The following is a 56,670-nucleotide window of genomic DNA, read 5'->3' as shown; positions in this document are numbered from 1 at the left end:
TCGCTGGAGCACTTCGGCGCCTCCGCCGACTACAAGGTGCTCTTCGAGGAGTTCGGCATCACCGCCGAGCACGTGGTGGCCGAGGCGCACAACGCCCTGCGCTCCCTCGAAGCCGTCAACCGCTAGCGCGCTCCGGGCCGCGCACCCGCCCGCACGCGGGTGCGCGGCCCCCTCCGACGACCCCACGAAGCAAGAAGAGCAAGGGACTGAAGCACCATGACTGACGCACTGAAGCGCCTCAGCGACGAAGGCGTTGCGATCTGGCTCGACGACCTCAGCCGCACCCGGCTGAACTCCGGCAACCTGGCCGAACTGGTGCAGAACAAGCACGTGGTGGGTGTCACCACCAACCCGACCATCTTCCAGAAGGCCATCGCCGGCAGCGGCGACGACTCCTACGACGCCCAGCTGCGCGACCTCGCCGTCCGCAAGGTCACCACCGACGAGGCGATCCGCATGATCACCACCTCCGACGTGCGCGACGCGGCCGACGTGCTGCGCCCGGTCTACGACGCCTCCAACGGCCGCGACGGCCGGGTCTCCATCGAGGTCGACCCGCGCCTGGCACACGAGACCGCCCCCACCGTGGCCGAGGCCAAGCAGCTGTGGTGGCTGGTCGACCGCCCGAACGTCTTCATCAAGATCCCCGCCACCAAGGCCGGTCTGCCCGCGATCGCCGAGGTCATCGGCCGGGGCATCAGCGTCAACGTCACGCTGATCTTCTCGCTGGAGCGCTACAAGGCCGTCATCGACGCCTACCTGACCGGCCTGGAGGCCGCCAACGCCAAGGGCCTGGACCTCTCCCAGATCGAGTCGGTCGCCTCCTTCTTCGTCTCCCGCGTCGACACCGAGATCGACAAGCGCCTGGACAAGATCGGCGGCGACGCCCGGGAGCTGCGCTCCAAGGCCGCCCTGGCCAACGCCCGCCTCGCCTACCAGGCGTACGAGGAGGTCTTCGGCAGCGTCGACGCCAAGACCGCCGGCAGCGCCCGCTGGACGGCCCTGGAGGCCGCCGGCGCCAAGCCGCAGCGCCCGCTGTGGGCCTCCACCGGCGTCAAGGACCCGGCCCTGCCGGACACCCTGTACGTCACCGAGCTGGTCGCCCCCGGCACCGTCAACACCATGCCCGAGGCGACCCTGGACGCCACCGGCGACCACGGCGTGGTCACCGGCAACACCATCGTCCCCAACTACGCCGACGCCAAGGCCGTACTGGACGCGATCGCCGCCGCCGGCGTGGACTACGACGACGTGGTCCAGGTCCTGGAGGACGAGGGCGTCGAGAAGTTCGAGCAGTCCTGGAAGGAACTGCTCGACACCGTCACCGCCTCGCTCGCCGCGTTCTCGGACCAGTCCGGCGCCGGCGAGAAGTGACCCCGGCTCACAGCCAGCGCACGAAAGCGGAGCCCATCAAGTGAGCACTGATTTCCCCGAGTTGACTTCGGATTCGGACGCGGACGATCTCCCGCCCGCCCCGGTCAACCCGCTTCGTGACCCCTCCGACCGACGGCTCCCGCGCATCGCGGGGCCGTCCGGTCTGGTCATCTTCGGGGTCACCGGCGACCTGTCCCGCAAGAAGCTGATGCCGGCCATCTACGACCTGGCCAACCGCGGACTGCTTCCCCCGGGCTTCTCCCTCGTCGGCTTCGCCCGCCGCGAGTGGGACGACGAGGACTTCGCCAAGGAGGTCCACGACGCCGTCCGGGACCACGCCCGCACCCCGTTCCGGGAGGAGGTGTGGCAGCAGCTCGCCAAGGGCATGCGCTTCGTCCACGGCACCTTCGACGACGACGAGGCCTTCGACAAGCTGCGCGAGACCATCATCGAGCTGGACAAGGCGCAGGGCACCGGAGGCAACTTCGCCTTCTACCTGTCCGTCCCGCCGAAGTTCTTCCCGACGGTCGTCCAGCAGCTCAAGAAGCACGGCCTGGCCGACCCGCCCCAGGGCTCCTGGCGCCGCGCGGTCATCGAGAAGCCCTTCGGCCACGACCTGGAGAGCGCGCAGGAGCTCAACAAGGTCGTCCACGAGGTCTTCCCCCGGGACGAGGTCTTCCGGATCGACCACTACCTGGGCAAGGAGACGGTCCAGAACATCCTGGCGCTGCGCTTCGCCAACCAGATGTTCGAGCCGATCTGGAACCGGTCGTACGTCGACCACGTGCAGATCACCATGGCCGAGGACATCGGCATCGGCGGCCGGGCCGGCTACTACGACGGCATCGGCTCCGCCCGTGACGTCATCCAGAACCACCTGCTCCAGCTGATGGCGCTCACCGCCATCGAGGAGCCGGCCTCCTTCCACCCGAAGGCGCTGGTCGCCGAGAAGCTCAAGGTGCTCAGCGCCGTCAGGCTCCCGGCCGACCTCGGCCGGCACACCGTGCGCGGCCAGTACGCGTCCGGCTGGCAGGGCGGCGAGGAGGTCGCCGGCTACCTGGACGAGGACGGCATCGACCCGGACTCCAAGACCGACACCTACGCGGCCATCAAGCTGGAGATCAACAACCGCCGCTGGGCGGGCGTCCCGTTCTACCTGCGGACCGGCAAGCGCCTGGGCCGCCGGGTCACCGAGATCGCGGTCGTCTTCCAGCGCGCCCCGTACCTGCCCTTCGACTCCTACGCGACCGAGGAGCTGGGGCAGAACGCCCTGGTCATCCGGGTCCAGCCGGACGAGGGCGTGACGGTGCGGTTCGGCTCCAAGGTGCCGGGCACCTCCTTCGAGGTCCGGGACGTCACGATGGACTTCGCCTACGGCGAGTCCTTCACGGAGTCCAGCCCGGAGGCCTACGAGCGGCTCATCCTCGACGTGCTGCTCGGCGACGCCAACCTGTTCCCGCGCCACCAGGAGGTCGAGCTCTCCTGGCAGATCCTCGACCCGATCGAGAAGTACTGGGACGCCCACGGCAAGCCGGCCCAGTACGCGGCGGGGACCTGGGGCCCGGTCGAGGCGGACGAGATGCTCGCACGAGACGGCAGGAGCTGGCGCCGCCCATGAAGATCGACCTCACCAACACGACCTCCGGCAAGATCAACGGCGCCCTCATGGAGGCGCGCCGGGCCAGTGGCTCCACCGCCGCCGGCATGGTGCTCACCCTGGTGATCGTGACCGACGAGGGCAGCGCCTACGACGCCCTCAAGGCCGCCAACGACGCCTCCCGCGAGCACCCGATGCGCACCCTCGCGGTGATCAAGCGCGCCGGGCGCTCGCCGCGGGCCCGTGCCGAGACCCGGCTGGACGCCGAGATCCTGGTCGGCTCCGACGCCGGCTCCGGCGAGACGGTCGTCCTGCGCATGCACGGCGAACTGGCCGCGCACGCCCAGTCGGTCGTCCTGCCGCTGCTGCTGCCGGACGCCCCGGTCGTGGTCTGGTGGCCGGACAACGCCCCGCTGCACCCGGCGCAGGACCCGCTGGGCTCGCTCGCCCAGCGCCGGATCACCGACGCCGTCACCGCGGAGTCCCCGGTCGGCCAGCTCGCCCAGCGGGCCCAGGGCTACACCCCGGGCGACACCGACCTGGCCTGGACCCGGATCACCGGCTGGCGCTCGATGCTCGCCGCCGCGCTGGACCAGCGCCCGGCCGCGATCGTCTCCGCGGTCGTCGAGGGCGAGTCGTACAACCCCAGCGTGGAGCTGCTCGGCCTCTGGCTGACCAACCGGCTGCACGTGCCGGTCGAGCGGGTCGTCACCGGCGGCCCCGGCATCACCGCGGTGCGCCTGCGCACCAAGGACGGGGACATCACCCTGGACCGCCCGGACGGCCTGATGGGCACCCTCTGCATGCCCGGCTCGCCGGACCGCCAGGTGGCGCTCAAGCGGCGCGAGACCTCGGAGCTGATCGCCGAGGAGCTGCGCCGCCTGGACCCGGACGACATCTACGCGACGGCCGTGCGCACGCCCGTCGAGCGGCTGCACGAGCCGTCCAACGCCGAGACGGCGGCGGCCGAGCGGGTCGCCCGCGAAGCTGCCGTCGGCGCTGCCGCGGAGGCCGAGCCGGAGCAGGCGGCCGCCGAGGCGGAGAAGAAGCCCGCGAAGAAGGCCGCCGGCAAGCGCACCGCCAAGGAAGGCGCATGACCGGCGCGACCCCGCAGCTGGTCGTCCACCGGGACAAGGAGCTGATGGCCCAGGCGGCCGCGGCCCGGCTGATCACCCGGATCGTGGACGCCCAGGCCGCCCGCGGCGCCGCCTCGGTGGTGCTCACCGGTGGTCGCAACGGCAACGCCCTGCTGGCCGCGATCGCCGCCTCCCCGGCGCGCGACGCGGTCGACTGGGGCCGGCTGGACCTGTGGTGGGGCGACGAGCGCTTCGTGTCCGCCGCGGACCCGGACCGCAACGCCGTCCAGGCCCGCGCCGAGCTGCTGGACGCCGTCGCGCTCGACCCGGCGCGGGTGCACGAGATGCCCGCCTCGGACGGGGTGGACGGCTCGGACGTGGAGGCCGCCGCGGCCCGCTACGCCGAGGAGCTGGCGAAGGCGGCCGGCCCGGGTGACCGGCTCGGCGTCCCGGCCTTCGACGTGCTGCTGCTCGGCGTCGGCCCGGACACCCACGTCGCCTCGCTCTTCCCCGAGCACCCGGGCGTGCGGGAGTCCGAGCGGACCGTGGTCGGCGTGCGCGGGGCCCCCAAGCCCCCGCCGACCCGGATCTCGCTCACCCTCCCGGCCATCCGGGCCGCCCGCGAGGTCTGGCTGCTGGCCGCCGGCGAGGACAAGGCGGGCGCGGTCGCGCTGGCCCTGTCCGGCCCCGGCGAGCTCCAGGCGCCCGCCTCCGGCGCGTACGGGCGCAGCCGCACCCTGTGGCTGCTGGACCGGGCCGCCGCGGAGCGGATCCCGCCACAGCTCTACCCGCCGGCCTCCGCGTAGGGCCGGGGCCCTCAGGGGCCGGGTCCTCAGGGGCCGACAACGGAGAAGGGGGGGCCCCCGCCGACCCGGGGGGGCCACCGCTCAGGACCACTCGAAGTAGACCGCCGGCCGCACCGACCGCCGACCACCGACCACGGACCACGGACCACGGACCACGGACCACGGACGCTCGCCCCGGACTCGTCGAGTGCCTCACCCCCGGTGACGACCGACGGCTCCACCCATCCCCTGAACCAGCACAGCGGATTGCTCTGGCGCGATTCTCCGTACTGTGTATAGTGTACTGCGTACGGGGTAATCGTGTGGGTGCCCCGGCTGCCGACGAGAGGGTTTCCGCCTTGCAGATCACCAAGACCGCCGTCTCCCTGACCGTCGAGGACGTCACCGCCTCCGCCGCGTTCCTCGGGAAGCACTTCGGCTACGCCGAGGAGATGTCGGCCGACGGCTTCGTCTCCCTCGCGCACCCCGGCGGCGGGGTGGGCGTCGTCTTCCTGCGGCGCGGGCTGGAGGTCCTGCCGGAGGAGCAGCGCCACCGGATCGCGGCGGGCGTGATCCTGGCGTTCGTCGTCGAGGACATCGCCGCCGAGGAGCGGCGGCTGCGCGAGGAGGGCGTCGCGATCACCCTGCCGCTGCGCGAGGAGCCGTGGGGCGAGAAGCTGTTCCAGGTCGCCGACCCGAACGGGATCGTGATCGAACTGGTCGAGTGGGCCCGGCAGTAGCCGCAACGACCGGCGCCCCCTGTCCCGGCCGGGACAGGGGGCGCCGACGCGCGCCGGGGGCGGTCAGCCCACCGTCCAGGTGTCGTTGCCCGCGAGCAGCGCGGCCAGGTCGCCCGGGCCGCGCTGGGCGGTGGCGGTGGCCAGCTGGCTCGCCATCAGCTCGTCGTAGACGGGCCGCTCGACGCTGCGCAGCACGCCGATCGGGGTGTGGTGCAGGGTGTCCGCGTCGGCGATCCGGGAGAGTGCGAAGGCCGCGGCCGGGCCGGCCGCGTGCGCGTCGTGGACCAGGACGTCCGCCGCGTTCTCCGCCGTGACCGGCGCGGTGAACAGTTCGCCGTCCGGGCCCCGGAAGACGCCGTTGGCGCCGTCCGCGCCGAAGCGGATCGGCTGCCCGTGCTCCAGCCGGATCAGCGCCTCGTCCCGGGTGCCGGCGTCCTTCAGCACCTCGAAGGCGCCGTCGTTGAAGATGTTGCAGTTCTGGTAGATCTCCACCAGCGCCGTGCCCTCGTGCTCGGCCGCCGCCCGCAGCACCGACTGGAGGTGCTGGCGGTCGGAGTCGATGGTGCGCGCGACGAAGGTGGCCTCGGCGCCGATCGCCAGCGACAGCGGGTTGAACGGGGCGTCCAGCGAGCCCATCGGCGTGGACTTGGTGATCTTGCCCAGTTCGCTGGTCGGCGAGTACTGGCCCTTGGTGAGGCCGTAGATCCGGTTGTTGAACAGCAGGATCTTCAGATTGACGTTCCGCCGCAGGGCGTGGATCAGGTGGTTGCCGCCGATCGACAGCGCGTCACCGTCACCCGTCACCACCCACACGCTCAGGTCCTGCCGCGCGGTGGCCAGCCCGGTCGCGATGGCCGGCGCCCGCCCGTGGATCGAGTGCACCCCGTAGGTGTTCATGTAGTACGGGAAGCGCGAGGAGCAGCCGATGCCCGAGACGAACACCGTGTTCTCGCGCCGGATGCCCAGCTCCGGCATGAAGGACTGCACCGCCGCCAGGATCGCGTAGTCCCCGCAGCCGGGGCACCAGCGGACCTCCTGGTCGGTCTTGAAGTCCCGTGCGCCCTGCGGGCCTTCGGCCTTGGGCACCAGCCGCAGGGACGGGAAGGCGTGCTCGCTCATGCGCCCACCTCGCTACGCTCGGCAGGGGCATTCGCCCGCGCGCGCCTCTCGATGACTCGCTCGCTCCGCTCGCTCACCGGTGGTCCTCCTCGTCCAGGGTGCCGATCGCGGCCGACAGCACGTCCGCCAGCTGGGCCGCCTTGAAGGGCAGTCCGCGCACCTGGTTGTAGGACTCGGCGTCCACCAGGTACTTCGCCCGCAGCAGCAGGGCGAGCTGCCCGAGGTTCATCTCGGGCACGATGACCTTCTCGTAACTCCTCAGCACCGCGCCCAGGTTCGCCGGGAAGGGGTTGAGGTTGCGCAGGTGCGCCTGGGCGACCTCGCCACCGTCCGCGCGCACCCGGCGCACCGCCGCCGTGATCGGCCCGTACGTCGAACCCCAGCCGAGGACCAGCACCCGGGCGTCACCGGTCGGGTCGTCCACCTCGACCGGCCTGACGGTGATGCCGTCGATCTTGGCCTGCCGGGTGCGGACCATGAAGTCGTGGTTCGCCGGGTCGTAGGAGATGTTCCCGGTGCCGTCCTGCTTCTCGATGCCGCCGATCCGGTGCTCCAAGCCCGGCGTGCCGGGCACCGCCCACGGCCGCGCGAGGGTGTGCGGGTCGCGCAGGTACGGCCAGAAGGCGCCGTCCTCCCGGTTCGGCCCGGTCGCGAACCCCGGTTCGATCACGGGCAGTTCGTCGACCTCGGGGATCCGCCAGGGCTCCGAGCCGTTGGCCAGGTAGCCGTCGGAGAGCAGGAACACCGGGGTGCGGTAGGTGACCGCGATCCTGGCCGCCTCCAACGCCGCGTCGAAACACTCCGCGGGCGTGGCCGGGGCGACGATCGGCACCGGCGCCTCGCCGTTGCGGCCGAACATCGCCTGCAGCAGGTCGGCCTGCTCGGTCTTGGTCGGCAGGCCGGTGGAGGGGCCGCCGCGCTGGATGTCCACGACCAGCAACGGCAGTTCGAGCGAGACCGCCAGGCCGATCGTCTCGCTCTTCAGCGCCACCCCGGGGCCGGAGGTGGTGGTCACGCCGAGCGCCCCGCCGAAGGCCGCGCCGAGCGCCGCGCCGATGCCGGCGATCTCGTCCTCCGCCTGGAAGGTGCGCACGCCGAAGTTCTTGTGCCGGCTCAGCTCGTGCAGGATGTCCGAGGCTGGGGTGATCGGGTACGAGCCCAGGTACAGCGGCAGGCCCGAACGCTGCCCGGCGGCGATCAGCCCGTAGGACAGGGCGAGGTTGCCGGAGATGTTGCGGTAGCGCCCGGGCGGGAGCTTCGCCGGGGGCACCTCGTAGGAGACCGCGAAGGTCTCCGTGGTCTCGCCGAAGTTCCAGCCCGCCCGGAAGGCGTGGATGTTCGCCTCGGCGATCTGCGGCTTCTTCGCGAACTTGCTGCGCAGGAACGACTCCGTGCCGTGCGTGGGCCGGTGGTACATCCAGGACAGCAGGCCCAGGGCGAACATGTTCTTCGCCCGCTCGGCGTCCTTGCGCGCCAGGCCGCTGTCCTTGAGCGCCTCCAGGGTCAGCGTGGTCAGCGGCACCTTGTGCAGGTGGAAGCCGTCCAGCGATCCGTCGGTGAGCGGGTCGGCGGCGTAGCCGACCTTCGCCAGCGCGCGCTTGGTGAACTCGTCGGTGTTGACGATGATCTCCGCGGCGCGCGGCAGGTCCGGCAGGTTCGCCTTCAGCGCGGCCGGGTTCATCGCGACCAGCACGTTCGGGGCGTCGCCCGGGGTCAGGATGTCGTGGTCCGCGAAGTGCAGTTGGAAGGACGAGACGCCGGGCAGGGTGCCGGCGGGGGCGCGGATCTCGGCGGGGAAGTTCGGCAGCGTCGACAGGTCGTTGCCGAAAGACGCCGTCTCCGAGGTGAACCGGTCACCGGTCAGCTGCATGCCGTCACCGGAGTCCCCGGCGAACCGGATGATCACACGGTCGAGTCTGCGGATCGGCTTGGCGCGCCCGGGTGGCGGACCTCCCGGAGCGGGCGGGCCGGCGGGGGCGTCCGAACCGGGGCGTACGTCGCCGCTCCCGGCACGGGCCTCGTCGCCGTCCGAGCCGTCCACTGCCTCTGACTGATCGACCTGACTGGTCACTGCCGCGGACCTCCTAGGGCACACCACCGCGGGCGCGGCCCCGTGCCCCGTCCGCTTGGTGCACCTCCCGCATCCTATGCGGGTGGAGTCGGCCAGGGACGGAACTCCCGCGTGCGGCGGGAAATCACCGGCCCGCGTGCGTACCGCACATGGGAAAGAACGTCCGGGCGCCGGAGATCATTCCGGATCCGGCGGCCGATCCCGGTCCCGCGGCGGGACCGGGGTACGGCTCGGGGTGCGATTCGGCGTGCGGCTCGGGGTGCGATTCGGGGTGCGATTCGGGGTGCGGCTCGGACGGGACCCGGGCCGGAGTCGGGGCGGGACTCGCGGCGGTCGGCTAGGAGTTGAGGTACGTCAGTACGGCCAGCACCCGGCGGTGGTCCTCCGGGCTCTGGGCCAGTCCCAGCTTGAGGAATATGTTGCTGACGTGCTTCTCGACCGCACCGTCGGAGACCACCAGCTGCTTGGCCACCGCGGCGTTGGTGCGGCCCTCGGCCATCAGGCCGAGCACCTCGCGCTCGCGGGGCGTGAGGTTGGCCAGGACATCGCCCTTGCGGCTGCGGCTGAGCAGTTGCTGCACCACCTCCGGGTCCAGCGCGGTGCCGCCCTCGGCGACCCGGACCACCGCGTCGGCGAACTCCCGCACCTCGGCGACCCGGTCCTTCAGCAGGTAGCCGACGCCGCGGGTGGATCCGGCCAACAGCTCGGAGGCGTAACGTTCCTCCACGAACTGCGACAGCACCAGCACACCGAGTTGCGGGTAGTGCTCACGCAGCTCGACACAGGCGCGCAGCCCCTCGTCGGTGTGGTTCGGGGGCATCCGGACGTCGGAGACCACGACGTCCGGCAGCGCGTCGGCCGCGGCCAGGTCGTGGATGGTCTTCACCAGGGCGTCGCCGTCCCCGACGCCCGCCACGACCTCCAGACCGCGGTCGGTGAGCAGCCGGGTCAGTCCCTCCCGCAGCAGTACGGAGTCCTCGGCGATGACAACGCGACGCATGGCGACCTTCCGGAGGGAGCGAGCTGACGAAGCCAGTCTCCCCCATCACGGGAGCCGGTCGGCCACCGTTGCGGGATCCGTGACGGACCCGGGCCCGGTGACCGGGTCCGGTCAGCGGGTCCGGTGTCAGCGGGTCCGGTCAGCGGGTCCGGTCAGCGGGCCGGGGAGGCGTCGGGCGTTCGGGCCGGGCCTCCACGGCCGGGTCCGGCGTTCGCGCCCCCGGCCGGCAGCCTCAGGGCGCGGGGCGCCGCCGTCACATCGTGCGGATGGCCACCGCGTCGCAGAGCCCCTCCAGGGCCGCCTTCGCCGGGCAGTCCGGCAGCGGCGCCAGCAGCGCCCGGGCCTCCTCGGCCCGGCGCAGCGTCTCCGCGCGGGCGCGCTCCAGCGCGGGGTGCGCGCGCATCAGGCGCAGCGCCTCGGCGTGCAGCTCGTCGTCCGAGAGGTCCCGGGTGAGCAGGTCGCGCAGTCGGGCGTCGTCCGGGTCCGCCGGGTCGGCCGGCATCTGCTCCAGCAGCAGGGTCGGCAGGGTCGGCACGCCCTCGCGCAGGTCGGTGCCCGGGGTCTTGCCGGACTCGTGGCCGTCGCTGGCGATGTCCAGCACGTCATCGGCCAGCTGGAAGGCGATGCCGATCCGCTCGCCGAACTCGCCCAGCGTCTCCACCAGCCAGGACTCGGCGCCGGCCATCTGCGCTCCTATCCGGCAGGAGACGGCGATCAGCGATCCGGTCTTGCCCTCCAGCACGTCCAGGTAGTGCAGCAGCGGGTCCGACTCCGGGCCGGGGCCACGGGTCTCCAGGATCTGGCCGGTGACCAGCCGCTCGAACGCCTCGGCCTGCATCCGCACGGCCTCCGGGCCGAGGTCGGCCAGCACCTGGGAGGCGCGGGAGAACAGGAAGTCGCCGGTCAGGATGGCGACCGAGTTGTCCCAGCGGGAGTTGGCGCTCGGGGCGCCGCGGCGCACCGGGGCCTCGTCCATGACGTCGTCGTGGTACAGCGTGGCCAGGTGGGTCAGCTCGACGACCACGGCGGCCGGCACGACGCCGGGCGCCCCCGGGTCGCCGAACTGGGCGGCCAGCAGCAGGAGCAGCGGACGGAAGCGCTTGCCGCCGGCCTCCAGGAGGTGGCTGGCGGTGACCGTGATGAAGGGGACGTCGCTCTTGACGGCCTCGCCGAGCGCCGCCTCCACGGCCTCCATTCCGGCCTGGACGTCCCGGGTCAGGTCGCGGTCCTGCACGCTGAGCCCGAAGGGTTCCACGACGGTCACGAAGACCACTCCTCTGTCCCTGGTCGATCTAGCGGCCTGGTCCCTGAGTGCCGCCGCTGGCCATACAGGCAGGGTATCCGGTCGTGAGTGGATCACTGCACGGGCGTGCGGATCCTGTCATGATCGGGCCGGATGCCCTGGTCAGGGCGGCTGTCCGGGCCGTACGGCGGTGGGGGCGAATCCGGCTTGGAATAAGGGCGGGAGATGTCGTCGCGACTCCCCGCCCCGGTGCCCGACACGGCCCCGTCCGGGCCGCGCGGACGGGGCGCGGCCCGGACGGGGCCCTGGTCGGGAACGGCGGCGTACGAGGTCAGCGGACGAACAGCGAGGCCTTGGACGCGAGGTCGAGGAAGTACTGCGGAAGCAGGCCCAGACCCAGCGTGACCAGCACCCCCACCCCGATCGCCGTCGCCGTGAAGGGGCTCGGGATCGCCACCGTGGGGCCGCCCGGCTGCGGGTCCGAGAAGAACATCAGCACGATGACCCGGATGTAGAAGAACGCGGCCACCGCCGAGCTCAGCACACCGACGATCACCAGCGGGATCGCCCCGCCGCTCGCCGCGGCCTGGAAGACCGCGAACTTCCCGGTGAAGCCGGAGGTCAGCGGGATCCCGGCGAAGGCCAGCAGGAACAGCGCGAACACGGCCGCCACCAGCGGCGAGCGCCGCCCGAGCCCGGCCCAGCTGGACAGGTGGGTCGCCTCGCCCTTGGAGTCGCGCACCAGGGTCACCACGGCGAACGCGCCGAGCGTCACGAAGGAGTACGCCAGCAGGTAGAACAACACCGAGGAGATGCCCTGCTTGTTGACGGCGATCACGCCGGTCAGGATGAACCCGGCGTGCGCGATCGAGGAGTACGCCAGCAGCCGCTTCACGTCCTGCTGGGTCACCGCCAGCACCGCGCCGACCACCATGGTGAGGATCGCCACCCCCCACATCACCGGCCGCCAGTCCAGCCGCAGGCCGGGGAAGGCCACGTAGAACAGCCGCAGGAAGGCCCCGAAGGCCGCGACCTTGGTGGCCGCCGCCATGAAGCCGGTCACCGGGGTCGGTGCGCCCTGGTAGACGTCCGGGGTCCAGGAGTGGAAGGGCACCGCGGCGACCTTGAACAGCAGGCCGACCGCCAGCATCGCCAGGCCCGTCAGCACCAGCACGTCGCTCTGGGTGCTGCTCAGCTGCGCGGGGGTGGTCATCGCCTTGCCGGAGATGACGTCCCCGATGTCGCCGAGCTTCACGCTGCCCGCATAGCCGTACAGCAGCGCGGTGCCGAACAGGAAGAACGCCGAGGCGAAGGCGCCGAGCAGGAAGTACTTGACCGCCGCCTCCTGGGACAGCAGCCGGCGGCGGCGGGCCAGGGCGCACAGCAGGTACAGCGGCAGGGAGAAGACCTCCAGTGCCACGAACATGGTCAGCAGGTCGTTGGCGGCGGGGAACAGCAGCATGCCGCCGACCGCGAACATGGTGAGCGGGAAGACCTCGGTGGTGGCGAAGCCGGCCCGGACGGCGGCCCGCTCCTGCTCGCCGCCGGGGGTGGCGGCGGCCTGGGCGGCGAAGGCGTCGGCGGGCAGGCCGCCCGCCTTGGGCTCCAGCTTCCGCTCGGCGTAGGTGAGCACCGCGACCACCGAGGCCAGCAGGATCACGCCCTGGAGGAACAGCGCCGGGCCGTCCAGGGCGACCGACTCCATCGCCAGCAGGTCGATCCGGGTGAAGCCGTGGCTCTGCACGGCCAGCACCACCACGGCGACGAACGCGCCGACCAGCCCGGCCAGGGCGAGCGTCACCTGCGTCCAGTGCCGGTACCGGCGGGGCACGAAGGCCTCCACCAGGATGCCGGCCACGGCGGCGCCGAACACCACGAGCATCGGGGAGAGTTGGCCGTACTCGATGTGCGGCGCGGGGATGCCGGCGGTGTTCCCGCCGGCGGCGGCGAGCACTGCGGTGGCGCTCACTTCTGCTCACCTCCTGAGGTGGCGGCGACCGGGTGGGCCGGCGCCGGGTCGGTCTCGTGGACCTGCGAGAGCGTCGCGTTCACCGAGGGGTTGACCAGGTCGGTGAGCGGCTTGGGGTAGACGCCGAGCAGGACGGTCAGCGCCACCAGCGGGGCGACCACGGCGAGTTCGCGGACCTTGAGGTCGGGCATCGAGCGCACCCCGTCCTTCACCGGGCCGGTCATGGTGCGCTGGTACAGCAGCAGGGCGTACAGCGCGGCCAGCACGATGCCGAAGGTCGCGATGACACCGATCACCGGGTAGCGGGCGAAGGTGCCCACCAGTACCAGGAACTCGCTGACGAACGGGGCCAGACCGGGCAGCGACAGAGTGGCCAGGCTGCCGATCAGGAACGTCCCGGCGAGCACCGGTGCGACCTTCTGCACCCCGCCGTAGTCGGCGATCAGCCGCGAGCCGCGGCGGGAGATCAGGAAGCCGGCCACCAGCATCCACGCCGCCGTGGAGAGGCCGTGGTTGACCATGTAGAGGGTCGCGCCGCTCTGGCCCTGGCTGGTCAGGGCGAAGATGCCCATGATGATGAAGCCGAAGTGGGAGATCGAGGCGTAGGCGACCAGCCGCTTGATGTCCTTCTGGCCGACCGCCAGCAACGCGCCGTAGACGATCCCGATCAGCGCGAGGACCAGGATCGCCGGGGCGAAGGTCTTCGAGGCGTGCGGGAACAGCCCGAGGCAGAAGCGCAGCATCGCGAAGGTGCCGACCTTGTCCACCACCGCGGTGATCAGCACCGCCGTGCCGGCCGTGGCCTCGCCCATCGCGTTCGGCAGCCAGGTGTGCAGCGGCCACAGCGGGGCCTTCACCGCGAAGGCGAAGAAGAAGCCCAGGAACAGCGCCTTCTCGGCGGTGCCGCTCAGCTGGAGCTTCCCGTCCGCGATCGCCGAGGTGAGGGTCGGCAGGTCGAAGGTGCCGAAGCCCTGCTCCTGCGCGATCACGTAGAGGCCGATCACGGCGGCCAGCATCACCAGGCCGCCGAGCAGGTTGTAGAGCAGGAACTTCACGGCCGCGTAGGAGCGCTGACGCGCCGACTCGGGGCCGCCCGCCCGGTCGCCGAAGCCGCCGATCAGGAAGTACATCGGGATCAGCATGGCTTCGAAGAACACGTAGAACACGAAGACGTCGGTGGCGTAGAAGGAGACGACCACCATCGCCTCCACCGCCAGGATCAGGGCGAAGAAGGCCTGGGTGCGGCGGCGGCCCTCGAAGGTGTCGGGGGCGGCGGCCGACCCGGGCCCGGCCGGACCCGAGGCGGCCGGGCCGGGGTCAGCCGGGTCGGCGTCGGCGTCGTGCCAGGAGGCGAGCATCACCATCGGCACCAGGACCGCGGTGAGCAGGGCGAGGACCGCGCCGATGCCGTCCACGCCGAGCGAGAAGGTGATGCCGAAGGAGCGGATCCAGCTGTACGACTCGGTCAGCTGGTAGCGGGCACCCTGCGGGTCGAACCTGGTCGCCACCACGGCGGCCAGCACCAGGGTGACGGCCGAGACGGCCAGGGCGGTGGCCTTGGTGGCCTTGCGCCGCGCCTTCGTCGTCCCGGCGGGCAGGGCGGCGGTGAGCACCGCGCCGGCCGCCGGGACGGCGCAGGTGGCGGTCAGCAGTGCGCTCATGCCGTGCCTCCCCCGCGGGTTGTGGATTCCTTGTCCATCACACGGACCTCATCAGGAGAGTGGTGGCGACCAGCACCAGCGTGCCGCCGAACATGGAGAGCGCGTAGGAGCGGACGAAGCCGTTCTGGGTCCGCCGCAGCCGGCTGGACAGGCCGCCGATCAGGGCGGCCAGGCCGTTGACGAAGCCGTCCAGGCCGCGGCTGTCGAAGTAGACCAGCGTCGCGGCGAGCGCCGAGCCCGGCCGCACCAGCACCGCGTGGTTGAAGTCGTCCTGGAGCAGGTCGCGGCGGGCGGCCCGGGTGAGCGGGGAGCCGACCGGGGGCACCACCGGGACCGGCGAGCGCCCGTACATGACGTACGCCAGGCCGACGCCGGCCAGCATGCAGACCGTGGTCAGCAGGGTGACGGTGAGCGGGGCGAGCGGCGAGTTGCCCTCGTCGTGCCCGGTGACCGGCTCCAGCCACTTCAGGAAGGAGTCGTTGTAGGCGAACAGCCCGCCCGCGAGGACCGAGCCGAAGGCCAGCAGGATCATCGGGATCGTCATGGTCTTCGGCGACTCGTGCGGGTGCGGGAGGTTGCCCTCGGCGTCCGGCTGCCAGCGCTTCTCTCCGAAGAAGGTCAGCACCATGACCCGCGTCATGTAGAACGCGGTGACGGCGGCGCCGACCAGCGCGCACAGGCCGAGGATCCAGCCCTCGGTGCCGCCCTTGGCGAAGGCCGCCTCGATGATCTTGTCCTTGGAGAAGAAGCCGGACAGACCGGGGAAGCCGATGATCGCCAGGTAGCCGAGCCCGAAGGTCGCGAAGGTGACCTTCATGTGCTTGCGCAGGCCGCCGTAGTGGCGCATGTTCACCTCGTCGTCCATGCCGTGCATGACCGACCCGGCGCCGAGGAACAGCCCGGCCTTGAAGAAGCCGTGGGTCACCAGGTGCATGATCGCGAAGGCGTAGCCGATCGGGCCGAGCCCGGCCGCCAGCACCATGTAGCCGATCTGCGACATGGTCGAGCCGGCCAGCGCCTTCTTGATGTCGTCCTTGGCGCAACCGACGACCGCACCGAACAGCAGCGTGACCGCGCCGACCACCACCACGGCGGTCTGCGCGTCCGGCGCCAGGTCGAAGATCGTCGAGGACCGGGTGATCAGGTAGACGCCGGCGGTCACCATGGTCGCCGCGTGGATCAGCGCCGACACCGGGGTCGGGCCCTCCATGGCGTCCCCGAGCCAGGACTGCAGCGGCACCTGGGCCGACTTGCCGCAGGCCGCCAGCAGCAGCATCAGGCCGATCGCCGTCAGCTTGCCCTCGCTCGCCTGCTGCGCGCCGCCGAAGACCGGGTCGAAGGCGAAGGAGCCGAACTCGGTGAACATCAGCATGATCGCGATGGACAGGCCCATGTCGCCGACCCGGTTGACGATGAACGCCTTCTTCGCCGCCGTCGCCGCGCTCGGCTTGTGCTGCCAGAAGCCGATCAGCAGGTACGAGGCCAGGCCCACGCCCTCCCAGCCGAAGTACAGCAGCAGGTAGTTGTCGGCGACCACCAGCAGCAGCATGGCGGCCAGGAACAGGTTCAGGTAGGCGAAGAACCGGCGCCGGCGCTCGTCGTGCGCCATGTAGCCGACCGAGTAGAGGTGGATCAGCGTGCCGACACCGGTGATCAGCAGGACGAAGGTCATCGACAGCTGGTCGAGCCGGAAGGAGATGTCGGCCTGGAAGCCGTTCACCGGGATCCAGCTGAACAGGTGCCTGGTGACCGCCCGGTGCTCGGCGTCACGGCCGAGCATGTCCGAGAACAGGGCCAGGCCGAAGCCGAACGAGAGCGCCGCGAACGCGGTGGCCAGCCAGTGGCCGAACCGGTCCAGCGCCCGGCCGCCGAGCAGCAGCAGGACGGCGCCGGCCAGCGGAGCCGCCACCAGCAGCGGAATGAGAGAGTTCACCGAGGGCCCTCCGCCTACAGCTTCATCAGGTTGCTGTCGTCGACCGAAGCGGAGTGCCTGGTCCGGAAGATCGAGACGATGATGGCGAGGCCGACCACGACCTCGGCCGCCGCGACCACCATCGTGAAGAACGCGATGACCTGGCCGTCCAAGGTCCCGTGCAGCCGGGAGAACGTCACCAGCGCGAGGTTCGAGGCGTTCAGCATCAGCTCCACGCACATGAACAGCACGATCGCGTTCCGCCGGATCAGCACCCCGGCCGCGCCGATGGTGAACAACAGGGCTGCCAGATACAGGTAGTTGACCGGATTCACTGTGCGCCCTCCTCGCCGGCCGTGCCGTTCTTGCCCGCCTTGCCCGCCGTGCCCGCCGTGCCCGCCGCGTCGGACTTGCCCGCGGTGTCAGCCTTGCCCGCCGCGTTGGACTTGCCCGCCTTGTTCGCCGCGGTGGCCGTGGCAACCGCGGTGCCCGTGTCGTTCGGGCCGTCCTTGGCGGGCACGCCGTTCGCCGGCACCGGCTCCAGGGACTTGCGCGGACCGGCGACGGCCGGCCGCTCGGAGGACGGACGGCCCAGCCAGTCCGCCGTGCTGTTCTCCAGCTCCGCCATCCGCCGCAGCATCTCCTGGCTGACGTCCCGGATCTGGCCGCGCTCGCGCAGCGTCGCCATCACCGAGTCCTCGGCGACCGTGCCGTCCGGCAGCAGCCCCGGCACATCCACCGCGTTGTGCCGCGCGTACACGCCCGGCGCCGGCATCGGCGGCACCTGGATGTTGTCCGCCACCCGCTGCGCCGCCAGCTCGCGCTGCGTCTTCGGCGCCTTCACGTGCTCGCGGTGCGTCAGCACCATCGCGCCGATCGCCGCGGTGATCAGCAGCGCGCCGGTGACCTCGAAGGCCCACACGTAGCGGGTGAAGATCAACCGGGCCAGGCCGGGCACATTGCCCTCGGCGTTCGCCTCGGACAGCCCGGTGAAGTGGTCCAGCCGGGCGTTGGCGATTCCCGCGATCAGCAGCACGCCGAAGCCCAGCCCGCAGAGCGCCGCGGCGAACCGCTGACCCTTCAGCTGCTCTTTTAGAGAATCCTCGCTGGTCACGCCGACCAGCATCACCACGAACAGGAACAGCATCATGATCGCGCCGGTGTAGACCACGATCTGCACCACGCCCAGGAACACCGCGCCCTGGGCCATGTAACAGACCGCCAGCGCCATCATGGTGGCCGCCAGGCAGAGCGCGCTGTGCACGGCCTTGCGCATCAGCACCATGCCGAGCGCGCCGCCGACCGCGATGACCGCGAGCACCCAGAACTGGACGGCCTCACCCGTGGAGGTCGTCCCGGTCGCGGCCAGCGTCCTGCCGCCTTCGACGAGGAGGCCCGTCACTGCCGCACCTCCTTCTCCCGGTCGGTGCGCTCCTGCTGCACGGTGCCCGGCGCCGCCGCGGTGATCTCGCCCCGGTAGTAGGCGCCCTCGTCGGCGCCCGGGAAGATCGAGTGCGGGCTGTCGACCATGCCCTCGGAGAGGCCGACCAGCAGCTGCTCCTTGGTGAAGATCAGGTCCCGCCGGGAGGAGTCGGCCAGCTCGTACTCGTTGGTCATGGTCAGCGCACGGGTCGGGCAGGCCTCGATGCACAGCCCGCACAGGATGCAGCGGGCGTAGTTGATCTGGTACACCGCGCCGTAGCGCTCGCCCGGCGAGTAGCGCTCCTCCTCGCGGTTGTCCGCGCCCTCCACGTAGATCGCGTCCGCCGGGCACGCCCACGCGCAGAGCTCGCAGCCGACGCACTTCTCCAGGCCGTCCGGGTGCCGGTTCAGCTGGTGGCGGCCGTGGAAGCGCGGAGCGGTGGGCTTCTTCTGCTCCGGGTACTGCTCGGTGAGCCGCTTCTTGAACATGGCCTTGAAGGTCACGCCGAAGCCGGCGGCCGGGCCGAGGACCGACGGGCGGTCGGCCCGCTCGGGCCGGTCCGAACGATCCGTACGGTCTGTACGGTCCGTACGGTCGGACTTGTCGGACGACATCTCGGTTCAGCTCCCTTCGGAATGGTCGGCCCCGTTGAGGGCGTCCTGGAGTTGCTTCGGGGCGCGGCTGCGCCTGCGCGGCACCGGCGGGAGCACCTGTCCGGGCAGCGGCGGGACCGGGTAGCCGCCCGCCATCGGATCGAACTCTCCCCCCGTCCCCGACCCGGGGGTGCCCCCGCCCGGCGGCGCCCCCTCGGCCTCGGGCTGCTTCTTCAGGAAGTCCCGCAGCAGCGCCAGCAGCAGCACCACCCCGACCGGGGCGCCCACGTACAGCACCACCTCGCCGAAGCCGTAGCCCTCGTTGCGCAGCGCCCGCACGCTCGCGATCAGCACCAGCCACACCAGCGAGACCGGGATCAGCACCTTCCAGCCCAGCTTCATGAACTGGTCGTAGCGGAACCGGGGCAGCGTGCCGCGCAGCCAGATGAAGAGGAACAGCAGCAACTGGATCTTCAGCGTGATCCACAGCATCGGCCACCAGCCGTGGTTGGCGCCCTCCCAGAACGTCGACACCGGCCAGGGCGCCCGCCAGCCGCCCAGGAAGAGCGTCGAGGCCACCGCCGAGACCGTCACCATGTTCACGTACTCGGCCAGCATGAACATCGCGAACTTCAGCGAGGAGTACTCGGTGTTGAAGCCGCCGACCAGCTCGCCCTCGGCCTCCGGGAGGTCGAACGGCGCCCGGTTGGTCTCCCCGACCATCGCGATCACGTAGACGATGAACGACACCGGCAGCAGCGCCGCGAACCAGGTCGGCTGCTGGTGCGCCACGATCTCCGAGGTCGACATCGACCCCGAGTAGATGAACACCGCCGCGAACGACAGGCCCATCGCGATCTCGTAGCTGATCATCTGCGCGGACGAGCGCAGCCCGCCCAGCAGCGGGTACGTCGACCCGGAGGACCAGCCGGCCAGCACGATGCCGTAGATGCCCACCGAGGCCGTCGCCAGGATGTACAGCAGCGCCACCGGGAAGTCGGTCAGCTGCAGCGGCGTCCGGGTGCCGAAGATCGACACCTCGTTGCCCGCCGGACCGAACGGGATCACCGCGAAGGCCATGAACGCGGGGATGGCGCAGACGATCGGGGCCAGGATGTAGACCACCTTGTCCGAGCCCTTGACCACCAGGTCTTCCTTCAGCGCCAGCTTCACGCCGTCCGCCAGCGACTGCAGCAGGCCCCACGGCCCGTGCCGGTTCGGCCCGATGCGCAACTGCATCCAGGCCACCACCTTGCGCTCCCAGACGATCGCGATCAGCACCGTCAGGACCAGGAAGGCGAAGCAGAACACCGCCTTCAGCAGGACCAGCCACCACGGGTCCTGGCCGAAGAAGTGGAGCGTCTCGTACGGCTGCGGTGTGTTCATCGGTCCTCCCCTTCGGCCGGGGCCGACTCGGCCGGGGCCTGCGCCGCCGGGGCCTGCGCCACCGGCTCGGGCCCGGCCTCGGCCGCGGCGACCGTGACCAGGTGGCCGACGGTGGTGCCGAGCACGCGGTGCGCGCCGCCCGGTGTGGAGTTCAACGGGATCCAGACCGTGCGGTCCGGGATCGAGTCGGTGACCTCCAACGGCAGGGTCAGCGAGCCCGCCGGGCCGGTCAGCCGCAGCGCGGGCGCCGCCTCGGCCCCGATCTCCTTCGCCGTCTCGGCGGAGATCCGGGCCACCGCCCGGTGCCGGGTGCCCGCCAGGTGCGGATCGCCCTGCTGCAGCACGCCGTTGTCCAGCAGTTGGCGCCAACCCGCCAGCACCGCCTGGCCGGTGGCCGGACGGGGCAGCACACCGGGGTGCGCCGCCGGATCGGCCGCGCGGTCGCCCTCCCAGGGGGCGAAACCGTCCAGCTCCAGCCGCGCCGCGCGGACGTCCGGCAGACCCAGCCGGTGGCCCATCGCGTCCGCCAGCATGGTCAGCACCCGCAGGTCCGACTGGAGGTGGCGGCCCATCTGCTGGTCCGGCTTGAGCGCGGCCTCGAACATCCGCACCCGGCCCTCCCAGTCCAGGAAGGTGCCGGCCTTCTCCGCCACCGCCGCCACCGGCAGCACCACGTCCGCGCGGGCCGTCACGGCCGAGGGCCGCAGCTCCAGCGACACCACGAACGGCACCGCCGCCAGCGCCTCGTCGGCCAGCGCCGGATCCGGCAGGTCGTCCGGGTCCACCCCGCCGACCAGCAGCGCGCCCAACTCGCCCTGCGCGGCCGCCGCCAGGATCCCGTCGGTGTCCCGGCCCGGCCGGGACGGCAGCTCCTCGACACCCCACACGGCGGCCGCCTCGGCCCGCGCCGCCGGAGCGGCCACCGGCCGGCCCCCGGGCAGCAGGCCCGGCAGCGCGCCGGCCTCCACGGCCCCGCGCTCACCCGCCCGGCGCGGCACCCACGCCAGCCGCGCGCCGCTGGTGTGCGCCAACCGCAGCACCGCCGTCAGCGCGCCCGGCACCGCCGCCAGCCGCTCGCCCACCAGGATCACCGCACCCGGCGCGCGCAGCAGTTCGGCCGCCCGGCCCGCGTCGTCGTTCAACGGCTCGTCCGCCGCCAGCGCGGCAAACCACTCCGGCTCCGTCCCGGGCGCGGCCGGCAGCAGCGAACCGCGCAGCTTCGCCAGGCCCCGGGAGCCGAACGAGGCCACCGAGAACACCTTCAGCCCCCGGCCGCGGACCGCCTTGCGCAGCCGCAGGAAGACGATCGGCGACTCCTCCTCCGGCTCGAAACCCGCCAGCAGCACCGTCGGCGCCTGCTCCAGCCGCTCGTACGTCAGGCCCGAGCCGTCCACGTCCACCCCGCGCCCGGCGACCGCCGCGGCCAGGAAGTCCGACTCCTCACCGCTGTGCGGGCGGGCCCGGAAGTCCACGTCGTTGGTGCCCAGCACCACCCGGGCGAACTTGGCGTACGCGTACGCGTCCTCGACCGTCACCCGGCCGCCGGCCAGCACGCCCGTCCGGGCGCCGCGCAGCCCCTCGGCCGCCTTCGCCAGCGCCTCCGGCCAGGAGGCCGGCACCAGTTCGCCGTCCACCCGCACCAGCGGGGTGGTCAGCCGGTCCCGCTGCTGGGCGTAGCGGAACGCGAAGCGGCCCTTGTCGCAGTTCCACTCCTCGTTCACCGCCGGGTCCTCGCCCGCCAGCCGGCGCAGCACCTTGCCGCGCCGGTGGTCGGTGCGCTGCGCGCAGCCCGCCGAGCAGTGCTCGCACACGCTCGGCGAGGAGACCAGGTCGAAGGGGCGCGAGCGGAACCGGTAGGCCGCCGAGGTCAGCGCGCCCACCGGGCAGATCTGGATGGTGTTCCCGGAGAAGTACGACTCGAAGTCGTCCCCCTGGCCGGTGCCGACCTGCTGCAGCGCCCCGCGCTCCACCAGGTCGATGAACGGGTCCCCGGCGATCTGCTGCGAGAAGCGGGTGCAGCGCGCGCAGAGCACGCAGCGCTCGCGGTCCAGCAGCACCTGGCTGCTGATCGGCAGCGGCTTCTCGTAGGTGCGCTTCATGCCCTCGAAGCGGGAGTCGGCGGCGCCGCTGCTCATCGCCTGGTTCTGCAACGGGCACTCGCCGCCCTTGTCGCAGACCGGGCAGTCCAGCGGGTGGTTGATCAGCAGCAGCTCCATCACGCCGCGCTGCGCCTTCTCCGCCACCGGCGAGCTGACCTGGGTGCGCACCACCATGCCCTCGGCCACCGGGATGGTGCAGGAGGCGACCGGCTTGCGCTGGCCCTCGACCTCGACGATGCACTGCCGACAGGCGCCGGCCGGGTCGAGCAGCGGGTGGTCGCAGAAGCGCGGGATCTGGGTGCCGACGGCCTCGGCCGCCCGGATCACCAGCGTTCCCTTGGGAACCCGCACTTCGACGCCGTCGATGGTGAGCGTGACCAGTTCGACCGCGGTGTCGGAGGCGGTTGGCTCTGTGATCGTCACGCGTGCACCTCCCTTTCGGTGGCGGACTGGTGGCCGGGGCGGGGGCCGTCGGCCCAGACGGTGGAGGCGGCCGGGTCGAACGGGCAGCGGCGCTCGGCCAGGTGCTGCTCGTACTCGGCGCGGAAGTGCTGGAGCGAGGAGACGATCGGGCTCGCCGCGCCGTCGCCCAGGGCGCAGAAGGACTTGCCGTTGATGTTGTCGGCGATGTCGAGGAGCTTCTCCAGGTCTCCCTCGACGCCCTCGCCCGCCTCGATCCGCTTGAGCAGCTGGACCAGCCAGTAGGTGCCCTCGCGGCAGGGCGTGCACTTGCCGCAGGACTCGTGGGCGTAGAACTCCGTCCACCTGGTCACCGCCCGCACCACGCAGGTGGTCTCGTCGAAGACCTGCAGCGCCTTGGTGCCGAGCATCGAGCCGGCCGCGCCGACGCCCTCGTAGTCCAGCGGGACGTCGAGGTGCTCGTCGGTGAACATCGGGGTGGAGGAGCCGCCCGGGGTCCAGAACTTCAGCCGGTGCCCGGCCCGGACGCCGCCGCTGAGGTCCAGCAGCTGGCGCAGCGTGACGCCCAGCGGGGCCTCGTACTGGCCGGGGTTGGTGACGTGACCGGAGAGCGAGTAGAGCGTGAAGCCCGGGGACTTCTCGGTGCCCAGCCCCTTGAACCACTCCTTGCCGCGGGCCAGGATCGGCGGCACCGAGGCGATCGACTCGACGTTGTTGACCACCGTCGGGCAGGCGTACAGGCCGGCGATCGCCGGGAACGGCGGCCGCAGCCTGGGCTGGCCGCGGCGGCCCTCCAGCGAGTCCAGCAGCGCCGTCTCCTCGCCGCAGATGTACGCGCCGGCGCCGGCGTGCACGGTGATGTCGAGGTCGACGCCGGAGCCGAGGATGTTCCGGCCGAGCAGGCCCGCCGCGTACGCCTCGGCGACGGCGGCGTGCAGCCGGCGCAGCACCGGGACGACCTCGCCGCGCAGGTACACGAAGGCGTGGTCGCAGCGGATCGCGTACGACGCGATGATCATGCCCTCGATCAGCACGTGCGGGTTGGCGAACAGCAGCGGGATGTCCTTGCAGGTGCCCGGCTCCGACTCGTCCGCGTTGACCACCAGGTAGTGCGGCTTGCCGTCGTTCTGCGGGATGAACTGCCACTTCATGCCGGTCGGGAAGCCGGCGCCGCCGCGGCCGCGCAGGCCGGAGTCCTTGACCAGGGCGATCACGTCGTCCGGGGCCATCGCGAGGGCGGCCTTGAGGCCCTCGTAGCCGTGGTGGCGGCGGTAGGTGTCGAGCGTCCAGGGGCGGTTGTCGTCCCAGGAGTCGGACAGGACGGGGGTGAGCAGCTTCTCGGCCGGCTCCGCGGAGGTCATCACGCCTCGCTCCCTTCCGGGCCGTCGCCCTCGTGGCGCGGCGCGACCACCCTGGTGCCGGCGGTGCCGGGCAGGGCCTCGCCGCGGGCCAGCCGCAGGCCGGCCAGGGAGGGTGCGCCGCCCGCGCCGGACTCGTCGTTGGCACCCGGGCGTTCGTCGGGGAAGCCGGCCAGGATCCGGGCCGTCTCCTTGAAGCCGCACAGCCGGGCGCCCCGGGTGGGCCGGACCTCCCGGCCGGCGCGCAGGTCGTCGACCAGCTTCCGGGCGCTCTCCGGGGTCTGGTTGTCGAAGAACTCCCAGTTGACCATCACCACGGGGGCGTAGTCGCAGGCCGCGTTGCACTCGATGTGCTCGATCGAGAGCTCGCCGTCCTCGGTGGTCCCGTTGTTGCGGACGCCCAGGTGCTCCTGGAGCTCCTCGAAGATCTGGTCGCCGCCGAGCACCGCGCACAGGGTGTTGGTGCAGACCCCGACGTGGTACTTCCCGGCCGGGCGGCGACGGTACATGGTGTAGAAGGTCGCGACGGCGGTGACCTCGGCGGTGGTCAGCTCCAGTTGCTCGGCGCAGAAGCGGATCCCGGTCGGGCTGACGAAGCCCTCCTCGGCCTGCACCAGGTGCAGCAGCGGGAGCAGCGCCGAGCGGGACTGCGGGTAGCGGGCGATCAGCTCGGCGGCGTCGGCGGCCAGCCGGGCGCGCACCTCCTCGGGGTACGGTGCGGCCGGCAGTGCCGGCAGTCCGAGTTCGACGTTGGTCACCGGTCCACGCCTCCCATCACCGGGTCGATCCCGGCCACCGCGACGATCACGTCGGCGACCTGGCCGCCCTCGCACATCGCCGCCATCGTCTGCAGATTGGTGAACGACGGGTCCCGGAAGTGCACCCGGTAGGGGCGCGTCCCGCCGTCGCTGACCACGTGCACGCCCAGCTCGCCCTTGGGCGACTCGACCGCCGTGTACGCCTGGCCGACCGGGACCCGGAAGCCCTCGGTGACCAGCTTGAAGTGGTGGATCAGGGCCTCCATCGAGGTGCCCATGATCTTGCGGATGTGGTCGAGCGAATTGCCCATCCCGTCCGGGCCGACGGACAGTTGGGCCGGCCAGGCGATCTTCTTGTCGGCCACCATGACCGGGCCCGGGCGGAGCCGGTCCAGGCACTGCTCGACGATCCGCAGCGACTGCTTCATCTCCTCCAGCCGGATCAGGAAGCGGCCGTAGGAGTCGGCGCTGTCGGCGATCGCGACCTCGAAGTCGTAGTCCTCGTAACCGCAGTACGGATCGGTCTTGCGCAGGTCGTGCGGCAGGCCGGTGGCGCGCAGGATCGGGCCGGTGGCGCCGAGGGCCAGGCAGCCGGCCAGGTCCAGGAAGCCGACGTCGACCAGGCGGGCCTTGAACACCGGGTTGCCGGTGGCGAGCTTGTCGTACTCGTGCATCCGGGAGCGGAACGTCCTGACCGCCTCCCGGATCTGGTCGACGGCGCCGGGCGGCAGGTCCTGTGCCAGGCCGCCGGGGCGCACGTACGCGTGGTTCATGCGCAGGCCCGTGACCAGCTCGAAGACGTCCAGGATCAGTTCGCGGTCCCGGAAGCCGTAGATCATCAGGGTGGTGGAGCCGATCTCCATGCCGCCGGTGGCCAGGCAGACCAGGTGCGAGGCGATCCGGTTGAGCTCCATCATCATCACGCGGATGACGTTGGCCCGCTCCGGGACGTCGTCGGTGACGCCGAGCAGCTTCTCGACCGCCAGACAGTAGGCGGTCTCGTTGAACATCGGGGTCAGGTAGTCCATGCGGGTCACGAAGGTGGTGCCCTGGACCCAGTTGCGGAACTCCATGTTCTTCTCGATGCCGGTGTGGAGGTAGCCGATGCCGCAGCGGGCCTCCTTCACCGTCTCGCCGTCGATCTCCAGGATCAGCCGCAGCACGCCGTGGGTGGACGGGTGCTGGGGGCCCATGTTGACGATGATGCGCTCGTCGTCGGCCCGGCCGACCGCCTCGACCACCTCGCCCCAGTCGCCGCCGGTGACGGTGAAGACCCGGCCCTCGGTGGTCTCGCGGGCGTCCGCCTCCGCGGCCTCTCCACGGGTGCCTCCACGGGTGTCCCCGTGGGTGTCCCCGTGGGCCTCTTCGTAGTGCTGAGTGTTCATCAGCTGTACGACCTCCGCTGGTCGGGAGCCGGGATCTGGGCACCCTTGTACTCGACGGGGATGCCACCGAGCGGGTAGTCCTTGCGCTGCGGGTGGCCCAGCCAGTCGTCCGGCATCATGATCCGGGTGAGCGCCGGATGGCCGTCGAAGACCAGGCCGAAGAAGTCGTAGGCCTCGCGCTCGTGCCAGTCGTTGGTCGGGTAGACGCTCACCACGGAGGGGATCCGCGGGTCCGCGTCGGGCGCCGTGACCTCCACCCGGATCAGCCGGCCGTGGGTGATCGAGCGCAGGTGGTACACCGCGTGCAGCTCGCGGCCCTTGTCCCCGGGGTAGTGCACGCCGCTCACGCCGAGGCACAGCTCGAAGCGCAGCGCCGGGTCGTCGCGCAGGATGCGGGCGGTCCTCAGCAGGTGGGCGCGGTCGACGTGGAAGGTCAGTTCGCCGTGGCCGACCACGGTCTTCTCGATCACCTCGGCCGGGTCCAGGCCCTGTTCCTCCAGGGCGCCCTCCAGCTCGTCGGCGACCTCGTCGAACCAGCCGCCGTACGGGCGTTCGCTCGGACCGGGCAGCACGATCGGAGCCGCCAGGCCGCCGAAGCCCGAGGTGTCCCCGCTGCCCTCGGCACCGAACATGCCCTGGCGGCGGCCGACCACCTCGACCGGGATCTCGCGGACCGGCTGCTCGCGGCGGGTCTCGGGTACCTGCTCGTTCATCGCAGCTGCCCCCGCATCTCGCTGATCGGGGTGGCCTTGAGCGCGAGCGCCTCGCCGAGCTCCTCGGCCCGGCGGCGGTTCACGCCCAGCGGCTCGTGCTGGATCTTGTCGTGCAGCTTCAGGATGGCGTCCATCAGCATCTCCGGACGGGGCGGACAGCCGGGCAGGTAGATGTCCACCGGGACGATGTGGTCGACGCCCTGCACGATCGCGTAGTTGTTGAACATCCCGCCGGAGGAGGCGCAGACGCCCATCGAGATCACCCACTTGGGGTTGGGCATCTGGTCGTACACCTGGCGCAGTACCGGTGCCATCTTCTGGCTCACCCGGCCCGCGACGATCATCAGATCGGCCTGCCGGGGGGAACCCCGGAAGACCTCCATGCCGAACCGGGCCAGGTCGTAGCGGCCGGCACCGGTGGTCATCATCTCGATCGCACAGCAGGCCAGACCGAAGGTGGCCGGGAAGAGTGACGCCTTGCGCACCCAGCCGGCGGCCGTCTCCACGGTCGTGAGCAGAAAGCCGCTCGGCAGCTTCTCCTCGATTCCCATCAGATCCCTCTCAATGCCCTCAAGTCCTCTGGTACGTCCGGCCCGTTCGGGCTTGTCCGCTCGTTCACAAGGGCGGCGGCCACCCCGCGCTCGGTCCCGCTCCGGGGGCTCAGTCCCACTCCAGGCCGCCGCGGCGCCACACGTAGGCGTAGGCGACGAAGACCGTGGCGATGAAGAGCAGCATCTCGACCAGCCCGAAGATCCCCAGGGCGTCGAAGGTCACCGCCCAGGGGTAGAGGAAGACGATCTCGATGTCGAAGACGATGAAGAGCATCGCCGTCAGGTAGTACTTGATCGGGAACCGACCGCCGCCCACAGGCTGCGGGGTCGGCTCGATGCCGCACTCGTACGCCTCCAACTTGGCCCGGTTGTAACGCTTGGGGCCGGTCAGTGAGGCCATCACGACGGAGCCGACCGCGAACGCCGCCGCGATGGCACCGAGTACGAGGATCGGCGCGTAGGCATTCATAGCCCCCGCTCCCTCCGTCCAGTCGTCCTTGACTGCAGATCGGAACCGGCAGGTCACGGTGAGGTGAACCCGCCTTCCAGTTCCCGGGATCCACCTCATGTGAGGCAGTTCACAAAGCCTGGAACGAGCGCATCTTATGCCCGTCTGCTTGTGATCTGCGACACGCAGTTCACCGCGATCTTTGTGATCTACGCCACCATGTGAATGGTGGCGAATGTGAACATGCCCAGATTTGCCAACGCAAGGGAGTCAAATGATCACAACCAGTCGCATTTACTTGTGAAGCGGCTGGTCAGAGGCGTGTTCCTATATCAACTATGCGTCGTGATCAGCAAATTTCCGGGCGTCATGTTGACGTGTTATTGCGGCTCACCCGGAGGGGTGGCGGGGGCCCGAACGCGCGCTTGACCCTTCGTTCACAAGCGCGCGAGGCGGTGGTCGGGCGGGGTCCGACCCCGCCCCGGCCGCTCCCCTGCCGGGCTCGTGCCGCTCCTCTGTCGGGCGCCGCGCGGGCCTCCGCCCAGGGGCCGACTACCGGCTGCCGGCCGCCTGTTCCCACACCCACGCCGCGATGCCCACCCGGTTACGGGCGCCGAGCTTGCGCTGGACGCTGGCGAGGTGGTTCTTCACCGTTCCCGGTGAGATGAACAGCCCCGCGCCGATCTCGGCGTTGGTCGCACCGTCCGCCACCTGCTCGGCGATCTCCCGCTCCCTCGCGGTCAGTTCCTCCAGCGGCCCGGTTATCAGCGGCCCCGCCGCAACCGCCCCGGACGCCGGCCCCGGCTCCGTGCTCGGCCTCGCGCCCGGAAGTGCCATGTGCCGCAGGAGCCGCACGGTGACCTGCGGGCTGATCAACGCGTCCCCCGCCATGGCCGCCCGGACCGCCTCGATCAGCAGCACCGGCCCCGAGCGCTTCAGCAGGAACCCGGCCGCACCGTGCCGCAGCGCCGTGTGCACGTACTCGTCCAGGTCGAAGGTGGTCACCACGACGACCTTGTGCCGACCGGAGAGTTGCCGTGTGACCTCCAGGCCGTCGAGCTTCGGCATCCGAATATCCGCGAGCACGACGTCCGGCCGCAGTCGCCCGGCCTCCGCCACCGCTGCGGCGCCGTCCGCCGCTTCCGCCACCACCACCATGTCCGGCTGGGCGTCCAGGATCATCCGGAACGCGCTGCGGACATCCGCCTGATCGTCCGCGATCAGGATCCGAATCGGCCCCGTGCCACGGCTCATGCCTGCGTCTCCCTCCTGCCGACCCGCGTCGGCTGCTGCGATCGTTCCGGCTCTCCGGCGACCGGACCCAATGGGAGCACCGCCGTCACCCGCCAGGCCCCGCGCCCGTACGGACCTGCCTCCAGCGAGCCGCCGAGCGCCTCCACCCGGGCCGCCAGCCCCGGCAGCCCGCTGCCACCACCGCGACGCGGACGCCCTCCCGGCGCGGGCGCCCCGCCGTCGTCGGTCACGGTCAACTCCAGCCGCTCACCGCTGCGACGGGCCCGAACCTCCACCGCCCGCGCCGCCGGTGCGTGCCGCCGGACGTTGGTCAGGGACTCGACCACGATCCGGTGGATGGTGCCCTCCACCTCGCGCGGCACCGGCCCCTCCGGCAGCTCCAGCCGGACCTCGACGGCGCCTGCCGCGCTGAACTCCTCCGCCACCCGGACAAGTTCGGCGAGGCCGGGCTGCGGGCTGCGGCCGCCGGACTCCTCGGTGCGCAGCAGCTGCACCGTCCGGTCCAGCGAGGCCAGGGCCCGCTGCCCGGCCTGCTCTATCCGCTCGAAGACCTCGGCCGCCCGGCTCGGGTCGATCGTGGCCAGGTACGCGCCCGCCTGGGCCTGGGCGACCATGCCGCTGACGTCGTGCGCAACGAAGTCGTGCAGGTCGTGGGCCAGTTCGAGCCGCTGGGCCCGCCTGGCCTCGACCACCGCCGTGCGGCGCCCCTCGTCCAGGCCGCGCAGGTAGAGGCCGACCAGCACCGCCGGCAGGGCGAGCGTCGAACCGAACCCGAAGACCGTGAGCGCGTCCCCGGGCCCCTCGACGAAGCCGAAGCGGGACAGCCAGAGGGCGACCGCTCCGCACGCCGTCCAGGCCGCCACCGCGCACCGCGGGCCGTCCTCCGTCCGCAGGGCGACGACCACCGACACCAGCAGGACGGCCAGTTCGGCCAGGCCCGCCAACCCGGCCAAGCGGTCCCCCTCCGCCCACCGGCCGAGGATCCAGACGGCGAACGTGACCACGGCCGACGCCGCCCCGAGCACCAGCGCCACGGCAGCCGCGCCGTACCGCCGCCGCACCGCCCGGGCCGACAGCGCCAGGACCAGGACGACCCCGGACAGGATCTGAGACATCGTCATCGCCTCCCTTCACCTCTTCGACTGCCGTCACATTACGACGCGGGTCAGGTGGTGCGCCTGTGCCGATCGGCATATTTCACAGGCCGGTTGAGCAGGGAGAACAGCCCGATCGGCAGATGTTGCCAACCCCGGCGGGCCTCCAGTCTTGAGTCGTCGAACCGGCCACGGAGGCCGGATCCGAAAGGAGCCCACCGCCATGTCGAAGCTCGTGATCAACGCCCGCGGCACCACCCGCCGGGCCGAGGCCGCCCTCCCCGACGCCCTCCCGAGCGCCGTCCCGAGCGCCCTCCCGGCCGGCGTCCCGGACGTCCCGCCGGCCCCCCGCTGGGCCCGGCTCGCCGCCAAGGCCGCCGTCCTCACCACCGTCCCCTCGGGGTTGTGGCGGATCGCCTTCGGCTTCGGCGTCCCGGTCGGCTTCACCGGCGCGACGGCCGCGACGTTCAGCGCGCACCAGCCGGGCTGGGGCACCGTCTACTGTGTGGCGCTGAGCGCACTGGCCGAGGCGCTGGCCTTCCTCACCCTGGGCCTGGTCCGGCCCTGGGGGCTGGTCGCGCCCCGCTGGATCCCGCTGATCGGCGGCCGGAGGGTGCGCCCGCTCGCCGCGATCGTCCCGGCGCTGCTGGGCTCCGCGACACTCACCTCGCTCGGCCTGGCCGCCGCGTTCGGCGGCTGGGCGCACAACCTGGCCGAGGCCGATTCACCGCAGGGCTTCGCCGCCCTGGTGATGACGCTCGCCTACCTGCCCCTGGTGGCCTGGGGTCCGCTGGTCGGCGCGGTCACCCTCGACTACGCCCGTCGGACGCTTCGGCGGCGCCGGTGACGAGGACAGCGGGTCACACCGGGGTCCGCTCCGGGCTCCGCCCCACCTCGTCAGTCGCACTCGTCCCCTCGCTCTCGCCCTCGTTCCCGGCCGGGCGCGGCGTGGGGGCGGTGCGACGGCCCCACTCGGTCGCGACCAGCACCAGGGCTCCACCGAGCAGAGCGAGCGGCCCCATCCGGTTCCCGGCCAAGGCGATGCCGAAGACGGCGGCCCACAGCGGCTCGGTACCGAGCAGCAGGCTCACCCGGGAGGGCGAGGTGGCCCGGACGGCCCACATCTGGACGAAGAAGGCGAACAGCGTGCAGAACAAGGACAGGTGCAGCAACCAGGCCCACTGGCCGGCCCCGTACGAGCGGGCGACGGTCCACGGCGCCGGCCCCGCGGACAGTGCCACGACGGAGAAGACGCCGGTGGCCACGGCGAGTTGGACCCAGGTCACGGCGAGCATGTCGGTGTCCCGGACGGCTCGGGTGCGGGCCATGGCGAGGACGTACCCGGAGCGGACGAGGGCGGCGCCCAGCACCAGGAGGTCACCGAGCGAGGGGGCGCGCAGTCCGCCGTCGCCGGTGAGCAGGGCAACGCCGAGCACAGCCAGCCCGGCGGCGGCCAGGAAGGCCTTCGGCGGCGCGGTCCGGCTCAGGGCGCTCTCTCCGAGCGGGGTGAGCACCATCGCAAGGCTGATGATCAGCCCGGCATTGGTCGCGGAGGTGTGCACGGCACCGTAGGTCTCCAGCAGGAAGATCCCGCTGAGCACCAGCCCCAGTGCGGCACCCCCGAGCCACTCGGCGCGGCTCAGCCTGCGCAGGGCCCGCCAGGCGACCAGCCCGAGCAGCGGCAGCACCAGCCCGAACCGCAGCACGAGCATGGCCACGACCGTCCCCGGCTCGGCCACCCGCTGGACGGCGAGAAAGCTCGACCCCCAGACGACGGCCACGAGCAGCACCGGAAGATCACGAAGGACCGACGAGGACGAGCCCTTGAGCGGGGAGGCAGACATGACGAGGATCCCTCCGAGCGAACGGAACCGGCGAGCGCGAGTACCGTACGGCGGCGGACGGACCCAGGAGCTGGGCGCAGTGCCTCGGCATCGGACGGGGCACGGCGTGGAGCGGGGTGCGCCATCATCGCGCACCGGGCCGCCGGCGATCAATGCCCGTCCGGCCCCCGGATGGTCAGGTGCCGAGCAGGCCGTTGGCCGCGGCGATCGCCTCGATGTCGGCCGGGGTCCCGGACATGATGACGCGGACGTGTTCGGTGACGAGCGCGACGGGCCAGTCCCACCAGGCGGCGCGGAGCAGGCGCTCGGTGTCGGCGTCGTCGAAGCGGCGGCGGATCGGGCGGGCCGGATTGCCGCCGACGACCGTGTAGGGCTCGACATCGGCGGTGACCATCGCACCGGCCGCGATGATCGCGCCGTCTCCGATCGTGATCCCGGGCAGGACGGTGGCCCCGTAGCCGAACCAGACGTCGTTGCCGATCACGGTGTCGCCCCGGCTGGGCAGGCCGGTCACGATGTCGAGGGTCCGCTCGGTCCAGGTGCCGCCGAACATCGTGAAGGGGTAGGTGGAGACGCCGACGGTCGGGTGGGCGGCGCCGGCCATCAGGAACCGGGTCCCGGTGGCGATCGCACAGTACTTCCCGATCACCAGCCGCTCCGGGCCGTAGGCATAGAGGACGTTGCGCTCCTCGAAGCGCGTGGCGCCGTCGGGGTCGTCGACGTAGGTGTACTCGCCGACCACGATCCGCGGGTCGGTGACGAGCGGCCTCAGGAAGGCGACCCGGTCGTGGCCGGCCAGCGGGTGGAGCACGGCGGGGTCGGGGACGGCGATGGCAGTCACATAGGCTCCTCTCGTAATGCGACACGAGTCGCATTACGATGAGCATGGCACCGCCGCCACTCTGCGGCAAGACTTAATGCGACTGGAGTCGACTTTGAGCGGGACCATGCACCCCGAGCAGCCGCCCCACACCCCCACCCCGCGCCCGGGCGGCCGCAGCGCCCGGGTCCGGGCGGACGTGGTCGCCGCCACGCTCGCCGAAGTCACCCGGAAGGGGTACGACGGCCTGACCGTCGAGGCGGTCGCCGGGCGCTCCGGCGCCCACAAGGCAACCCTCTACCGGCGCTGGGGTGGGGTGGACGGCCTGGTCGCCGACGCCCTGACGGCCTCCGCCGACGAGCCCTGGCCCCTGCCCGACACCGGAGACCTCCGGCAGGACCTCCGCCGGATCACCCAGGAAGTCTTCAGCGTCTTCACCGACCCGGAGCTGGGCCCCACCCCCACCGCGCTGATCTCCGCCGCCCAGCGCTCCGACATCGGCGCGGCCGCTCTGCGCGCCTTCTTCGCGGCCCGCCACCAGCAGGCCGCCGAGGTGGCCGAACGGGCCGTATCCCGGGGCGAGTTGCCCGTCGGAACGGACGGCACCGAGGTGGTCCGGGCCGCCACCGCCCCGCTCTACTACCGGCTGTTCGTCTCCGGCGAACCGTTGGACGCCCGCGCCGCAGAGCGGGCCGCCGACGCCGCCGCCCTGGCAGCCCGCGCCGGACTCTTCACCTCCACACCGGCCACCCCGGCAACACCGAACCCCACCTCCCCTGACGGCAACTGACCGACCACCAGGACGCCGCACCCCGAGAGGCCGCAACCGTCCCACCCCCTACCGCATCCACACCCGGCCGTGGATGATTCCTCCATGACAATCCAGCCGTCCACCACCCCCCGGAAGGCCCGTCACGTGAAGCGCACGCACTGGGCGCTGGTCGCCGCCGCCACGGTCCTTCCGCTCGTCGCAAGCACCGGCACCGCCGTCGCGGCCTCCCCGGCCTCCGCTGCCGCCGCACCCGCCTGCACCTACACACCGGCCGTACCGGCCGACAATTTCAAGGGCATCCCGGTCTTCGACGCCAAGAAGGCGGCCCAGCCCTACCGGGCGACGCTACGGACCAGCCAGGGCCAGATCACCTTCGAAGCCCTGACCGACAAGGCGCCCTGCACCACCTTCTCGTTCCGCTTCCTCGCCGAGCACGACTACTTCGACCGCAGCCACTGCCACCGCCTCACCACCCAGCGGCTCTACGTCCTCCAGTGCGGCGACCCGACCGGGACGGGCAGCGGCGGCCCCGGCTACTCCTTCCCGGACGAGAACCTGACCGGCGCCACCTACCCGGCCGGCACCGTGGCCATGGCCAACGCCGGCCCGAACACCAACGGCAGCCAGTTCTTCTTCGTCTGGAAGGACACCAAGCTCTCCCCCGCCTACACCCCGTTCGGCCGGATCACGGCCGGCCTGGACGTCCTGCAGAAGATCGCCGCCGGCGGCGAGGACGACCAGAACAACCCCGGCGACGGTTTCCCGACCCTTCCGGTGAACATCCGCCACGTGAAGATCAGCACCCGCTGACCGGACGACCACTCGCCCCGCCGACCACTCGCCCGGTCGACTGCCTGCCCACCCGGCAACCGCACAGCCACCCGCCCACCGGCAACCGCCCGCCGCACCGCTCCCGTACGGTGGCAGCACCGACGACCACCGCATGGGAGCAGCGCAGCATGGACAGCCGGATCTGGGAGAGCGTCGACCACCTGGTCGCATGGCTGGACGAGCAGGGCACGCAGTCGCCCCCGGAGGAGCGTCTGCTCCGGATCCTCAAGGTCTCCGAGGAGGTCGGCGAGGTCGGCGCGGCGGTGATCGGCGCCACCGGCCAGAACCCGCGCAAGGGGGTCACCCACTCCTGGGAGGACGTCCAGCACGAGCTCTGCGACGTCGTCTTCGCCGCACTGGTCGCCCTGCGGACGCTCACGCCCGACGCGGCCCGGGTCTTCGCCGACCGCCTGGCCTACGTCGAACAGCGCTCCGCCGCCTCCCGACGCCCGGTCGACGGGCTTCGGGAGGCGGCGGACGCGGCGGAGGCGGCGGGCGCGGCCGAGGCGGCAGCGGGCGCGGCGGACCAGGCCTGAGCCACCGGGGAACGCCCGGCAGGCCCCGGGTCAGGCGTTCGGCGCCACCCGGGCGAGCCCGTTGATGACGCGGTCCATCGCGTCGCCGCCCTGCGGGTCGGTCAGGTTGGCGAGCAGCTTCAGGGTGAAGCGCATCAGCATCGGGTGGGTGAGGCCGCGCTGGGCGGCGATCTGCATCACCTTCGGGTTGCCGATCAGCTTCACGAACGCGCGGCCCAGCGTGTAGTAGCCGCCGTACACGTCCTTGAGGATGCGCGGGTAGGCCTGGAGGGCACGCTCGCGGCCGCCGTCGGTGACCCGGGCGAGGGCCTGCACGATGACCCCGGCGGCGATCTGGCCGGATTCCATCGCGTAGGCGATGCCTTCGCCGTTGAACGGGTTGACCATGCCGCCCGCGTCGCCGACGAGGAGCAGGCCGCGGGTGTAGTGCGGCTGCCGGTTGAAGGCCATCGGCAGGGCGGCGCCGCGGATCGGCTCGGTCATGTTGTCGGGGGTGTAGCCCCATTCCTCGGGCATGCTCGCGCACCAGGCCTTGAGCACCTCGCGCCAGTCCAGCTCGCCGAACGCGGGCGAGGAGTTGAGGATGCCGAGGCCGACGTTGGAGGTGCCGTCGCCCATGCCGAAGACCCAGCCGTAGCCGGGCAGCAGCTTGCGCTGGCTGCCGCGGGTGTCCCACAGCTCCAGCCAGGACTCCAGGTAGTCGTCGTCGTGGCGCGGCGAGGTGAAGTACGTGCGGTAGGCGACGCCCATCGGGCGGTCCTCGCGCCGGTGCAGGCCCATGGCGAGCGAGAGCCGGGTCGAGTTGCCGTCGGCGGCGACCACGAGCGGGGCGCGGAAGGTGACCTGGCGCTTCTCGTCACCGAGCTTGGCGGTGACGCCGATGATCCGGCCGGTGCGGTCGTCCAGGACCGGTCCGCTGACGTTGCAGCGCTCGTAGAGCCGCGCGCCGGCCTTCTCGGCCTGACGGGCCAGCAGTTCGTCGAAGTCGGCGCGCTTGCGGACGAGGCCGTAGTCGGGGAAGGAGGACAGCTCCGGCCAGTCCAGTTCCAGTCGGACGCCGCCGCCGATGATGCGCAGGCCCTTGTTGTGCAGCCAGCCGTTGTCGGTGGAGACGTCGATGCCCATGTCCACCAGCTGCTTGGTGGCGCGCGGGGTCAGGCCGTCGCCGCAGACCTTCTCGCGCGGGAAGGCGGTCTTCTCCAGCAGCAGCACGTCCAGCCCGGCCTGGGCCAGGTAGTAGGCGGTGGCGGATCCGGCCGGGCCCGCGCCGACCACGATGACGTCGGCCGTGCTCTCCACCGGGCTGTCCGGCTTCGTCAGATCGGCTGCGGTCTCGGACACGTGGACACACTCCTGGAGCTGCGGCGGGGGGACGGCGGCTTTTGTCTCCGGCAGTCTAGTTCCGCTCACGCCGCCGGAGTCGCCCGCGCCCCAGGCTCCCGGCGCACGCTCCCGCGACCGTCCGCCCAGGACCTGACCGACCCGACCCGGCCCGACTCGACCGATCCGGCCTCGACCGACCGATCAACCGACCGACCCGAGCCCGCCCCGCCCCGCCTACGCGATCTTGTACGCGCGGTGCAGCGCGACGATCCCGCCGGTCAGGTTCCGCCAGGCGACCTTCGACCAGCCGTCCTCCTGCAGCTTGGCGGCCAGCCCGGGCTGGTCCGGCCAGGCCCGGATGGACTCGGCGAGGTAGACGTACGCGTCGGGGTTGCTGCTGACGGCCGTGGCGACCGGCGGCAGCGCGCGCATCAGGTACTCGGTGTAGACCGTCCGGAACGGCGTCCAGGTCGGCGTGGAGAACTCGCAGATGACCAGCTTGCCGCCGGGCTTGGTGACCCGCAGCATCTCGCGCAGCGCCGCGTCGGTGTCCTGGACGTTGCGCAGCGCGAAGGAGATCGTCACCGAGTCGAAGACGTCGTCCGCGAAGGGCAGCCGGGTGGCGTCCCCGGCGGTGAGCGCCAGCTCGGGGTGGCGGCTCTTGCCCTCGGCGAGCATGCCGACCGAGAAGTCGCAGGGGACGACCTGGGCTCCGGCCTCGGCGAAGGGCAGCGAGGAGGTACCGGTGCCGGCCCCGAGGTCGAGCACGAGGTCACCCGGTCCGGCGTCCACCGCCTCGGCCACCGCCCGGCGCCAGGCGCGGGCCTGGCCGAGGGAGAGCACGTCGTTGGTGCGGTCGTACTTGGCCGCGACGTCGTCGAACATGGCGGCGACTTCGTGCGGCTGCTTGTCCAGGGAAGCTCGGGTCACGCCCCCATTGTTCACCCTCGCGCGGACGCCCCGACCAAGGGGGCGCACCAACGGGACGCCCCGGCGGGCCCCGAGCGGTCCCGGCGAGCCCCAGTCGACCCCGGCGAGCCCCGCCAGACCCCGACGAGCCCTGCCCGACCCCGCCAGCCCCCGGCCGCCCCGACGGACCCGGCCCGGGGAGCCGGCCCGGGGAGCCGCGCCGCTCAGTGCTGCGCGCGCCGCCCGCCCGCCCGCCGCTTCCGGCGGGAGCGCTTGCCGTGCGTTATCGCGGGCATCCCGTCCGCCAGTGCCTCCGTCGCCAGCGCGAGGTTGGCGGCCAGCCGCCCCTGTCCGGCGCGGATGGCGATGGCCTTCCGGTAGCGCCGGATGCGCAGCACGCAGATCACGAAGAGGACCACGGCGACCGGCACGCTGAACCGGGCCAGGCCGACGCCGACGGGCTGCGGGTAGGTGTCGCCGCAGATCCGTACGGCGCCCGCGTCGTCGGCGGCGTGCTCCAGGCAGACCGCGTCACCGAGCTTGATGCCGTCGGCGAGGGGCAGGGCGGCGGCGGTGTGCGGTTGACCGCCCACCCGGTAGCTGACGGCGCTGTAGGTGCCGCCGCCGGTCGGGAGCTGGGTGACGACGCCCTGGACTCTCACCGGGTGCGCCTCGATCCGGTCGGCCTGGTCGGCCTGGCGCCAGCCGAGCAGGCACATGCCGACGGCCAGCACGGCACTGAGCACGGCGGCGAGGTACCAACCACGGCCCAACCGCGGGATGCGCGGCGGGGGAACGGTCGCGGTTTGCATGGTTCCTGTCCTGGCTTGCCTTCGGGACCGGGGGAGGCGGCCCCGCCACCCGCGGGCACGGGCGGTGGTGTGGTGAGGGTACGGAGTGAGCTGTCCGGGATCGTATCCGCTGGCGGGCCCTCAGGTCACGGCGAAGGGGCAATCACTCCCCGCTACCGGCACCGGAGTTCGGGTGCACACGAAGGAAGTCCCGTACGCGGCAAGCCAATCCGGCTACTGACGGGTACGTCACACTCGCACCGGCGCTCGGGCCCTTCCGAGCGCTCCGCTCAGCGCCGCCGGTACACCAACCGCCCGCCCAGGACCGTGGCCAGGCACCCACCGGCGGCCGGCTCGACCCGCCCCTCCCCCGCGACCCCCACAGACCCGTCAGGCGCCGGCAGCACCGGCACCGGGAACACCGCGAAGTCCGCCCGGCCACCGACCGCCACCCGCCCGTGCACGGCCTCCGCGAGCGTCAGGACCGCCAGCGGATCCAACGGCCCGGAAAGCCCGGCCGCCCCCGGCAACCCCACCAGCCCCGACCGCGCCACCGCCGTCCGCACCGAGGCCCGCTCGAACGGCCCGGCCACCGCCGTCACACCGAATCCGAGCATCCGCTGCAGGCCGCGCCGCGCACTCGCCCCGCAGCGCGCCTCGTCGGTCGATCCGACCAGGCCGTCCGCCACCGGCTCGGCCCCGATCTCCTCGCGCGGATCCGGGTGGTACGCCCGCTCCAGCAGCCAGTGCCCGTACGGGTTGCGCAGCCCGGGTGTGAGCACGGCCGGGCCCCAGTCCCGCACCCGCGCGCCCGGGTGTGCCGCCGCCAGCTCCCGGTACGGCCCGACCGCCTCGACGCGCTCGTCACGCACCACCACCGCCCCGTCCGTAAAGAACGGGGCGGTGGGGTCGGCCGGGTCGGGCAGCACGGAGGCCGCCCGGTGCAGGGTCAGCACCGGGGCCTCAGTCGTTGTCCAGGATCTTCAGCTCGGGGTGCGCGGTGCCGCCCTCGATCGCCGTGGAGGCGATGTGCGAGGCGACCCGGGGGTCGACCGGGTCGTTGGCCGGGTCGTCCAGCACCCGCAGGTGCTCGTAGGTGGTCGCGCGCTGCGCCGGGACGCGGTCGGCGGCCCGGATGAGGTGGATCAGCTCGGTGAGGTTGGAGCGGTGCTTGGCGCCGGCCGCCGAGACGACGTTCTCCTCCAGCATGACCGAGCCGAGGTCGTCCGCGCCGTAGTGCAGCGACAGCTGGCCCGCCTCCTTGCCGGTGGTGAGCCAGGAGCCCTGGATGTGGGCGATGTTGTCGAGGAACAGGCGGGCGATCGCGATCATCCGCAGGTACTCGAAGACGGTGGCCTGGGTCGAGCCCTTGAGGTGGTTGTTCTGCGGCTGGTAGGTGTACGGGATGAAGGCCCGGAAGCCGCCCGTGCGGTCCTGCACGTCGCGGATCATCCGCAGGTGCTCGATCCGCTCGGCGTTGGTCTCGCCGGTGCCCATCAGCATGGTGGAGGTGGACTCCACGCCGAGGCCGTGCGCGGCCTCCATGATCTCCAGCCAGCGCTCGCCGGACTCCTTGAGCGGGGCGATCGCCTTGCGCGGGCGCTCCGGCAGCAGTTCGGCGCCGGCGCCGGCGAAGGAGTCCAGGCCCGCCTTGTGGATCCGGGTGATCGCCTCCTCGATGGAGACGCCGGAGATCCGGGACATGTGGTCGACCTCGGAGGCGCCCAGCGAGTGGATCACCAGCTGCGGGAACTCGGCCTTGATCGCCGAGAACGCGCGCTCGTAGTACTCCACGCCGTAGTCCGGGTGGTGGCCGCCCTGGAACATGATCTGGGTGCCGCCCAGCTCGACCGTCTCCGCGCAGCGGCGCAGGATCTCGTCGAGCTCGCGGGACCAGCCCTTGTCGCTCTTCGGCGGCACGTAGAAGGCGCAGAACTTGCACGCCGTCACGCAGACGTTGGTGTAGTTGATGTTGCGCTCGATGATGTACGTCGCGATGTGCTCGGTACCGGCGTAGCGGCGGCGGCGCACCGTGTCGGCGGCGGAGCCGAGCGCGTGCAGCGGCGCGGAGCGGTACAGCTCCAGCGCCTCCTCCGGAGTGATCCGGCCGCCGGCGGCGGCCCGGTCGAGCACGGCCTGCAGGTCGGTGCTGGACGCATCGAGGGTGGTCGCTGCGAGCTCGGTCACCTGGCGGCCTTCTCTCTCTCGGGTGTTGCTGCGGTCTGCGCGGCCGGACCGGACGACGGGGCGTCCGGGTACGGCCGAACCAGCCTACGCCAGCACATTTCGCCGTCCGCGTCAGCCCGCTCTCCGCCGGGCCGATGCGGCCTGACCCGGGCCGATGCGGCCCGACCCGACGCGGCCCGACGCGACCGACCCCCGGCGCGACCGACCCCCGGCCCGGCCCACCGCCACCCGGCGCCCGCTCAGCCCAGCGGTAGCTCCGCGGGCTCCAGCGGCAGCCCCGCGGGCTCCAACGGCGGCTCCAGCGGCAGCTCCACCGGCTCCAGCAGCCGCACCGCCACGTCCGGCGCGAACCCGCTGTCGTGTGCGACCCGCCGGGCGAACTCGGCGACGCCGGCCAACTGGCGCTCCCCGAGGGAGAAGTCGAGCGCCTCGCTGAAGTACCGCTCCAGCACGTCCGCCCCGAAGGCCTCCCAGCGGGCGGCCTGCTCGGCGACCTTGGCGGCCTCCACCAGCGACAGGTCGCGGGACTCCAGGAAGGCCCGGTGCACGGCCGCGGTCAGCTCCGGGCTCCGCTCGGCGAACTCGCGGCGCACCGCCCAGACGGCGAAGACGAACGGCAGGCCGGTCCACTCCTTCCACATCTCGCCGAGGTCGTGGACGGTCAGCCCGAGGTCGGCGGCCTGGCCGAGGTAGGCGCGCAGTGCCGGGTCGCCGATCAGGACGGCGGCGTCGGCCTCGGCGAGCATCGCGCCGAGGTCCGGCGGGCAGCTGAAGTAGTCCGGGCGGACGCCCTCGCGCTCCTCCAGGAGCAGCCGGGCGAGCCGGACCGAGGTGCGGCTGGTGGAGCCGAGGGCGACCCGGCGGCCGTCGAGGTCGGCGAGCGGCACCTTGCTCACGATCAGGCAGGACATCACCGGGCCGTCGCTGCCGACGGCGATGTCGGGCAGGACCAGCAGCTCGTCGGCGTTGCGCAGGTACTCCACGCAGGTGATCGGACCGATGTCCAGGGCCCCGCCGACGAGCTGGTCGCTCAGCTTCTCCGGGGTGTCCTTGGTGAGGTCCAGGTCGAGCAGATTGCCGGTCCTGGCGAGTCCCCAGTAGAGGGGAACGCAGTTCAGGAACTGAATATGGCCGACCCGGGGCCTGAGCGGGGTGTTCTCCTGGGGCTCCCGCATCCGCGCGTCCGGTGTTTGTGCGTCCGGTGCTGCCACTGCGCCGCTCCCTTGCTGTTCGTACGCCTCCCCGCAGCGTATGCCCGCTGCTCAGGACGGCTCGCACCGGCCACCCGACACGCCCTCGCGCGCCCCCAACACGCCTACCCACGCCCGCTTCCGGCCTTCCGACACGCACCTCCGGAGCCGTAAGTGACCTCTGGTCGTCACAGCGACCGCATGCTAGCGTTGCCCTCAGTTGCAGTTTGATTCCCCTTGCAGTACTTGAAGCCTGCGGAGCATGTAACCGCAGGCTTTTTGTAGTTTTTCAGCAATATCGAAAAACTTCGGACTCGTCCGGAGGCAGGGCGATCAGCGCAGCGGACAGGGGGCCACACGGTGTGGTCCCCGACTCGCATCGCAAGGAGAACGGCATGGCTCAGGGAACCGTCAAGTGGTTCAACGCTGAGAAGGGCTTCGGCTTCATCGCCCAGGAGGGCGGCGGCCCCGACGTCTTCGTTCACTACTCCGCCATCAACGCGAACGGCTTCCGTTCGCTGGAGGAGAACCAGACGGTCACCTTCGACGTCACCCAGGGCCCGAAGGGCCCGCAGGCGGAGAACGTCACCGCTGTCTGACCATCCTCTGATGATCTGATCGCTCGGGACCCCGATGGGTCCGCCGGCGGCTCCCGACAGCCGTCACCATGAGCACAGGAGCAGTACCCAAGGGGGCCCGCCCATCGGTGGGCCCCCTGCCTTTTCCCGACCGGCGGCGCGCAGCCACGACACGCAGCCACCACGCCCGGGGCGCAGCACACCGCCGCAGCACACAGCCACACCACACCGCCGCAGCACGCGAGGGCCCTCCCCCGGCGAACCGGGAGAGGGCCCTCGCGTCAGCTCCGGAGCGACTCCGAAGCGGCGCCGGGATCAGGCGGCGGCAGCGCCCGGAACGACCCGGGACGGGGCGTCCGTGTCGTACAGGTCGCCCGAGGGGTTGTTGTACGCGGCGACGTCGAGGATCTTCTCCCGCGCGGCGACGACGACCGGCACCAGGACCTGCCCGGCGACGTTGGTCGCGGTGCGCATCATGTCCAGGATCGGGTCGATGGCGAGCAGCAGGCCGACGCCCTCCAGCGGCAGGCCCAGGGTGGACAGGGTGAGCGTCAGCATGACGATCGCGCCGGTGAGGCCCGCGGTGGCGGCCGAGCCGACCACCGAGACGAACGCGATCAGGATGTAGTCCTTGATGCCGAGCTCGATGTTGTAGACCTGGGCGACGAAGATCGCGGCGATCGCCGGGTAGATCGCGGCGCAGCCGTCCATCTTGGTGGTGGCGCCGAACGGCACCGAGAAGGACGCGTACTCGCTGGGGACGCCGAGGCGCTCGGTGACGCGGCGGGTGACCGGCAGGGTGCCGACCGAGGAGCGCGAGACGAAGGCCAGCTGGATCGCGGGCCAGGCGCCCTTGAAGAAGTGCAGCGGGTTGAGGCCCGCGGCGAAGCGCAGCACCAGCGAGTAGACGACGAAGAGGACCAGCGCGCAGCCGACGTAGATGTCGAGGGTCAGCGTGGCGAAGGGCTTGAGCAGGTCCCAGCCGTACTTGGCGACGGACTTGCCGATCAGGCCGAGGGTGCCGAGCGGGGAGAGCCGGATGACCCACCACAGCGCGGTCTGGGTGAGCTCCAGCACGGACTCGCTGAGCTTGAGGACCGGCTCGGCCTTGGCGCCGAGCTTGATGACCGCGGCACCGACCACGACCGCCATGAAGACGATCTGCAGCACGTTCACCTTGGCGAAGGCGTCGACGATGTTGGTCGGGAAGATCCCGGTGATGAAGTCGATCCAGGTGCCCTTGGAGTCGAGCGCCTTGAGGCCCTCGGTCTTGAGGTTGGTGCCCTTGCCGGGGTTGGTCAGCAGGCCCAGGCCCAGGCCGATGCCGACCGCGATCAGCGAGGTGATCATGAACCAGAGCAGCGTGCGGGTGGCCAGCCGGGCCGCGTTGGTGACGTTGCGCAGGTTGGCGACGCTCACCACGATCGCGGTGAACACCAGCGGCGGGACGGCCAGCTTGAGCAGCTGGACGAAGATCTTGCCGATGGTCTCCAGGGTGGTGGCCAGCCAGGAGATGTCGGCGGCCCGGGCCAGGTAGCCGAGGCCGACGCCGAACACGAGGCCGGCGACGATCTGCACCCAGAACGGGGTCTTGCGGATGCGGGTGAGCACGGACGGCGACGAGGTCGCCTCGGGCGCTGTGGACATGGGGGTGCGTCTCCGGGGGAGGGCGGTGCTGAACGGGGGCGTGAGGCGGAGCAGGCGGCACGGCGGGGGCCGGACGGAAGAGGTCGGGACCCCCGGGTCAGGGGCGTGCCGCCGCGGTACAGCTCATGGCAGTACAGCTCGTGGCGCGACAACGGCGCGGGCTGTCCACAGCGCCGGTCAGAGCGCACGAACGGGCGGCTCCGGGCAGGGGGCCCGGTCCGTGCGTCCGCAGTGCGTCTGAGGCTGTCATGGCCGACACGTTAGCAGTAAAGGTTTGAGATGTTCAAAGTACTTGTTTGAGATGGCCGGAAGTCCCCACCCCTCCGCATCCCGCTTCGGAGCCGAACTCCGGGCACGAACGAAGCTGACGCCCCATCAGTTCGAACCGATGGCCCGATTGACCGCTGAGCAGTTATACGTATAACCTTGACGACGTCCCCGCCCCCGCCTGCCCAGACCGGAGAAGACGCCGATGGGCTACCTCGCCCTGCTCCGCGCCCCACACGTCACCCGCCTGCTCCTCGGCACCCTGCTCGGCCGCCTGCCCGCCGGCATGACCGCCCTGGTGATCGCCCTCGCCCTGCGCGAGGCCGGCGCGCCGTACGGGCGGATCGGGCTGGCCACCGCCGCGTACGCGATCTCCGCGGCCGTCGGCGGACCGGTGCTCGGACGGATCGTGGACCGCACCGGGCAGCCGCGCGTCCTGCTCGCCTCCGCCGTGGTGGCCGGCGGCGGGTACGCGCTGCTCGCCCTCGCCCCCGCCTCCCCGCTCGCCGCCCCCATCGGCGCCGCGATCGCCGGACTCGCCATGCCCCCGCTGGAGCCCTGCCTGCGCTCGCTCTGGCCGGAGGTCGTCGAGGAGAAGCAGCTCGACACCGCCTACGCCTTCGACTCGGCCTCCCAGCAGATCCTCTACGTCGCCGGGCCGCTGGCCGTCGCCGGGATCGCCGGCCTCTTCAGCCCGGTCGCCGCGCTCTGGGTGGCCGCCGGGCTCGGCCTGGCCGGCGCGCTGATCGTCGCCACCACGGCACCCGCCAAGGCCTGGCGCGCCCCGGTCCGCGAGCACTCGGCCGGCCTGCTCGGGCCGCTGCGCTCCCCCGGCCTGGTGCTGCTGCTGGTCGGACTGGCCGGCGCCGGCTGGACGGTCGGCGCGCAGAACGTGCTGTTCATCGCCTACGCCGAGCGCCACACCGGCGCGCTGCCCGGCGGCGCGGGCACCCTGCTGGCACTGGCCGCGCTCGGCGGACTGCTCGGCGCGCTCGGCTACGGCGCGGTCAAGTGGCGCAGCAGCACCGCGACCCGCACCTGGGTGATGGCGGCCGCGATGGCCGCCTCCTACCTGCCACTGCTCACCCTGCCCGGTCCCTACCCGATGGCCGCGCTGGCCTTCCTGTCCGGCATCGTGCTGGCCCCGCTGCTGGCGGCGGCCTTCGTCCTGGTCGCCGAACTGGCGCCGACCGGCACCGTCACCGAGGCCTTCGCCTGGCTGGTGACGCTGTTCGCCACCGGCAACTCGCTCGGCTACGCGGTCTCCGGCAGCCTCGCCGAGGACTCGCTGCGCCCGGTCGCACTGTGCGCGGCCGGCGGGATCGCGCTCGGGGCGCTGCTGCTGTTCGGCGCCCGGCGCTGGTTCCACACCGCGCCGGCCGTCACGGCCCGACCGGCCCAGCCCGTCCCGGTGGGCTGAACCGCAGCGCCGACGCGGTGGGCCGCCCCGGCCGAACCGGCCACCCCGGCCGGCCCACCCCCGTGAACGACTGCGCCCGCCGGCGGTCTGGCCGGCGGGCGCGGTCCCGTCCCTCCGCCCACGGGCGGTCAGCCCGCCGGGGCCGTGCCCGCCCGCGCGGTGCCCGTCGCAGCCCCGCCCGCCGACGCCGTGGAGGAGCGCAGCACCAGCGACGTGGCCAGCGGCGCCACCGGCTCCACCCGCTCCCCGCGCAGCAGGCCCGCCAACGCGGCCGCGCCCGCCCGGCCGAGCTCCTCGCCCGGCAGGTCGACGGTGGTCAGCGGCGGGGCGAGCAGCGCGGCCACCGCGACGTTGTCCATGCCGACCACGGACAGGTCTTCCGGCACCCGCAACCCCAGCTCCGCGGCGGCCTGGTAGACCCCGGAGGCGACCACGTCGTCATCGCAGATCACCGCGCGCGGCCGGTCCGCCCGGGCCAGCATCCGACCCGCCACGGCGCGCGCGGCCCGGTGGCCGTCGTTCAGGCTCACGCCCGACTCCACGACGTCCAGGCCGAGTTCCCGGACCGCCTGCTCGAACGCGGCCTGCCGCACCCGGAAGGTGTACGCCGCGTGGGTGGAGCGCAGCCGGCCGATCCGGTGGTGGCCGAGAGCGGCCAGGTGCTCGACCGCCGCACGCATCCCGCCGGCCACGTCGAGCTCGACGGTCGGACGGGTGCGGTCGGTGCCCGGGTCGGCGTCCAGGAAGACGGCGGGGGTGTCGGCGGGCAGCCCGCCGAGCTGGCTGTCGTCCGGGGAGCAGATCAGCAGGCCGTCGAACCGGCCGGCGGTGGCGGCCTCGGCGAGGGTGTCACTCCCCCAGCCGGAACTCACCACGACCGCCAGGCCGTTGCGTCCGGCCTCGTCGTGGACTCCCTCCAACACCCGCCCGAAGAACGGGCCCTGGAGGTTCGGCACGGCGAGCAGGATCATCCCGCTGCGGCCCAGCCGCAGCTGCCGGCCGGCCGCCTGCGGGCGGTAGCCGAGACTTCCGGCCGCCTCCCGGACCCGCTGCCGGGTGGCCTCGGAGACCCGGCGGCCGGCCTCGGCGCCGGAGAAGACCAGGGACACCGTCGCCTGGGACACCCCGGCGAGCCGGGCCACGTCCCGCCCGGTGGGCCGGCGCACGGGGGCCGGCCAGGTCCCCGACGCGCCCTCGGCGGACGGCGGCCCGGACGGCTGTTCCGACGGACCCGCGCCGGACGGCTGTTCCGACGGCACGGAGTCTCGGGTGGCGGGCACGGGGGCTGCGGTCCGGGCTCGGTGGTCTGCGGTGGGGCCGGGGTCAGTTCTGACCGGCGGTCGCCGCGCGGGCGGCGTCGTCGGCGGCGTCCTCCTCGGCGTTCTGCGCGGCGATCCGCTCGGCCGTACGGCTGCGGACCCCGGAGAGCTTGCCGCTGAGCTGGGCCGACATCGCGTCGCGCTGCTTGCTCAGCAGCGCGTAGCTGAGCGGCGCGGAGGCGACCGCGGCCAGCAGGAAGAGGAAGATCATGCCGGCCTCGCCGCTGACCGGGATGATCCCGAAGTGCCCGAGCAGCAGGGCCACCAGCAGGCAACCCAGGAAGATGCTGACCCGCATGGAGGTGTAGCGGAGCGTGGCGTGCGACTTCTCCAGGCCGTTGCTGCTCACTGGAACACATCCTTCTTCTTGCGCGGGGACTGGGCGGGTCCTTGCGGGGCGGGCCCTCCAGTCAAGCATGCCTGACACCCGGCGCGCGGGAGGGCCCCTCCTGCGCGACGCCGGCCAAGGAGGTGGGCCCCTCCTGCCCGACGCCGGCCAAGGAGGTGGGCCCCTCCTGCCCGACGGCGGGCAAGGAGGGAAGGCCACCCGACCGGGCCGCACCGGCCGTACGGACCGGTGCCCGGGCCGTGCTCAGCGCAGGTCGAGCCACATGGTGATGTCGTCGCGGTCGTCCCCGGGGGCGACCCGGATCGCGGCCGGCACCCGGCCGACCTCCTGGTAGCCGCTGCGGGTGTAGAACCGCTCCAGTCCCAGGCCGCCGCGCGCGGTGAGCCGCAGCGACTCCAGGCCCCACTCCCGGGCCACCCGTTCGGCCTCGGCGAGCAGCGCGGCACCGTACCCGAGGCCCTGGCAGTCCGGGTGCACCATGACCCGCTTGAGCATCCGCCAGTGCTCCATGAGTTCGAAGCGCGTGGACGCGAAGAACAGCACGCCGACCAGCCGGCCGGTGTCGCCGTCGTGGGCGACCAGCAGCCGGTCCGGACCGTCCGGGCCGACCCCGCTGAACTGGCGGTCGGCGGTGTCCCACACCTCTTCCTCGGTGACCGGCGCCACGAAGCCGACCGCGCCGCCGGCATTGGTGACGTCGGTCCACAGCCGGACGATGTCCGTCCGCAGGTCGGGGTCGAGCTTCGGGTCCAGGGTGAAGTTGAGCGCCATGCCGGGAGCCTAGGCCTCCGCCCCGACAGCCTTCACGGCGACACCCGCTCCGCCCGGCCGACCGCCGCGGAGCGCCAGGCAGAGCCCGACCGCGACCGCGCACAGCGCGCCGGCGCCGTACCAGGTCAGGTCGTAGTTCCCGAGCGCGTCGCGGGCCAGGCCGGCCAGCCCGGCGACGACGGCCGCACCGATCTGGTGGCTGGCCAGGACCCAGCCGAAGACGATCGGGGCGTCCTCACCGAAGTGCCGGCGGCACAGTGCGACGGTCGGCGGGACGGTGGCGACCCAGTCCAGGCCGTAGAAGACCACGAAGGCGAGGATCGGCGGCTGCAGCGAGCCCGCCAGCAGCTGCGGGAGCAGCAGCAGGGACAGGCCGCGCAGCCCGTAGTAGGTGGTGAGCAGCACCCGGGAGTCGACCCGGTCGGTGAGCCAGCCGCTGAAGATGGTGCCGACCACGTCGAAGAGGCCGATCAGGGCGAGCAGGCTCGCGGCGGTGGTGACCGGCATGCCGTGGTCGTGCGCCGCCGGGATGAAGTGGGTGCCGACCAGGCCGGCGGTGGTGGCGCCGCAGATCGCGAAGGAGCCGGCCAGCAGCCAGAACGCCCGGGTGCGGGCGGCCTCCCGCAGCACCCGCAGCGAGCGGGCCAGGGCGCGGCCGTCGGTGATGGCCGGGGTGGTGGGCCGTTCCTCGGTCGCGCCGTACGGGAGCAGGCCGATGTCGGCGGGCCGTTCGCGCATCAGCAGCAGCACCGGGACCGCGACGGCGCTGGCCGCGAGCGAGACCACGACGACGGCCGAGCGCCAGCCGTGCTGCTCGACGAGCCAGGCGCCGACCGGCAGGAAGACCAGGTTGCCGGCCGCCCCGGCCGCGGTGAGGACCCCGGTGACCAGGCCCTGGCGGGCCTGGAACCAGCGGCCGGTGATGGTGGTGGCGAAGGCGCCGGCCATCGAGCCGCTGCCGAGTCCGACCAGCACGCCCCAGCAGAGCACCAGTTGCCACGGCTCGCGCATCAGCATGGTGAGCCCGGAGCCGACCGAGATGGTCAGCAGCGCGCAGACCACCACCAGGCGCACCCCGAACCGGTCCATCAGGGCGGCGGCGAAGGGGGCGGTGAGGCCGTAGAGGGTCAGGTTGACGGAGGTGGCCGCGGAGATCGTCCCGAGCGACCAGCCGAACTCGTTGTGCAGGGCGTCCATCATCAGGCTCGGCGTGGAGCGGAAGCCGGCCGAGCCGAGCAGGACCAGCAGGGAGACGCCGGCCACCACCCAGGCGTAGTGCACCCGGGGGCGCCCGGCCGGTGCGGGGACGGTCTGCTGGGGGACGGTCTGCTCGGAACCGGCCGGTCCGGAACCAGCCGGTCCGGAGTCGGCCGGTTCGGGGACGGGCGTGCGGTGGGGGGCGCTGCGTTCGGTCACCCGCACGAGTGTTCCGGGCCGCCGGGCCCCGGACGAGTGGCCTGAATGACAGCTTTCGCAAGAATCGGGCCACACCTCGGCGTACGCTGGCCCGGACCCGCCGACACCCGAGGGGACGACATGGCGCACCTGGTCGCGGTACTCGCCCTGGAGGGCGTGATCGCCTTCGAACTCGGCATCCCGGCCCGCATCTTCGGCGGCGCCAAGGACCCGGCCGGACGGCCCTTCTACGAGGTGGCCACCTGCACCCTGGACGGGCGGCCGGTCGGCACCAGCGCCGACTTCCGGGTCATGGTCGACCACGGGCCCGAACTGCTGGAACGCGCCGACACGGTGGTCGTCCCGGCCTCCGCCGACTCCGCCCCGGCCGTCGCCGACGCCTGCTTCACCCCGGCCCTGGCCTCCGCACTGGCCCGGATCCGGCCCGGTACCCGGCTGATGTCGATCTGCACCGGCTCCTTCGTGCTGGCCGCCGCCGGGCTGCTGGACGGCCGCCCGGCCACCACCCACTGGCGCTACACCGATCGCTTCGCCCGGCTGTTCCCCCGGGTGCGGCTCGATCCGGACGTGCTCTACACCGACGACGGCGACATCCTCACCTCCGGCGGGGTGGCCGCCGGGGTGGACCTCTGCCTGCACGTGGTCCGCCGCGACCACGGCAGCGCGGTGGCCAACGCGGTGGCCCGCAACTGCCTGGTGCCGCCGTGGCGCGAGGGCGGTCAGAAGCAGTACGTGGAGGCCCCGAGCCCGGTGGACGCCGACGACCTCGGCACCGCCGCGGTCCGGGCCTGGGCGCTGGAGCACCTGGACCAGCCGCTCGCGCTCAGCCGGCTCGCCGACCGGGCGGGGATGAGCGTACGGACCTTCACCCGGCGCTTCCGCGAGGAGACCGGGGCCAGTCCCGGCCAGTGGATCACCACCCAGCGCACCGAGCGGGCCCGTCAGTTGCTGGAGCGGACCGACCTGACGATCGACCAGGTCGCCCGGGAGTCCGGCTTCGGCACGGCGGCCTCGCTGCGCCTGCAACTGCGCGGCCGGCTCGACGTGGCCCCGAGCGCCTACCGGCGCACCTTCCGGGCGGCCCCCAGGTAGCCCGTCGCCGGCCGGTCGCGCCGTGATCAGTGGCCGGCCGACAGCGCCTGCCCAGCGGCCGGCCGGCAACGCCCGCCCCTCGATGGCCGGATCCCGACGCCCTGCGGGCGGCGCAGCGGACGGCGGCAGACCGTGCGCGCCCCGAGCACGACACGGCAGGCCGCCATCCGCCCGCGACGCGCGGGCCCTGAACCCGCGCCGCCCCCTCCGCACTCGCCGAGGAGCGGCCTGCGACCGGCAGTCCGCGGTTCCCTCGCTGACATGATCCCCCTGGACAGCGGTACCGCGGTGGTGGTCGGACGGCCCCTCGGCGTCCCCTCGCGACGGAGAGCCGCACCCAAGCGTGATCAGTCGGATACGTCACGTCAATGGGTAGTCCGAAATTCGGAATGGTTGCGTCACCTTTCGGCCGGTGATCGCCACCGGCCCCGGGCCGCCGCCGGGGCCGCCCGCGGAAGCCGCTATTGCGCCAAAGCCGCCCAGTCGACGTCCGCCAGCGGATCGGTGGGCCGGGCGTCGGTGCCGATCTCGCACCAGACCCGCTTGCCCGAGCCGTCCGGGTACCAACCCCAGCGCTCGCAGAGCAGCTCGACCAGTTCCAGGCCGCGCCCGTTGGTCGCGTCCTCGTCCGCTCCCGCGTGCCGCGGGGCCGGCGCGGACCGGCTCGCGTCGGCGACCTCCACCCGCAGTGAGCCGGCCGGCCCGGCCTCCTCCTGCGGCCCCTCGGCCACCGGCAGACAGAGCCTCAGCACGGCCGGACAGCCGGTGTGCACCACGGCGTTGGTCACCAGCTCCGAGACCACCAGCACCACCGTCTCGGCCATCGGCGCGTCCGGGTCGACGCCGTGGTTCAACAGCCGCGAGCGCACCCACCGGCGGGCCCGGCCGACCTCGGCGGGGTCCGCCTGGACCGCCAGCTGTACCTGAAGAACCTGCACCGCTCCACCACCCGCACTCGCAGTTCGGCCTAAGTCCCGATCGGGCCGGATCGTCCGGCCGACGGGCCCTCGCACTCCGCCCGGTGCCACCCGGGCCGCATCCGGGCGCTCGCCCGGTCCGTCCAGCCGCGTCCACTCGTCCGTGCCGACTCGCCGAGCGCCCACAGGCCGCGGCACGAATACGCCCCAGGATGAGCGGGCTGACGGACCGCAGCAAGCGCTTCGGGCATATTCCGGCGTTCGGGGGACAGGGCAGTGCATACTGTCCCGTTCACTCTCGCGAGCCTCGTACCGGCGCTCGTCCGGCCCGGGCCGACCCGCCGGTCCCGCAGTCGGGAACCTACCGCCGCCCGCCCCCGGCGCCCCGCCCGCCACTCGCGAACCACCCGTGCGACATATGTCCAACGGCTCTCGAACAAGCGGCGCCCGCCCGGCAGTCCCCCGGCAGTCCACCCGGGCGGGTCCCCTTGAACAATCCCCGGACGGTCCCGGGCGATCCCCGGACGGTCCCACCAACGGACCGTCGCACCATGTGAAGAACCGCGCCACGCCGACGATCCGCGAGGACGGGTTCCGTTCTTGCGGGATTCCACCCGCTCCGGACCGGCCGCAAGATACCGTTGGGTAAGCCAGCGACCCCGGGCAGGAGGGTGGTTCACGATGGCCACCCCGGAGCGGACCCCGCGCTGGGACGAGCAGTTGCAGCGTCGCCTCGCCCGTGGCGAGGAGACCGCGCTCGGCGAACTCTACGACCAGCTCGCGCCGATGGTGCACGGCCTGGCCGGGCGGATACTGGCCGACCAGGCCGCCGCCGTCCAGCTCACCCGGGAGATCTTCGCCCACGTCTGGGAGCACCCCGAGGACTTCGACCCCGCCCAGGGCACGCTGCGCTCCTGGCTCGGCGCGCTCACCCACCGCCGCGCGGTCGAACGGCTGCGGACCCGGCGGGCCGCCGAACTGGTGCCCGGCCACGACGTCCGGGGCGCCGAGGCAGAGGTCCGTGCCGAGGCAGAGGTCCGTGCCGAGGCCGAGATCCGCGCCGTGGCCACCGCCGCGCGCGTCCAGTACGTGGTCGACTCCCTGCCCCGGACCCTGCGTGAGACCATCGCCGTGACCTACTACGACGGCCGCACCTACCGGGAGACGGCCCGGCTGCTCGGCATCAGCGAGCAGGCCGCCAAGCAGCGGATGCGCCTCGGACTGGAGCTGCTGGCCACCGAACTGGCCGAGGAGCGGGCCCGCCAGGACGAAGCCGGGGACGGGGAGACGTGAGCAGCACTGAGGAGCAGCACGACGCCCTGCGCTCGCTGCTCGGCGCCTGGGCCCTCGGCGCCTGCCCGCCCCGCGAGGCCGCCGACCTGGAACAGCACCTGCGCGCCTGCCCGGAGTGCGCCGAGGAGGCCGCCCGGCTGCGCGACGCGGCCGGCTGGCTCTCCCTGGAGGAGCCGCTGGACCAGCCCGGCTCGCTGCGCCAGCAGGTGCTGGACTGGTGCCTGGCCCGGCGGCCGGCCGAACTCCCCGTCCCCGCCTGGGGGATGCCGTACACGGCGGAGACCGCCAAGCTCGACGCGCTGCTGCGCGACCTCGGCCCGGAGGAGTGGCAGGAGGTGGCCGAACTGCCGTGGCACGGCGGCACCGAGCGGCTGCGCCCGGCCGAGGTGCTGGGCCGTTTGACCGCCGTGGACGGCTTCCTGGCGCTCGCCCTCGGCCTGCCCGACCCGGTGCCGGCCGCTCCGGGCGCGCCCGCCGCGACGGCCGGACGACGGGTGCCGCCGCAGGATCCGACGGGGCCGCCGCCGGGGCCGCGCGTGCCGCCGCAGGGCGGCCGGTACACCGCGCTCACCTCCCGCACCGCCCGGATGCTCGCCGAGCAGAGCGCCCTGTCCCCGCAGTCGGTGCGCACCCGGTGGCGGCGGCAGACCCACGACCTGGTGCGCAGCGCCGCGCTCGCCCCGCAGGGCAACACCCCGGTCGACTTCGGCTTCGCCGTGCTGCCGCTGCGGGACGCCTTCGTGGACCGCGCCCTGGAGTGCTACGTGCACGGCGAGGACGTGGCCCGCGCGGTCGCCTACCCGTACGACCCGCCGGCGCCGCAGCACCTGCGGCAGATGGTGGAGCTGGTGGTCCGGCTGCTCCCCCGGGCGCTGGCCGGCCTGCGGGCCGCCCGTCCCGAGCACGCGGGGGCGCCGGCCGTGCCGGACGGCGGGGCCGGGGGCGCCCGTCGGCTCCGGCTGGTGGTCGACGGCCCGGCGAGCGGCGAGTGGCTGGTCCCGCTGGACGGCGTGACCGGGGTGACCGGCGTGAGCGGCCCGGTCGGTGTAAGCGGGACGAGTGGGACGAGTGGGACGGGCGGCCGGAGCGGCGCGAGCGGCCCGGACGCGGGGCCGCCCGGCGGGGAGCCGGTGGCCTCGATGGTGCTGAACGGCCTGGAGCTCTGCCGCTTGGCCGCCGCCCACCGAGACCCGGACCGGCTGCCGGTCGGCGAGCACGGGGACCGGGCCGCGATCCGCGAGGTGCTGCACGCGCTCCCGCTGCTGTCGCGCCCGTAGGCGCCGACAGCCGCCCTACGCCTACGCCTACGCGAAGACGACCGTACGGGTCCCGTCGAGCAGCACCCGGTGCTCGCTGTGCCACTTCACCGCACGGGCCAGCGCCTGGCACTCGACGTCCCGGCCGAGCGCGACCAGCTGGTCCGGGCTGACGTCGTGGGTGACCCGGGCCACCTCCTGCTCGATGATCGGGCCCTCGTCGAGGTCGGCCGTCACGTAGTGCGCGGTGGCACCGATCAGCTTCACGCCGCGGGCGTGCGCCTGGTGGTACGGCTTGGCGCCCTTGAAGCTCGGCAGGAAGGAGTGGTGGATGTTGATCACCCGGCCGGACAGCTCGGTGCACAGCCGGTCGGAGAGCACCTGCATGTAGCGGGCGAGCACGACCAGTTCGACCTGCTCGGCGGCGACCAGGTCCAGCAGCCGCCGCTCGGCCTCGGCCTTGGTGTCCTTGGTGACCGGGATGTGGTGGAAGGGGATGCCGTAGCTCTCGGTCAGGTCCTGGAGGTCGGTGTGGTTGGAGACCACCGCGGCGATCTCCACCGGCAGGGCGCCGATCCGGGTGCGGTAGAGCAGGTCGTTCAGGCAGTGCCCGAACTTGCTGACCAGCAGGACGATCCGCATCCGCCGGTCGGTCGGGTGGATCTGCCAGTCCATCGCGAACGAGGCCCCGATCGCGGCGAAGCTGGCCCGCAGCTTGTCGGCGGTGACCGGCTCGGGGGCGGAGAAGTGCACCCGCATGAAGAAGAGCCCGCTGTCGCCGTCCCCGAACTGCTGGCTGTCGATGATGTTGCAGCCGGTCATGAAGAGGTAGCTGGAGACGGCGTGGACGATGCCCTGCTTGTCGGGGCAGGACAGCGTGAGGACGTACTGGGCGCCGGCCGGCTGCTGTTCCACTGGGGGGTATCCCGTTCTGAGCTCGTGACGTGCGTGGACGGTCCAGCGTGTCACATCCCGGACAGCCCCCGCCCCGCTGCCCGTACTGCGGGACGGCACCGTCCGGCCGGGGACCGCTCCCCGGCGGGAGGGCACCGTCCGGCCGGACGGTGCCCTCCCGGGCGTCAGACCCGGGTGAGGATGCGCAGCACGTCCAGCGACTTGGGGAGCGCGTCCGGATCGTCCCCGTCGTTGGTCGCCAGCAGCACGTGCGCCTCGCGGGCGGCCCGGACGGCCTCCGGCCAGCCGGGGTGGCCGAGGTAGGCGGAGGCCGGGGCGTCCGCACCGACCTCGTGCAGCATCTGCACCGCGCGCAGCACCGCGACGTCGACCAGCGCGGCCTCGGCCGGGTCCCGCAGCATCGTGCCGATGTACTTCTCGGCGGACCACCGGTCCAGCCAGGTGTCCTCGACCAGCCGGTAGACGGCATCGGTCACGTCCCCGTAGCCCTCCCGGCCGGCCAGCCAGGCCTCCTGCTGGAAACCGGGGTCGGACAACATGTGCAGCGCCGAGCGCAGTCGGGCTCGCCAGCGCCACCAGGGCAGGTCGTTGAGCGGCATGCCGCCCATCGTGCTGGAGCGGTGGCCCGGACGAGAAGTGTTTCGGGCGGACCGGTGCGAAGAATCTGTGCTGGCGGACATGGTGAACGATCGTACGTTCCCTGTCTGTTCGTACTCCACTCCCGATCTACACGCGTACCCCTCCGGATTTCAGCCGTCGTTTGCCGACCGTTCGCATTTCGGCCCTCTCACCTTGCGGCGCCGGGGCTTGGCTGTGTCCGGTGCGCCGGAGTGCGCCCAGAGAGGGAAGATCGATGACCAGCCGAAGGGACTCGTTCCAGGACCGTCCCGCGATCGTCCGACGCCGCCGCCGACGCCCGATCGCCGCCGCCGCAACCGCGGCGGTACTGCTCCCCACCCTCTTCTCGGCCTCCGCGTGCGGCGGACCGGCCGATGCTTCCACCAGCGGCGCCGACCTGACCGTGATGACCTGGGCCCCGTCCGGAACCGGCACCGCCGACCGGCCGGGCATGACCGCGCTCGCCTCCGCGATCGGCCAGGACGTCAACACCAAGGGCGGACTGAACGGCCACCGACTGCGGGTGGTCACCTGCAACGAACACAACACCGCGGACGGCGCCCGCGCCTGCGCCCAGCAGGCGGTGGACGCCAAGGTGTCCGCCGTGATCGGCTCCTACAGCCAGTGGGGCGACGCCTTCATGCCGGTGCTGGAGCGCGCCGGCATCCCGCTGATCGGCGGCTACGGGCTCTCCCAGCCGGAGTTCACCAGCCCGCTGTCCTACCCGGTGGACGGCGGCATGCCGGCGCTGATCGCGGGCAACGGCCGCCAGTTGGTGGACGCGGGCTGCAAGACCGTGTCGCTGGTCCGCCCGGACACCCCGGCCGGCGACAACCTGCTCGGCTACCTGGGCACCGCCCTGCGGCCGGCCGGGGTCAGGCTGCTGGACGTCAAGGCGCCCGAGCAGTCCTCCGACTACACGCCGGTGGCCCGGAAGGCGCTCGGCAAGGACGAGCCGGGCAACTGCGTCACCAGCGCGCTGGCCGCCGAGCCGACCGGCAACCTGCTGGACTCCTACCGGCGGCTCAACCCGAAGAACACCCGGATCGCCTCGGTGATCGGCAGCGTCCAGCAGTCGGTGGTCGACTCCACCGGCGGGGACCCCGGCCCGCTCGGCGGCGCCTACGTCACCAGCTGGTACCCGCCCGAGTCGGCGAAGATCTGGGACGGGCTGCGGGCGGTGGTGCGCGCCGACACCACCGGCGGGAGCACCATCGACGTCTCCGACCCCGGGGTGCAGACCACCTGGGTCGCGTACGAGGTGTTCCGGATGGTGGCGCAGAAGCTGTCGGAGGCCGGCAAGCCGGTCACCCCGAAGGCGATCTCCGGGCTGCTGGACGCCGGCGAGGGCATCGACGTCGGGATCACCCCGCCGCTGAACTGGGGCACCACCAACATGCTGCCCAGCAGCGGCTCGCCGCGGCTGGTGAACACCTGGGTCACCTACCAGGTGGTCAGGAACGGCCGGATGACCCTGCAGCAGCCGGGGTTCGTGGACGTCCGCTGGGTGCTCACCGGGGGCCGCCCGCCGGCGTGACGCGCGGGGCGTGCCGGACACGCGAGCGGGGGCGGGCCCGGAC

51 protein-coding genes and 1 pseudogene (1 of these 52 only partly in view) are annotated in these 56,670 nt (G+C 72.5%); 16 read left to right on the top strand and 36 right to left on the bottom strand.

Annotated elements, in window-relative coordinates; all coding sequences use genetic code 11:
• From tkt to ACFQ6N_RS23420, 6 genes are all read left to right on the top strand, one after another.
• Window positions 1-126, top strand: the end of a protein-coding gene (gene tkt, locus ACFQ6N_RS23445; protein WP_380652229.1) for a transketolase. It extends 1,974 nt beyond the left edge of the window; 126 of the gene's 2,100 nt are visible here — the last part of the coding sequence; the start codon falls outside the window, past its left edge; its stop codon occupies window positions 124-126.
• Window positions 127-216: 90 nt separating this feature from the next.
• The gene (gene tal / locus ACFQ6N_RS23440; RefSeq protein ID WP_380652226.1) at window positions 217-1,374 is read left to right on the top strand and encodes a transaldolase; all 1,158 of its coding nucleotides are present in this window, start codon (window positions 217-219) and stop codon (window positions 1,372-1,374) included.
• A gap of 61 nt (window positions 1,375-1,435) precedes the next feature.
• Window positions 1,436-2,992 (top strand): glucose-6-phosphate dehydrogenase, encoded by a 1,557-nt coding sequence (gene zwf, locus ACFQ6N_RS23435; RefSeq protein ID WP_380652291.1) that lies wholly within the window; start codon window positions 1,436-1,438, stop codon window positions 2,990-2,992.
• Window positions 2,989-4,068, top strand: a complete 1,080-nt coding sequence (gene opcA / locus ACFQ6N_RS23430) for a glucose-6-phosphate dehydrogenase assembly protein OpcA (protein ID WP_380652223.1) — start codon at window positions 2,989-2,991, stop codon at window positions 4,066-4,068. Before zwf ends, opcA begins: the two co-directional genes overlap by 4 nt.
• A complete protein-coding gene (gene pgl, locus ACFQ6N_RS23425) occupies window positions 4,065-4,853 on the top strand; it encodes a 6-phosphogluconolactonase (RefSeq protein ID WP_380652220.1) in 789 nt (262 codons plus the stop codon). The genes opcA and pgl overlap by 4 nt, the downstream gene beginning before the upstream one ends.
• Window positions 4,854-5,191: 338 nt before the next feature.
• Window positions 5,192-5,572 carry a VOC family protein gene (locus ACFQ6N_RS23420; protein WP_380652217.1) on the top strand — a complete coding sequence of 127 codons (381 nt, stop codon included), beginning with the start codon at window positions 5,192-5,194 and terminating at the stop codon, window positions 5,570-5,572.
• Window positions 5,573-5,635: 63 nt separating this feature from the next.
• Here the strand turns inward: ACFQ6N_RS23420 and ACFQ6N_RS23415 are convergent, their stop codons facing one another.
• From ACFQ6N_RS23415 to ACFQ6N_RS23320, 20 genes and pseudogenes are all read right to left on the bottom strand, one after another.
• Entirely contained in the window at window positions 5,636-6,691 is a 1,056-nt protein-coding gene (locus tag ACFQ6N_RS23415; RefSeq protein ID WP_380652214.1) for a 2-oxoacid:ferredoxin oxidoreductase subunit beta, read from the bottom strand.
• Window positions 6,692-6,764: 73 nt separating this feature from the next.
• Entirely contained in the window at window positions 6,765-8,762 is a 1,998-nt protein-coding gene (locus ACFQ6N_RS23410) for a 2-oxoacid:acceptor oxidoreductase subunit alpha (protein ID WP_380652211.1), read from the bottom strand.
• A 337-nt stretch (window positions 8,763-9,099) separates the two neighbouring features.
• Window positions 9,100-9,762, bottom strand: coding sequence for a response regulator (locus ACFQ6N_RS23405; protein ID WP_380652208.1), 663 nt, complete (start codon window positions 9,760-9,762; stop codon window positions 9,100-9,102).
• Window positions 9,763-10,015: 253 nt separating this feature from the next.
• Window positions 10,016-11,026 (bottom strand): polyprenyl synthetase family protein, encoded by a 1,011-nt coding sequence (locus ACFQ6N_RS23400; protein ID WP_380652205.1) that lies wholly within the window; start codon window positions 11,024-11,026, stop codon window positions 10,016-10,018.
• 310 nt (window positions 11,027-11,336) lie between these two features.
• Entirely contained in the window at window positions 11,337-12,974 is a 1,638-nt protein-coding gene (gene nuoN / locus ACFQ6N_RS23395; RefSeq protein WP_380652202.1) for an NADH-quinone oxidoreductase subunit NuoN, read from the bottom strand.
• The gene (locus ACFQ6N_RS23390) at window positions 12,971-14,635 is read right to left on the bottom strand and encodes an NADH-quinone oxidoreductase subunit M (RefSeq protein ID WP_380652199.1); all 1,665 of its coding nucleotides are present in this window, start codon (window positions 14,633-14,635) and stop codon (window positions 12,971-12,973) included. The genes nuoN and ACFQ6N_RS23390 overlap by 4 nt, the downstream gene beginning before the upstream one ends.
• 37 nt (window positions 14,636-14,672) lie before the next feature.
• Window positions 14,673-16,568, bottom strand: a complete 1,896-nt coding sequence (gene nuoL, locus ACFQ6N_RS23385; RefSeq protein ID WP_380652196.1) for an NADH-quinone oxidoreductase subunit L — start codon at window positions 16,566-16,568, stop codon at window positions 14,673-14,675.
• Window positions 16,569-16,582: 14 nt separating this feature from the next.
• On the bottom strand, window positions 16,583-16,882 hold the full coding sequence (gene nuoK / locus ACFQ6N_RS23380; protein WP_380652193.1) for an NADH-quinone oxidoreductase subunit NuoK: 300 nt from the start codon (window positions 16,880-16,882) through the stop codon (window positions 16,583-16,585).
• A gap of 221 nt (window positions 16,883-17,103) precedes the next feature.
• Window positions 17,104-17,949: pseudogene (locus tag ACFQ6N_RS23375) on the bottom strand (NADH-quinone oxidoreductase subunit J); the annotation flags it as partial.
• Complete coding sequence (gene nuoI, locus ACFQ6N_RS23370; RefSeq protein WP_380652190.1) at window positions 17,946-18,584, bottom strand: NADH-quinone oxidoreductase subunit NuoI; 639 nt, start codon at window positions 18,582-18,584, stop codon at window positions 17,946-17,948. The gene nuoI and the pseudogene ACFQ6N_RS23375, both read right to left, overlap by 4 nt.
• Window positions 18,585-18,590: 6 nt before the next feature.
• Window positions 18,591-19,949: an NADH-quinone oxidoreductase subunit NuoH gene (gene nuoH / locus ACFQ6N_RS23365; RefSeq protein WP_380652186.1), complete on the bottom strand. Its 1,359-nt coding sequence runs from the start codon at window positions 19,947-19,949 to the stop codon at window positions 18,591-18,593.
• Window positions 19,946-22,471 (bottom strand): NADH-quinone oxidoreductase subunit G, encoded by a 2,526-nt coding sequence (locus ACFQ6N_RS23360; protein WP_380652183.1) that lies wholly within the window; start codon window positions 22,469-22,471, stop codon window positions 19,946-19,948. The genes nuoH and ACFQ6N_RS23360 overlap by 4 nt, the downstream gene beginning before the upstream one ends.
• Complete coding sequence (gene nuoF, locus ACFQ6N_RS23355) at window positions 22,468-23,829, bottom strand: NADH-quinone oxidoreductase subunit NuoF (protein WP_380652180.1); 1,362 nt, start codon at window positions 23,827-23,829, stop codon at window positions 22,468-22,470. Before nuoF ends, ACFQ6N_RS23360 begins: the two co-directional genes overlap by 4 nt.
• Window positions 23,829-24,584 (bottom strand): NADH-quinone oxidoreductase subunit NuoE, encoded by a 756-nt coding sequence (gene nuoE, locus ACFQ6N_RS23350; protein ID WP_380652177.1) that lies wholly within the window; start codon window positions 24,582-24,584, stop codon window positions 23,829-23,831. The genes nuoF and nuoE overlap by 1 nt, the downstream gene beginning before the upstream one ends.
• Window positions 24,581-25,969, bottom strand: coding sequence for an NADH-quinone oxidoreductase subunit D (locus ACFQ6N_RS23345; protein ID WP_380652175.1), 1,389 nt, complete (start codon window positions 25,967-25,969; stop codon window positions 24,581-24,583). Before ACFQ6N_RS23345 ends, nuoE begins: the two co-directional genes overlap by 4 nt.
• Complete coding sequence (locus tag ACFQ6N_RS23340) at window positions 25,969-26,682, bottom strand: NADH-quinone oxidoreductase subunit C (protein WP_380652172.1); 714 nt, start codon at window positions 26,680-26,682, stop codon at window positions 25,969-25,971. Before ACFQ6N_RS23340 ends, ACFQ6N_RS23345 begins: the two co-directional genes overlap by 1 nt.
• A complete protein-coding gene (locus ACFQ6N_RS23335) occupies window positions 26,679-27,233 on the bottom strand; it encodes an NADH-quinone oxidoreductase subunit B family protein (RefSeq protein WP_074005520.1) in 555 nt (184 codons plus the stop codon). Before ACFQ6N_RS23335 ends, ACFQ6N_RS23340 begins: the two co-directional genes overlap by 4 nt.
• A 109-nt stretch (window positions 27,234-27,342) precedes the next feature.
• Window positions 27,343-27,702, bottom strand: coding sequence for an NADH-quinone oxidoreductase subunit A (locus ACFQ6N_RS23330; protein WP_030060100.1), 360 nt, complete (start codon window positions 27,700-27,702; stop codon window positions 27,343-27,345).
• A 531-nt stretch (window positions 27,703-28,233) separates the two neighbouring features.
• A complete protein-coding gene (locus ACFQ6N_RS23325) occupies window positions 28,234-28,935 on the bottom strand; it encodes a response regulator (protein ID WP_380652169.1) in 702 nt (233 codons plus the stop codon).
• Window positions 28,932-30,050, bottom strand: a complete 1,119-nt coding sequence (locus ACFQ6N_RS23320; protein ID WP_380652166.1) for a sensor histidine kinase — start codon at window positions 30,048-30,050, stop codon at window positions 28,932-28,934. The genes ACFQ6N_RS23325 and ACFQ6N_RS23320 overlap by 4 nt, the downstream gene beginning before the upstream one ends.
• Window positions 30,051-30,252: 202 nt before the next feature.
• Here ACFQ6N_RS23320 and ACFQ6N_RS23315 point away from each other — a divergent pair, with 202 nt between their 5' ends.
• Complete coding sequence (locus ACFQ6N_RS23315; RefSeq protein WP_380652163.1) at window positions 30,253-30,876, top strand: hypothetical protein; 624 nt, start codon at window positions 30,253-30,255, stop codon at window positions 30,874-30,876.
• A 13-nt stretch (window positions 30,877-30,889) separates the two neighbouring features.
• Here the strand turns inward: ACFQ6N_RS23315 and ACFQ6N_RS23310 are convergent, their stop codons facing one another.
• Window positions 30,890-31,873: a DMT family transporter gene (locus ACFQ6N_RS23310; protein WP_380652160.1), complete on the bottom strand. Its 984-nt coding sequence runs from the start codon at window positions 31,871-31,873 to the stop codon at window positions 30,890-30,892.
• Between the two features lie 175 nt (window positions 31,874-32,048).
• Window positions 32,049-32,714 (bottom strand): CatB-related O-acetyltransferase, encoded by a 666-nt coding sequence (locus tag ACFQ6N_RS23305; protein ID WP_380652157.1) that lies wholly within the window; start codon window positions 32,712-32,714, stop codon window positions 32,049-32,051.
• Between the two features lie 94 nt (window positions 32,715-32,808).
• On the opposite strand from ACFQ6N_RS23305, the gene ACFQ6N_RS23300 reads away from it, so the two are divergent.
• From ACFQ6N_RS23300 to ACFQ6N_RS23290, 3 genes are all read left to right on the top strand, one after another.
• The gene (locus tag ACFQ6N_RS23300) at window positions 32,809-33,483 is read left to right on the top strand and encodes a TetR/AcrR family transcriptional regulator (RefSeq protein WP_380652155.1); all 675 of its coding nucleotides are present in this window, start codon (window positions 32,809-32,811) and stop codon (window positions 33,481-33,483) included.
• Window positions 33,484-33,567: 84 nt separating this feature from the next.
• Window positions 33,568-34,275: a peptidylprolyl isomerase gene (locus tag ACFQ6N_RS23295; RefSeq protein WP_380652153.1), complete on the top strand. Its 708-nt coding sequence runs from the start codon at window positions 33,568-33,570 to the stop codon at window positions 34,273-34,275.
• Window positions 34,276-34,385: 110 nt separating this feature from the next.
• Window positions 34,386-34,832 carry a MazG-like family protein gene (locus ACFQ6N_RS23290; protein ID WP_380652150.1) on the top strand — a complete coding sequence of 149 codons (447 nt, stop codon included), beginning with the start codon at window positions 34,386-34,388 and terminating at the stop codon, window positions 34,830-34,832.
• A 30-nt stretch (window positions 34,833-34,862) separates the two neighbouring features.
• Here the strand turns inward: ACFQ6N_RS23290 and ACFQ6N_RS23285 are convergent, their stop codons facing one another.
• The 6 genes from ACFQ6N_RS23285 to ACFQ6N_RS23260 all read right to left on the bottom strand — a co-directional run bounded on the left by ACFQ6N_RS23285 (window position 34,863) and on the right by ACFQ6N_RS23260 (window position 41,217).
• Window positions 34,863-36,152, bottom strand: a complete 1,290-nt coding sequence (locus ACFQ6N_RS23285) for a geranylgeranyl reductase family protein (protein WP_380652288.1) — start codon at window positions 36,150-36,152, stop codon at window positions 34,863-34,865.
• Between the two features lie 237 nt (window positions 36,153-36,389).
• On the bottom strand, window positions 36,390-37,085 hold the full coding sequence (locus tag ACFQ6N_RS23280) for a demethylmenaquinone methyltransferase (protein WP_380652148.1): 696 nt from the start codon (window positions 37,083-37,085) through the stop codon (window positions 36,390-36,392).
• A gap of 203 nt (window positions 37,086-37,288) precedes the next feature.
• A complete protein-coding gene (locus ACFQ6N_RS23275; RefSeq protein WP_380652145.1) occupies window positions 37,289-37,876 on the bottom strand; it encodes a hypothetical protein in 588 nt (195 codons plus the stop codon).
• Window positions 37,877-38,145: 269 nt separating this feature from the next.
• Window positions 38,146-38,811 carry a hypothetical protein gene (locus tag ACFQ6N_RS23270; protein ID WP_380652142.1) on the bottom strand — a complete coding sequence of 222 codons (666 nt, stop codon included), beginning with the start codon at window positions 38,809-38,811 and terminating at the stop codon, window positions 38,146-38,148.
• 7 nt (window positions 38,812-38,818) lie between these two features.
• Entirely contained in the window at window positions 38,819-40,042 is a 1,224-nt protein-coding gene (mqnC, locus tag ACFQ6N_RS23265; RefSeq protein ID WP_380652139.1) for a cyclic dehypoxanthinyl futalosine synthase, read from the bottom strand.
• 239 nt (window positions 40,043-40,281) lie between these two features.
• Window positions 40,282-41,217: a menaquinone biosynthetic enzyme MqnA/MqnD family protein gene (locus ACFQ6N_RS23260; RefSeq protein ID WP_380652285.1), complete on the bottom strand. Its 936-nt coding sequence runs from the start codon at window positions 41,215-41,217 to the stop codon at window positions 40,282-40,284.
• Between the two features lie 410 nt (window positions 41,218-41,627).
• Between ACFQ6N_RS23260 and ACFQ6N_RS23255 the strand changes: the two genes are divergently transcribed.
• Complete coding sequence (locus ACFQ6N_RS23255) at window positions 41,628-41,831, top strand: cold-shock protein (RefSeq protein WP_189920031.1); 204 nt, start codon at window positions 41,628-41,630, stop codon at window positions 41,829-41,831.
• Window positions 41,832-42,125: 294 nt separating this feature from the next.
• Here ACFQ6N_RS23255 and ACFQ6N_RS23250 read toward each other — a convergent pair whose 3' ends face one another.
• Entirely contained in the window at window positions 42,126-43,457 is a 1,332-nt protein-coding gene (locus ACFQ6N_RS23250) for a dicarboxylate/amino acid:cation symporter (RefSeq protein WP_380652136.1), read from the bottom strand.
• Between the two features lie 472 nt (window positions 43,458-43,929).
• Between ACFQ6N_RS23250 and ACFQ6N_RS23245 the strand changes: the two genes are divergently transcribed.
• Complete coding sequence (locus tag ACFQ6N_RS23245) at window positions 43,930-45,144, top strand: MFS transporter (protein WP_380652133.1); 1,215 nt, start codon at window positions 43,930-43,932, stop codon at window positions 45,142-45,144.
• Between the two features lie 128 nt (window positions 45,145-45,272).
• On the opposite strand, the gene ACFQ6N_RS23240 is transcribed toward ACFQ6N_RS23245, so the two are convergent.
• From ACFQ6N_RS23240 to ACFQ6N_RS23225, 4 genes are all read right to left on the bottom strand, one after another.
• Window positions 45,273-46,310, bottom strand: a complete 1,038-nt coding sequence (locus ACFQ6N_RS23240) for a LacI family DNA-binding transcriptional regulator (protein WP_380652130.1) — start codon at window positions 46,308-46,310, stop codon at window positions 45,273-45,275.
• A 157-nt stretch (window positions 46,311-46,467) separates the two neighbouring features.
• The gene (locus tag ACFQ6N_RS23235; RefSeq protein WP_380652126.1) at window positions 46,468-46,812 is read right to left on the bottom strand and encodes a DUF4229 domain-containing protein; all 345 of its coding nucleotides are present in this window, start codon (window positions 46,810-46,812) and stop codon (window positions 46,468-46,470) included.
• 243 nt (window positions 46,813-47,055) lie between these two features.
• Entirely contained in the window at window positions 47,056-47,583 is a 528-nt protein-coding gene (locus ACFQ6N_RS23230) for a GNAT family N-acetyltransferase (protein ID WP_380652123.1), read from the bottom strand.
• Between the two features lie 9 nt (window positions 47,584-47,592).
• Complete coding sequence (locus ACFQ6N_RS23225) at window positions 47,593-48,999, bottom strand: MFS transporter (RefSeq protein WP_380652120.1); 1,407 nt, start codon at window positions 48,997-48,999, stop codon at window positions 47,593-47,595.
• Between the two features lie 120 nt (window positions 49,000-49,119).
• On the opposite strand from ACFQ6N_RS23225, the gene ACFQ6N_RS23220 reads away from it, so the two are divergent.
• A complete protein-coding gene (locus tag ACFQ6N_RS23220; RefSeq protein ID WP_380652117.1) occupies window positions 49,120-50,091 on the top strand; it encodes a GlxA family transcriptional regulator in 972 nt (323 codons plus the stop codon).
• Between the two features lie 461 nt (window positions 50,092-50,552).
• Here ACFQ6N_RS23220 and ACFQ6N_RS23215 read toward each other — a convergent pair whose 3' ends face one another.
• A complete protein-coding gene (locus ACFQ6N_RS23215) occupies window positions 50,553-51,029 on the bottom strand; it encodes an ATP-binding protein (RefSeq protein ID WP_380652114.1) in 477 nt (158 codons plus the stop codon).
• A gap of 660 nt (window positions 51,030-51,689) precedes the next feature.
• Between ACFQ6N_RS23215 and ACFQ6N_RS23210 the strand changes: the two genes are divergently transcribed.
• Both ACFQ6N_RS23210 and ACFQ6N_RS23205 read left to right on the top strand, forming a co-directional pair.
• Window positions 51,690-52,301, top strand: coding sequence for a sigma-70 family RNA polymerase sigma factor (locus ACFQ6N_RS23210; protein ID WP_380652111.1), 612 nt, complete (start codon window positions 51,690-51,692; stop codon window positions 52,299-52,301).
• On the top strand, window positions 52,298-53,578 hold the full coding sequence (locus tag ACFQ6N_RS23205) for a zf-HC2 domain-containing protein (RefSeq protein ID WP_380652108.1): 1,281 nt from the start codon (window positions 52,298-52,300) through the stop codon (window positions 53,576-53,578). Before ACFQ6N_RS23210 ends, ACFQ6N_RS23205 begins: the two co-directional genes overlap by 4 nt.
• A gap of 27 nt (window positions 53,579-53,605) precedes the next feature.
• On the opposite strand, the gene purU is transcribed toward ACFQ6N_RS23205, so the two are convergent.
• Both purU and ACFQ6N_RS23195 read right to left on the bottom strand, forming a co-directional pair.
• On the bottom strand, window positions 53,606-54,472 hold the full coding sequence (purU, locus tag ACFQ6N_RS23200; RefSeq protein ID WP_380652105.1) for a formyltetrahydrofolate deformylase: 867 nt from the start codon (window positions 54,470-54,472) through the stop codon (window positions 53,606-53,608).
• Window positions 54,473-54,636: 164 nt separating this feature from the next.
• Window positions 54,637-55,152 (bottom strand): hypothetical protein, encoded by a 516-nt coding sequence (locus ACFQ6N_RS23195; RefSeq protein ID WP_380652102.1) that lies wholly within the window; start codon window positions 55,150-55,152, stop codon window positions 54,637-54,639.
• Between the two features lie 173 nt (window positions 55,153-55,325).
• On the opposite strand from ACFQ6N_RS23195, the gene ACFQ6N_RS23190 reads away from it, so the two are divergent.
• Complete coding sequence (locus ACFQ6N_RS23190; protein ID WP_380652099.1) at window positions 55,326-56,627, top strand: ABC transporter substrate-binding protein; 1,302 nt, start codon at window positions 55,326-55,328, stop codon at window positions 56,625-56,627.
• Window positions 56,628-56,670 lie beyond the last annotated feature (43 nt).

This window comes from Kitasatospora sp. NPDC056446, from assembly GCF_042796115.1.
Classification (GTDB): Bacteria; Actinomycetota; Actinomycetes; order Streptomycetales; family Streptomycetaceae; genus Kitasatospora.
Note: the sequence above shows the minus strand (reverse complement) of the source record. Positions and strands in the feature narration are given on the sequence as shown.

Bases quoted from the DNA above. Each gene is read 5' to 3' on its own strand.
- ACFQ6N_RS23415 (WP_380652214.1), bottom strand. From the start codon at position 6,691: ATGAGCGAGCACGCCTTCCCGTCCCTGCGGCTGGTGCCCAAGGCCGAA.
- opcA (WP_380652223.1), top strand. From the start codon at position 2,989: ATGAAGATCGACCTCACCAACACGACCTCCGGCAAGATCAACGGCGCC.
- ACFQ6N_RS23330 (WP_030060100.1), bottom strand. From the start codon at position 27,702: ATGAATGCCTACGCGCCGATCCTCGTACTCGGTGCCATCGCGGCGGCG.
- ACFQ6N_RS23320 (WP_380652166.1), bottom strand. From the start codon at position 30,050: ATGTCTCAGATCCTGTCCGGGGTCGTCCTGGTCCTGGCGCTGTCGGCC.
- ACFQ6N_RS23405 (WP_380652208.1), bottom strand. From the start codon at position 9,762: ATGCGTCGCGTTGTCATCGCCGAGGACTCCGTACTGCTGCGGGAGGGA.
- ACFQ6N_RS23335 (WP_074005520.1), bottom strand. From the start codon at position 27,233: ATGGGAATCGAGGAGAAGCTGCCGAGCGGCTTTCTGCTCACGACCGTG.
- ACFQ6N_RS23195 (WP_380652102.1), bottom strand. From the start codon at position 55,152: ATGTCCGCCAGCACAGATTCTTCGCACCGGTCCGCCCGAAACACTTCT.
- ACFQ6N_RS23390 (WP_380652199.1), bottom strand. From the start codon at position 14,635: ATGAGCGCACTGCTGACCGCCACCTGCGCCGTCCCGGCGGCCGGCGCG.
- ACFQ6N_RS23210 (WP_380652111.1), top strand. From the start codon at position 51,690: ATGGCCACCCCGGAGCGGACCCCGCGCTGGGACGAGCAGTTGCAGCGT.
- ACFQ6N_RS23245 (WP_380652133.1), top strand. From the start codon at position 43,930: ATGGGCTACCTCGCCCTGCTCCGCGCCCCACACGTCACCCGCCTGCTC.
- ACFQ6N_RS23190 (WP_380652099.1), top strand. From the start codon at position 55,326: ATGACCAGCCGAAGGGACTCGTTCCAGGACCGTCCCGCGATCGTCCGA.
- nuoH (WP_380652186.1), bottom strand. From the start codon at position 19,949: ATGAACACACCGCAGCCGTACGAGACGCTCCACTTCTTCGGCCAGGAC.
- nuoI (WP_380652190.1), bottom strand. From the start codon at position 18,584: ATGTCGTCCGACAAGTCCGACCGTACGGACCGTACAGACCGTACGGAT.
- ACFQ6N_RS23345 (WP_380652175.1), bottom strand. From the start codon at position 25,969: ATGAACACTCAGCACTACGAAGAGGCCCACGGGGACACCCACGGGGAC.
- ACFQ6N_RS23325 (WP_380652169.1), bottom strand. From the start codon at position 28,935: ATGAGCCGTGGCACGGGGCCGATTCGGATCCTGATCGCGGACGATCAG.
- ACFQ6N_RS23255 (WP_189920031.1), top strand. From the start codon at position 41,628: ATGGCTCAGGGAACCGTCAAGTGGTTCAACGCTGAGAAGGGCTTCGGC.
- ACFQ6N_RS23310 (WP_380652160.1), bottom strand. From the start codon at position 31,873: ATGTCTGCCTCCCCGCTCAAGGGCTCGTCCTCGTCGGTCCTTCGTGAT.
- ACFQ6N_RS23340 (WP_380652172.1), bottom strand. From the start codon at position 26,682: ATGAACGAGCAGGTACCCGAGACCCGCCGCGAGCAGCCGGTCCGCGAG.
- ACFQ6N_RS23295 (WP_380652153.1), top strand. From the start codon at position 33,568: ATGACAATCCAGCCGTCCACCACCCCCCGGAAGGCCCGTCACGTGAAG.
- tal (WP_380652226.1), top strand. From the start codon at position 217: ATGACTGACGCACTGAAGCGCCTCAGCGACGAAGGCGTTGCGATCTGG.
- nuoF (WP_380652180.1), bottom strand. From the start codon at position 23,829: ATGACCTCCGCGGAGCCGGCCGAGAAGCTGCTCACCCCCGTCCTGTCC.
- ACFQ6N_RS23230 (WP_380652123.1), bottom strand. From the start codon at position 47,583: ATGGCGCTCAACTTCACCCTGGACCCGAAGCTCGACCCCGACCTGCGG.
- ACFQ6N_RS23275 (WP_380652145.1), bottom strand. From the start codon at position 37,876: ATGCAAACCGCGACCGTTCCCCCGCCGCGCATCCCGCGGTTGGGCCGT.
- ACFQ6N_RS23220 (WP_380652117.1), top strand. From the start codon at position 49,120: ATGGCGCACCTGGTCGCGGTACTCGCCCTGGAGGGCGTGATCGCCTTC.
- ACFQ6N_RS23315 (WP_380652163.1), top strand. From the start codon at position 30,253: ATGTCGAAGCTCGTGATCAACGCCCGCGGCACCACCCGCCGGGCCGAG.
- ACFQ6N_RS23260 (WP_380652285.1), bottom strand. From the start codon at position 41,217: ATGCGGGAGCCCCAGGAGAACACCCCGCTCAGGCCCCGGGTCGGCCAT.
- ACFQ6N_RS23250 (WP_380652136.1), bottom strand. From the start codon at position 43,457: ATGTCCACAGCGCCCGAGGCGACCTCGTCGCCGTCCGTGCTCACCCGC.
- pgl (WP_380652220.1), top strand. From the start codon at position 4,065: ATGACCGGCGCGACCCCGCAGCTGGTCGTCCACCGGGACAAGGAGCTG.